Genomic DNA, 57,671 nt, shown 5'->3' with positions numbered 1-57,671 from the left:
TAATAACGCTTTAATTAAGTGAACATCTAATGTAGTTTTACCATTAATAACTCCTAGATGTTCAATACAACTAGTAAATGGTAAACCTAGTTCTTTAGCACGACTATATATTGCAAGACCATCTTGAATAGTCTTAATACCGCACTTATCACTAGACATTACTGATTTCAGATACAACTCTAACTTACTCCTATCATCGGGATTGTAAATGTCTAGGGTATTCAGAGCAGAAGCCATAACCATATTATTATTAGTAGCAGGTTTTGCTTTTGGTTCTGTCTTAGCTAGAGTTTTTTCATTCTCTGTCTTTACTTCTTCCATTATTTCAAAGGTCGCTTATTGATTACTCTACAAAGATACTAATTTCTTTTATAACTCCAAAGATTAGCATCTATTATTCTCCTATTATGAAATCATTTTCACTATCTTTAACTATTTCATAGTCTTTTCCTCCTTTCGTTTCTGCTAGCTTCTTTTCTTCATTCGTACCTTTACAGTATACCTTATATATTATATTAGGTACGGAACTAAAAGATAGATTAGGTATTCGATATTTTAAGTCTCGTATTGAGCTGCAAAGAGGTGAAGTGAAAATCACTATATCTACAACTCCTATAAAGCTCGTATCAATAGAATTATTTGCCGACAGTACTTTCATATAGTCGTCATTAAATAGCTCCAAATTTCGCGTTCTCTGCGCTCTTGCTTGCATGATTACTGGCTGTCCGATTTTAGCTCCCGTCTTATATACTTTCGGTTTACCTTTCTTATCATAAGCCTGTATTCCTTCCATATCATTGTGATAGTTTCCGCAATAGTCATATTGTAGAATACTAATTCCAGTTTGGAATATCTCACCATTAGTCATAATAGATTTACCTTCGTATTTTATATTAGCATTTAGGTACTCTGTTATCTTTCCGGCAAACACTCCATTCTTTGAAATAATAAGTATTCTTTTGCCTATATTTTCCTTAACTATATCAAGTATTACATCTAGCTTAACAATATTATCAGTAACTACTTTAGTACGTTCTCTAATAATATTATAAGTTTGAGTAACTCTCTCAACTAAAGCACTAGGATTATATAGTTCATCGATCTTACGGCACATTGCATCGGTCATATCCATTTTAGCAGACCAACCATTACTTTCTGCTACTTGTAATCTACAAGTTTCAGCAGCAATATTAAGTCTAGTATTACCAACACGACATTCTTCTAACTTTTCAAAAGTGCCAAATATAGTAACACTTTCATTAATATATTGGCTACATTTATCATAATAGATTCTATCTGCATCAGTTAGAATAACACCCTTTTGGTACTCCTTTATGGGGGAATGAATAGAACGATTAATTAAGTGGGCATAATTAATTTCATATACTTTAGGAGCATACTTATACATAAGTACAGCATTATCAGCAACACTATCAATAGCATTAGTAGCAAGTAGTTTAAACTTAAAATAGTTACCACTATATTTCTCTGCAATCTTTCTGAACTTCTTTACATTAATAGTAATAAGTACATCTTTATGACTACTAGGACTAGGTTTATACGGAGAACGCTCAACATAATCACGAGTGAGTATAAGACATCGCTTATCAGTTATTAATTGTTTATGAATCTCTTTAAATTCAGAAGTATTATCAAGATAATAATTAATGTTAGCCCTATCTTCCATAGTCTCTGTTATAATAAGAGACGTTAAATCAGGAGTTTTAGCTACCATTTTATCTAACACCATTGTAACAAAGTTCATTACACTTAGTGGTTCAGATAGAATAACACTACCCACGCCTTTGTTAGCAGACCATTTATTAGCAGCTTCATTATAAATATCAGTTACATCATTCATTTTAATCAAATAAAGTATTTCTCATTCCATAGTATTTCTTAACTAAACGTTTACCTTTACCTTTATTATTACGACTTTGCTCTATTGGTTCTATAATAGCCATAGCTTCATTATAATAATATAAGTAATTAACATTTAATTCAGATATATCAGTATCATCAACAGTATTACATATAGAAACACGTTGACCTGCACATAGAGAACTTTTCTTAACTTGTTCTTCGTTACGCTCATTCCAGCCCATACTCTCAACTTTCATCAATGTTCCCCCCGTAGAGGAGATGTAAAACCTTGTATTCCTCTGCACTACATCCGTTCTTATCTTTCCGTCTACGACATGAGTAAACTCTAGTCTATACTTATGATTAACATTTTGAGTACGACAGAAATCAAGAATAGATTTAGCATTTCTAAGAGTTTCCATTACAGGAGTTCCATTAATAAAGTATTCAGTAACACATTTAGCTACAATAGGAGAATTATATCCTTTAGACAAATCCTCTAAGAACATCTTAGGATTCATTCTGCCTTTGAACTTACTACTACCTCCCCGTTTAACAGTAAGATAACTATTAACACCTTCAGTTACATATTTTGTATAATATGTAAATTCTAGCTCTAATCCTAGATGTTTCTCCCACCAATGACAAATATCATCAGCAGTTTGTTCTAACTCTCTAGGAACAATAGTTACAATACCATCAGTATTAGCACTTATAACATGAATACCTGCAAGTTCAAGTTTCTCTATTAACATCAATAAGAATAACTGACCATTAATAGTTACTTGATACATTGCTTTCTTGTCACATAAGAATGACTTCTCACTTCCCATTTTACCAAATATACCAGCATTTGCTACAATCTTTAGACAAGCAGCAGCAGTAGCATGTTTATCTCTCTCCATAACATCAAGAGATTTATCTTTGGCTAAATGTTTATGTTCTAGTCGTTCATCAACAATAGTATCGGCTATGCGAAACCATGCTTTAGGAATAAGGTGTTTCTGACATACTTTAAGACTACGTATCATATTAGGATAATAACTTGCAACATCTCTGTCAACAATGATACTATCAGAATTTTCAACATATACAGCCGGAATTTCATTTGAATGTAGACCCCCAGTTGCGATGGTATAGGACGTGCCCATAAAGGTAAATTCTCGGTCAAATTCGCCCTTTTTTCCCTTCAAGGTAAGGGAACGTATGTCTGACAAAATATCGTTCAATTCAGGGGTCGAAAATGCGATTTTATCTGACAAGATTTCGGAAACCAAGATTTTCCTACGTATTGTCTTAGTATCAATAAAGGCTTTAGGATGTAGACCAGTAAACTTACTATATAGTTTAACAATAACTTTATCAGCTATTGTACTTCTACTAGCAGAATACACATCTACATTATATTCCTCACTAATACGATACCTTAAAAGAATTTCTTCTTGATTCATTCTAATTAGCTCGGCAACAATATATACATCATTGTCATTATAATCAGCCATTTCTTGAAGATATTCTCTAGGTATGAATCGTTCAAATACATTACGATAATGGATATTAAGTTCTCTATCTGTCATTCCCTTAGCTTCAGGAAGTCTCTCGTGATAATAATGTCTATCTAAATCACCAATAGGTGGCATAGTATACTCTTTTAGATTATACCATTTAATATTAATAGAAGTCTGTTTAAGACTTTTATGATAATGGTCTAGCCTAAAGATTTGGAATAAATCTAAGTCTCGAAATGCCACGTTATTACGAAGTATAAGAGAAGTAAAATTATCAGTCCAAAGAGTATCATTATTAGAACTACGAATAACTCTCTGTGATGTTTCATATAAGAATGTGATTAACTTACTAGGCTTATCAAATTGATTATAATACATAAGTAATGCACTTAACATTAAGCGGTCGTACTTTTTGTTATTGTAGCCGAAATAGTCTGCTTTCTGTTGTAACCAATATAATAAACTGAATAAATCAGTATCATCATCTTCATATAAAACAAAACGTTTCTTAGGTATTGTTTCTAAACGTTGTTTTATCTCTGCAATAGTAAGTTTATCAACAAGAGGAATAGCTTTTCCATAATTATCGACACAATCACTAAATATTTTGAGATAACTACGTAAATCAACAAATACTACCGAGAAGTAATTTCTAGTTACTTCGACATCATAACACATAGAGTTCATACTTATACTTTATTTATTGTCCATAACACAAATATAAACGATTTTTACATCTACTACAAGCTGTATATAATCTACGAAGGGTTTCATCTATATTTCCCCAAGGATTACCAGTTCTAGTATCAAATACAATATCATTTATGTCTACATACACATCAGCATAAGTACTTCCTTGTGCTTTATTTGCAGTAAGAGCAAAACCATAATCTAAATCACGACTGAATTTTATCTTATTAGTAGCTTTATCTAATAGATTAACTAATAATAAGTTTCTTTCCCTAAATTCATAGTATTCTTTCCAACGTTTAGTTCTATTATATTTATCAGCATTAATAGCATTATAAATATAAGATTCACCTAACTTATAATAAAGCATAGCATTATTAAAATCAGAATGGTCTACTACAAATAAAGGTTTAGTTCTATTACCACCATTAACTCGTATGAAGGTTACATTAAATCCATGAATATTATCTCTATTAGTAAAGTTCTTAATATCATGTATTATATAATCTTCGGAATTAATAATAATAGGTTCTTTAAAATCATCAATAAAAGTATTATAAGACATTACTAAATCATTCTTAGTTAGAATTGCTTTACCACTATCTTCAATAATATTCTTACGAATGAATTTATTCCAGTCAGACACAGATTTATTAGTATAAGTAACGAGACGACAAGTATCAACATCTCTAGTAAATTCTTCATTATAAAATCCGTCTATTACAAGAGATTGAAACTCAAATGCACCACAAGTATAATATCCTTTAGTTTGAGTAGAATCAAAAGCATACCGATTTCTATTGATAAACTCTAGGAACTTCCAAGTTCTATTATCAATATCCTTTCTCAATATCCTTAATAATTCACTAACAGGATTACTTTCTTCTTGTCTTACAATCTGTCTAAGAGTATAAAACTTAATATTATCGAAACAACGTGAGCGAGTTTCTTTAACTGGCTGGAGCTGGTGCGCATCACCCATGTAAATCAACATGCACTTAAACTGTTCACATTCTCTTTCTATCAGAGTTTTAAGATTAATACCAATCATAGATGCTTCATCAACAATATATAGCTTATATTGTTTAATCTTCTTTTCAGCTAAAGGGTCAAAAGGAGGATTATTAACATCAAAATCAGTAACATCTGTATTAAGTCTTAAACCTAAGTCACTAGCAACAGTAGATGTAGCATATCCAGTAGACAAACGAAGAACACGAGCAGCTTTATGAGTAGGAGCAGCAAGTCCAATAACAGATTTAGCTAAACCACATCTCTTTATTACTTCACGTATCATATATGTTTTTCCAGTACCCGCAGAACCAATAAGAGCACGTTTATAATCGCCTTCAACATAACCTTTTTCTATAAAGGCTACAAGATTCTCATAAGCAATCTTTTGGTCACGAGTAAAACTATTCAAGACACTATCATCTTTTTTAGCATCATCAAACTTTTCAAAATTCATTGCATTTCAATAAAAATTTATCAATATTATCACGACATTTAAGAATATAACCTTTAACTGGTAATCCTATCTTAAATGGAATATAACAACTAGGCATAGTACAATAAGCATCAGTACATCTAACAATCTTAGTAGGTCTACCATGACTATCCAATGCACGAGTATATATTGTCTTAAAGCCTTTACATGAGTATGAACGTTCAGATAATGTAATAAGTTCATCAGTACCTTTAGGATTGAACTTATATTCATTGTTATGTAGAACAATAGTACCTACAACAATTTGCATTATTACTTTCTCACAAGGAATCTTCTTTTCCTCATTTACAGCAGATAGTTTAAAACTTAGTCCCATATTACTAAGATTTAACAATTTGATTAGGAAGATATTGTATACAACACGCTCCTTTACGGGGGAATATCTTATACTTATCAGTATTCATAATTCTAGGTAACGGAATAATTTCACAACATCTATCATCATGAACATCTATAATAATGCAATGATAAGCATTAACATCTGCATCATGAGATATAACAGCTTTAAGTCCTTCAAAATATACATCAAACGTACTATCAGGATTAACACATTGTTTTAAATCTACAACCATATTAATTAGCTTTAGTTTTATATATTTCGTATAGCTTATTAAATTCATCAGAGGGCATACATACAATAGGAACATTTGTATGCATTTGGTCTTTAGGAACAATACAATTTCTAGCAGTAACTATTCTATCATCTTCAACAAACATAGTTTCAAGAACTAAACAATTACCACCGTCTAGTATTTCCTTACACTTAGGACAGATATATAAATCATCTGTACCAAATACAATAAGCTCATCACCACAAACTAGACATTTACCAGTTGTGATAATGAGCTTACCATTATTTTGTTTAAACTCGTTTAACTTCGGCATAACTAGGTATACGTCTCCTTTCTTCCATCTTAACAAATTTAACACTAGTACTTTCAAGTACATTAAGAGTAAAAGCTACTAACTTATAGCTTCTCTCATGCTTTCCGAATTTAATTTTCTTCTTAATCATTACGTTTAGTATTTAATTATTATTATTTAATAGGAGCATCTGACCGCTCCGCTTCGCTCCGCTTTTCTCCCCCATAAAGGAGTAGTGATTCTGTTACTTTCTTCTTTATTTCATTTAGAGTTCTACTATTAACAATAGTATTATTGTTTCTTACTTCATCACTACACAAAGAAGTACTATATAAAGTCTTACTATATAGTTCTTTGACATTGTTTTCACTATCATAAATGAATAAATAGAAACCAACATAAGTAGTAGGTTTAGCTCTACCAAGAGCTATATCAATAGATAGATATTCTTCACCTAATACTTTTAACTGCAAAAGTTGCAGTTTTCTAACTAGTTTAATAAATTCTCTTTCATTCATGTCGGTATATAGTTTTAATTAATTAATAATCATAGAAAAAGGAGCAGACGCTTCTGCTCCAAGCTAAATAATTAATATTTATAAAAGTCCTAATTCTATCTCACGACAGTAATTTAATTAGGGGTAAAAATTAAATTAAGTTCTGTTCTATCTCACGACAGTAATTAATAAACTTGTATTAAACACAAATACTATGTATTTATAGCTGACATTTTACGAAGAGGATTTCCCTTACTTCAACCATTTGGTCAATGTTTCAACTTAGATTAGTCATCATCAGAGCTATCAAGAAAAGAAATAGTGCGATTCTCACGAACAGCACTATTATAATTCCATAAAACCAATAAATACTATTCTCACGAATAATAGATATTACAATACGACAAATTTAATTTTAGTTTAACTAAAACAGACAAACAAAATATCAATCTTTATATATCTTACGATAATCTACAAAATAATATTTAGGATTAGTTATAATAAAGTTTTCAACAATATCCGCTGCTTCATTAGGATTATTTCCTTTATAAATATTAATAGGATTTTTTCCTGTAAAAGCATTTCTAAATATATTATATTTATCAAGAAAAACTAAATTATCATCAGAAGAATAAAATACAGTATATACATTATTTTCTTTCTCGTGATACTTCTTACAAAGATTATCATAACCTTCCATTGTTTTATTACGAAGTTCTTCCATATATTTGACGTAATTAGTCATTATATCATCCCATTGTTCAATAGCTTTAATTTTATCTTCAATAGGATAATCTGCTTCAAGAATATCATTAAGAAGCTCATTTAATCCTTTGACATTAATAGATTCTATATCTTCTTTAATTTTATTATTATATTCTCCGGAAATAAAACTTCTACGATAATCTTCTTTAATTTTATCAATAGCTTTGGAATCAGAACACATAGCGGCAGCAATAATAGCTTCAATAATTTCTTTCATTATAATAAGTTTTTAAATTAGACAATAAAAAACTCTACTAATATTACCCTAGTCTCACGACCTGAATAATCTTAATAGAGTGGAAACCGACATTTATTTAACCCTTTTGTCAGATATTAATTAAATAGAGTACGTATCGGCATTATACTAAACGTAAAATCATTGTAATAACAGCACCAAGAGCAATAATAGCTGCAATAACAAAACCAACAGTATTATACTGTCTCTTAGCTTTAAGCTCTTCATAATCTTTGTTAGCTTTATCTAACTTAGATTCGAGAAATTTAATGCCGTCTTTAAGAGCTTTATTATTAGCTTCCAATTGATTATTAGCAGCACTTAATTTAGAAGACATATTACGAAGAGCTTTATCTTCATTACAAATATTCTCATACATAGCCTTATAATGATTAAGACCAGCATCAGACTTTTCATTAGATTTACGTAGACGAATAACTTCTGTCTTTAATTCGTTAACTGTTGGACGTTTCTTACTAAGAACATCGACTTCTTTCTTTTCATTCATAACTATTAGTATTTAATTAATCTTCAATATGAGTTATATCTAAGTCGAGGTCTATGTTATCCTCGCTTAGAGTATTTCCAGTATTCCAATTATTAGCCATTTCACAGTCGAGATAGTCTATATCAGCTACCAAACCACAAATAGGAAATTCTACACCTTCGTCATACATAATCTTAAATTTTGTAATACGGATGCAAGTATAGCAATAAATAATGGAAATACCAAACAATAATGATAATATTTAATGAGTATTGCTATAAGCTATATCATCTTTGAATTTATCCATTATATCATAAACTGATATATTAGAACAATTCAATAGAGTATTAATAGTATTAGAAGTACGTTGGTCTTTACAAGTAATATTAAAATTATCATAATTGAACTTACAAACAACATTAGGACTAGCTTTATGAATATAATAAATATCCATAGCAGAGACATTGAAGTCTACAATATCATTTTCGTATTTATCTAATACGTCTTTAAGAGATATGTAATATCTACAATCACCAATAGCTCTAGCAGCACTAGCAGTATCTTTAAATCGAATAAAGAAACCGGAATCAATAGAATTACGAATAGTTAGCCATTCAAAATCTAGTTCGTATTCTTTATATGGTTGAACATAAAGTCTTAAATCATAAAGAGCTTGTCTAAAAACTCTTAAAGCATGAGTTCTTTCAGCTAATCTAGAAGTCTTTTCTTCCAATTGTTTATCGAGTTTATCAATATCTTCTTTAGAACGGCTTAATTGAGTATTGAGTTTCTCATTAACTTTAACAGTAGCATTAAGAGTATCTTCGATATTCTCTAACTTAATAAGACTATTAGTTTTCTCTTCAATAATCTTATTTAATTGAGCAATACGTTCTCCACGAAGATTAAGTTCATTATTAAGACCATTAATTTGATTACGTAATTCAGTAATTCTATTATCACTATTAACAAGTTGATTTTCAAGAAACTTAATACGTTCAGTTAACTCATTATTATCAGATTTAAGAGATTCAATCTCATCACAATCTTTAATAGTATAAGTATTACCAAAATCAGCAAGTTCAAAAATAGAACCAAGTGATTGAAAATCTAAATCAATAATACAACCACTAGCTTCAACAATAGTAACTCCATTTGTATGAGATACAAGAGTTATATGCTTTTTATCATTTACAATAGCTTTCATAAATACAAGTATTAATTATTAAGAATTTAATTTTAAAAGTAGAATCCATACTATAACAGTATAGTACGATATAGTAGACGAATAAAACTAATAACTATTATATAAGTTATTATAGTTTGAACTAAAGAACGAATGATAATAACCTTCTTATAAGAAAGGTAATTAAACATTAAATAACATAGGCATATAACTATCCCAATTAAAGATAGAAATATATGGAACTGATAATCTGTCATGGTGAAGCAATATCAAATAATATTAAGAATATACATAAAGTAGACGCAACTATTATTAAAGCGAATAACATAGTAAGAAGAGTAATCTTAGTGTTAATAAGAAACTCACTGCATTTAATAAGTGCGATAATAAATAGTAATGCTAAGACAATAATATCGTAGTTAGACATAATAGTATAAGTTAATAAGTGAATAAGATAAAGAGCAAAAGAAGTACAGTAACGTCACCCCTTTATGGGGGAAGACAGCGAGCTTTGCGAGCGGGACAAGCCAAACTACACAACAATACAATTATTAATAATAGTATTACTAATAGTACTATTCCCGTTATCAGTTGTAATACATAGTATCGTTATTATCGGAATCGTCCGAACTACTATTGTCAAAGACAATGGTAGTGACGCTCTAATAATAACAACTATAATATAATAGTAGACAATATAGTAGTATTATTATTAAGACTATCAATCCGATATAATAGTGAAACTATTATAGAGGACTAATAACAAAGACAATTACAATAATAACGACCATAATTCTAACGACCATAATTCTAATACTAAGGACTAATATCATAGATATTAGGAACTTAGAACTAACAATAACAACCAATAATTAGGACTATAATAATATCTAATAGTAGAATTATAGAATAGGATTCAAATCCTAACTATTAATATAATAGAAACAACAGTATAGATTAATAGTATAGATTAATAGTATGATAATAAAATAGGATTCAAATCTCAACTCCATAAACGAAGAGGTTTAGGTAGTAGTCGCAACATTGTAGGTTAGAGTAGTGAGTTAGAATGAGGGAGTGGAGGTGAGAGAGGGAGTAGTCCCCACTACTTAACCAACTCATCTCTCTTATCTACATCTTCTAACTATTCTTACTCCACTACTATTATCTCACTCTATTGTCTATTCTACTATCTAGCTTAACGAGGAGCCTTAGCGACCCTTCCGAGCATTGATGTTGTCAATACTAGTAATAGTCTTGATACTATTGATACTATTGATACTATTTGTTGTTGTTGGGTGTGATTGTGTGAGCTTGCTCCTATTGTCTACGACAATAGTCACCGACCTTGCGGACGGTCTTTTCGACCCCTATATATATATATATTATAATTATATACTAAAGTATATAATATATATATATATAATATAGACGCATCGGATTCTGCATCGGATTTTCTAACTCCGCTATTAGTCCATTACTCTTGGCTAACGTGGAGCTGCTGCGACCCTTAGGGTTTGCAAGGGTTTTAGCTTGCTAACTAGTCAATCTTTGATAATATGTCTAATAGTCTTTTAATATCGGCTTTTAGCTTAGATATGTATTCAGTTATATCATTAGGATGAATCATTTGAGTTGTATGATTATCATATGTGATTTCAAGAGTATCAACAGCTATAACATCTATGTTTATTATAGTTTTCTTTTCATTTATCTTCATAATACTTTTGTTATTTAAATTGGTTTATGATTTTAGCTTATCAGTTGATTAGCTTCGCTTATCAGTTGTAGCATTTCGCTTATCAGGTGACTAGGGTTGTTCCCAATCCCAGTTAGCGAACACACGTCGAGAGTATTGTCGAACACGTGCCGAATGGTGTATTCTTAGTTTAGTAGGAGAGGTTTCCCTCTCCTACGTAACTGGTTAAGCTGCACCCTCTGCATCAGGTTGGTATTTAGCCAACATGTCTGCCATGAGCATTTCGTCCGCAAGGGACAACGTACGCATACTAAGTTCGTACGGGAAATACTCGTAACGGTCGTGTTCATTAACACGTTCTTCACGAGACATTTTAGCAGCATACGGATTAACGAATACTTCACCTTGCGCAAGCACGTGTCCAAGCACACTAATACGTGCCTTCTTGAAGATAACGTGCAACACTGACAACGGAGCTGTCATAACAGCGTTGGCGAGCATTGGTTCGCCTTGACCTTTGAGAATGGCTGCAAGCTGAATACGACTAGTAAATATATTACGAGTCGTAGACTCGACATAAGTACCACTAGCAGCATCTTTCACAAACTGTGGAATGTTGCGATTAACAACCACAGTAAGTGCACCTGCATAACGACTGCTATTATCAATGATATTAGTAATCATTAAGCTGTCGTGATTCTCAAAATCAGGACGGTCAAGCAAGAGACGAGTAATATCGTCTGCTTCCTGTCCATGATACTCGGATAGGTCAACTATACGAGCGTCAGCAGCTTCATCAGCAGTAGCATCGGTAGCAACTGTTTCAGCGTTAGCACTTGCTGCATCAGCAGCTTCTTTTGCAGCTTTTGCAGCTGCTTCGGCTGCCTTTCTAGCAGCATCATTAACTCTTGTTCCCATAATAAAACGAATTAAATGTTATAAATCAGTCGGCAACTGTTCAACCAATATGCATCCCGACTACACGCACAATGGCAATATGTTTAAAGTCATTTGGTTTGATAGTAACTGCAATATGTTTAAAGTCATTTGGTTTGATTAAGCCAATAGTTCTTTAACAACATCGTTAGCATCTAGTATCAATACTAACACTACTAATAGTATTAGAAAGCTATTCACATAGTTATCGTACAACTTAATGTAACTTAGATGTATGAATACTGGCACACCTAGCATACTTAATGCTAAGTGTGCCACTTTTAGTTTATCACTAATATTTATACGTATCTAGTATAATAACGTGAACAAAACTTGTCGTAGGTTTCACCTGCACGACCGTACTTTCTCCAATCCCGTCTCTGTTTATTAACCATAGACAGATAAGTAGCAGTAGTCATAGCTACTGCTATTGATAGTAACAATAGGAATATCATAAGCATAAGTATTTAATTAAACATTTATATTAATAGCAATATGTTTAAAGTCATTTGGTCTTGACGGGGGTATTGGAATTGGTTTGAAGTAGGGGGCGGTGTTGGGTAGGAGCTTCGTCTCGATAAAAATATACTCACGAAAAATATTATTTTGTGGAGTAGAGTCAACAGTAGCATTTCTAATTCTCTTTCTTCTAATAGTTCCAACAGTAGTCCTAACAGTATTTTTAAGTCTCTACACATCATTAGTCCCAGTCTTAATCCTAAGTTCATTATAAGTCTTACTTCTAAGTCCCTACACATTAGTATTTCCTAATCCTTTCTTTCTAATGTTTCCTTTATGTCTTTTATTTCCTATTCGTTGCTTGTTGTTGTTAGTAGTCCAAAGTCTATCTTCGATATACTTAGTCCTATTAGTTTAATCAATTCCTTTAAGTCCTTAATTAGTCTTATTTATATTATATGGTATTAGTTGTCTACTGGGTCTTATTGTGTAAGTCCTTTCTCCTCTTCTATCGAAGAGTTCGAAGATTTAGCATCAGGATTGTAAAAATAGAATGGTAAGATTTAGTCGATATTTTAGTTAAGTAGTGGACTTGTATTAGAGTGTGCACTAATGTGAACTAGTGTGAATGGATGTGAATTATACAGCGAATACAATTCTAAAGGTTTTTTAACGAGTTAGATATTGATAGTACGAATATTATTCGTATACTTGTACTATTAATGACTGGTGCATATATTACTCTTAGTAATGCTAGTCAACTTAATTAATAGTATTAACAATCTAATTAAAGTAATCATGTTACATTTAGAGAACAAAACTAAAGGAGAAACTTTCCTAGTTCCTCAACACATTGCAGAAATTGATTTCCAATATGTTTCTGATAGAGTTAAGAATATTAATCCTTTCAAACATTTTGGTATTGTTGCTATTGTTCAGACTGCCAAACTTCGTGAGATTATTAATCCTGACTTGAAAGGTACTGGTAATACTAAGTTCATATTAGTTAAAGCTAATTATGGTGACGATGTTAAAGAGATAGATAGAGCTTTTCTTAATCGTTTCTTATATGTTGCTCCGTCTGATGTATTTACCGGTATAGATTGTAATCCTCGTAGTAATGAACTTACTCCTTATAATCTTGCTGAATTTATTCGTAGTGACCAAGATTTAAATCTTAGTATTGCTCGTGGCGAGATATTCCGTAAAGTTGGGAGTGGTTCAGTTATTAGTCTACTTGGTAATGATGTTACTCCTGCTACCGTTGAAAAGAAAGGAGATAATGGTAAGTTGATTACTACTATTGCTGAAACAGTGGTTTGTATTGGTTATAAGATTGTTCGTCTTTCTGATATTCAAGGACAGAATACTATTGAAGGTCTTCCTGTTAGCGGTAAACCGCAGAAATTTATAGTAGCTACTAATTTACTAAATATATAAACTAGATGCCTTCTATTGATTTAAAAGAGAAAAAGGAGTTATTAGTAACTCGTCCTGATATTATTGGTTTATTAGGTGTTACACCTCTTGAAGCTGAAATAATAGATGATATTATAGATAATATTGAAGACCAAATTGTTGATAGAATTAAAAGTCTACAACGAGTTTCAATTCCTTTTATTGGTGGATTTATTGTTAATGAAGCCAAGTTAGATGCAATAGAACATCACCCTGTAATGAAGGCTAAAAGGCAAGAACTTACTAATGAAGAATATTGGAAATTTAAAAAGAGTATAGTTGCTACTCGAATGGCTCAACGTAGTAAATTTAGAAGTAGAACTTCGATAATATCTCGAACTGTTAGACTTAATCGTAAATTAGCTGCAAGGAAACTTAGAGAGTTTAATCAAGATGAAAGGTCTTTTAAATTATATATGTACTTCTTTAGTAAGATGAAGCCAGTTAATGATTCTGATTACTATATTGAACTAAGAAATAATAAAGGTTATGATTACGAAGATTGCCCCTTTGGATTTAACAGGTATGATTAGCGTTGACGAGCAAGGTTATCCTTTTGCTCCTAACGTTTATCAGATACAGGATAAAGATGTAAGAGAGTTATATCTTCGTGATACTAGTGAAGATAAACTTCGGTATCTTAAAGAAGCTGGAGTTATTTTCTACCTAGCTGACCCTAAATCTCCACCTAATCAAATGGGATATAGTCGTCCCGAAGCCTTAGCATCTGCTAGAGCTAATTACGCTCTTCCTAATGATTGGCAGCCCGATGCTCTTATTCTTCGTCTTGTTGATAGATACCATGAAGATAAGATGGGTGTCGCAGGTGAAGCTCTTGAAACTATTCTTAGAGCAGTTCATAATAGTTCTCGTGCAGCTAATATACTTAGTGAACAACTTACTAATAAACTTAATGCAGGTATACAAGCCGAAGATACTTTACCAGTTATTGATTTGATAACTAAGTTAAATGGTATTATTAATATCATTCCTAATCAGATTAAATCTTTAGGTGAAGCTAAACAAGCTGCTGCTCTTGAAATAGAACAGAAGAAAGCTCGTGGCGGTAAAGTAGTTACTAGTTCTATGTCTGCTAAAGACGCTAGTGATTTGGAAGCTCAAGTAGAAGCTCAAAAGAGAGAACTAGGATTGATAAGTGATAGTATTGTTAACACTCCTTTACGGGGGAAATACGAAAGTACAAAATGATACCAGTTAAACCTGAATATAAGCAAACTAAGTTATACTTTGACGAACCTACTCATAAGTATACCGATAATTGTGGTAATTCTTATATTAGTGCTACTACTATTATTCATTCGTATGTTCCTAAGTTTGATTCTAATTATTGGGCTAAGTACAAAGCTAAAGAAGAAAATACTTCTATTAAAGATATAAAGAATCAATGGGATAGTATACGAGATAAAGCCTGTGATATGGGTAATGTCTATCATAATAGTTTTGAAGATGGTATTCGTCAGAATAGTAAGTTCTTTAATGCTATTAAATATCTGAATAAACAAGAAAGTAAACAAATGGTTACTGTTGCTGATTTAGATGTTGTTGATAGTCATGTAAGACTTCTCGATGTCGATGCTTTTATTGAACATACTGAAAATAAATATCCTGAAATATATAAAGTATTCAAGTTCTATACTGAACGAGACTATAAGATATATTCAGAGATAGGAGCATTTCTTCCTAAGTATCTTCTTAGTGGAACTATTGATATACTTCCTATTCGTGAAGATGGTTTTGTTATTCTTGATTGGAAAACTAATCGTACAGGTCTTAGATTTCAAGCAGGATACTATAAGAAAGATAAAACTGTTCGTCCAGTACAAGAAACAGATGAATGGGTTCATAAGCCCGAAGATGTTCTACTTCCACCGTTTGGTGGTCTACCTAATTGTAATGGTACTACTTATGCCTTGCAGTTAAATCTATATGCTAAAATGGTTCATCTTATTACTGGTTTGCCTTGTCGTGGTTTAGCTCTTTGTCATATTGAAGTTCCATTTGTTCTTAACCAGTATGGTAGACCTCAAAGATTCAAAGACGGTTTCCATATTGATGAAAGTAAAAGTGAAACAGCTAAATGGTATAAGATTCCTAGATTAGAACCTGAAATAGATACCATACTTAATATCCGTTATCAAACTGTTAATGGAAGTCAGAAACAACAAATGAATTTATTTGTATAATATAAATGTAATATCATGTCTAAATATAATAATTTATTAATAGATAGGTGTCGTACTGTTGATTGGAGAAAGACACTAGAGAATAAAGGTTATTCTTACTTTGATAAAGGTAAGTATAATCTTAATCTTATTGGTGTTCGTTCCAAAGAACATGGTAATGAGTTCAATGATGTTTTTATAATTGATTACTGGACAGCTAACGGTAAGAGATATACTCCTATATATCCTTGTACTACTGACCCTGGTTATAAAAGTCTTACTAATCCTGTTAATATTAAAGGTTGTGCAATTCTAGTTCCTGGTCAGTATCGTGGTTGTTTTAAGAAAGGTTATCATAAGGGACAGTATCTTGCTCTTGTTCAACATAAACCTGTCAAAGTATTCCGTGATACTAATAAAGACTTTTATCTTGATTGTGATGAATCAACAATAGAAGAAGGAATGTTTGGTATCAATATTCATAAAGCAGGTGAATCAAGTATTGTTGTTGATGGTTGGTCTGCTGGTTGCCAAGTTCTAGCTAGAAGTATGGATTTTAGAGAACTTATGAATATAGTTAACCTAGCAATTCCTTTATGGGGCGACATATTTACTTATACGTTGTTAGAAGAAAAAGACTTAATAATATGAAACTAAAGAGTATTGGAATAGGACTATTAATAGTAGTAATCCCGTTTGTTATAATTGGAGTATTAAACAATTTTGTTTTTAATAAGGAAAATGTAGAAGTCCCGCTTATCGTTCCTGATACTATATATCAGGAAATAAAAACAAAAAGAGATAGTTTACAACTAGTAATAGATTCTATTCTCAATACTCTTAATAATACTAATCAGTATGAGAAAGAATTTGATAAAGCAATTAGTGATACTGATAGTATTGCTATTCTCGAACGCTTCATATATCTTGTGTCAAAACCAATCGGAGTTGAGAATCCAAAGGTTGGAGACGAAGGTAGATAGTTTACAGCAATCCTACTCCTTTATGGGGGATGGCGGAGCGAAGCGACGCCTAGATAAAGAAGTATTAAGAATAGCCAATGCAAAGTTAATACTTTCAGAAGAGTATAAAAGTCAATATGAATCCTACAAGAAGTTATACGAACTAAAAGTTAGAGATAGCTACTTGCAGGATTCTATTATATCTAAGCAACGTGAAGAAATAAAGAGAATAACAATAGTAGGTAATCAAGCTATTGTTAATCTTAATAAGGAATATAATAAGTCTAAAAAGTATAAGAAGCAACGTAATGGATTCATAGCTAGTACAGGTGTGCTAGCTATTCTTGTTGTTATACTATTAAAATAACTAATTGTAAGTATGGAACTTAGTGAATATCCATTCTTCGTTTATTATAATGAAGAAGATAAAGGAAAGAAATATAAGCACGCAAGAGACTGTGGATATAAAGACCCATTCGACCATTTCTTAATAGGAGAAAGCGGAGGGTTCTTAATGAATATTGACCCGTATAAACGTTTTGTTAATACAGACCTTCTACGTCCTGCTGCTGTTACTTATGAAAAAGAAGGAGTTTATACTAAGTTTGCAGTAGATAGTATGCCTCATATAAACTTTCGTAAACAGGAAACTCTACGTAGACTTGTTGGTTTTAAAGCTCCTTGTCTTATGGATACTAGAACTGGTGAGATAGAAGATGTCTATATTACTGGTGAACATTATAATTTTATTAATTATGGACGTATTCTTAAACTAGATACTAAAACACTTCGAGTAGAAGAAGGTAAAGTTACTGGTCGTAAGATAAGAGGATTCCCTAGATTCATTGATTGTCAGTGGTGGTACTTCTTAATCAAACAGTTCTGTCGAGAAAATGGTATGTTTCTTATCAACGATAAGACAAGACGTGGTGGATTTAGTTATATGGAAGCTATTGGTTCTGCTAACTTTATCAATCTTACTCCTAACCGTGCTGTTATTCATGCGGCTAGTGATAATAAGTTTTTGGTTCAATCAGGAGGTCTATCTGACTTTATGAAGAAGCAAATTATCTTCTATGAATCTAATACTCCTTTTGCTAGAGGTATAGCTAAGATTGATGCTAGTGATTTTATCTTAGGTTATAAAGACCCTAGTACAGCTATTATAGATGATAACAGTTGGAATAGTGCTTGTATATCTGTATCTACTAAGAACAATCCTTCTGCTGCTGTTGGTAAAGATGCCGGAGAAATCAAGTGTGAGGAAATGTCAGAGTTTGAGAACTTCGATGATTTCATGGATGTAACTGAACCTACTCTAAAGACTGGTTCTGTTACTACTGGTTTTCTTAATGCTTGGGGTACTGCTGGTAAAGCTAATGCAGGTTGGGTAACATTTGAGCAAAACTTCTATGACCCTAGAGGTAGAAACTTTATGGCATTTGAAAATGTATGGGATAAAGATAGTAGAGCAGAAGTATGTGGTTACTTTAAACCTTATTGTTGGGGACTTGAAGGTTATAAGATTGGCGATGATAATCAAATCGCTACTCTTACTTCTCTTGATGATGATGGTAATTCTGATATAGCTCTTGGTTTTCAAATAGCAGAAGAAGAACGTGCTGCTGAAAAAGCTAAGAGTAAATCATTCGCTAAATTTATTAGTTATTGTGGGCAGTATGCTAATATGCCTAGTGAATCATTTAGTTCTGTAAGTGAGAATATATTTAGTAGTGAGATATTAGATGAATGGGAGCAAGAACTAAAGATGTCTAATAAATATAACTTCTATATAGATGGCAAGTTTGTAGAATATGATTCGGATAACTTCGAGTTTATTCCTAATGAACGTATTGCTGCTACTGGTGGTGTATTTAAGAAGGATTACTTTGATTATATTAAGAATGTTCCTCGTCACTCTAATGAAGACCCTGAAGGTTGTATTCGTAAATGGTTTAATCCAATTAAAGTAGAATACATAGATAAAAAGACAGGTCAGCTAACTAAAGGTACTCCTCCGGGAATATATAGTATTAGTTATGACCCTGTTGGTATTGATAAGGATAAGAAAGAACTTACTAATAAACATTCACATAATAGTATTAAAGTTTGGATGAATCCTTGTATATATAATGGTTATCGTCCTAGATTATGTGCTGTGTATTATGGTCGTCCTGATGAACTAGAGAAAGCAGATAGAATCTGTTATTACTTTGCAATTACTTATAATTGTCTTGGTACAACTAATGTCGAGATTAATCGTGGTGAAACAGTTAGTAATTTTAAAAAGTGGAAAGCTGTTAGATACTTAGGTTATCACCCAGTTCATTTATGGGATACTAATATTAATACTAAGAAGATTAATACTATTGGTTATGATATTAGTAGTGAAACAGTTAAACTCGATGGTCTGCGAATGTTAAAGGAAATGTTGTATTCCCCCATAGGGAAGTTCGAGGATGGTCGTGATATGCTTGTTCTTCATACTATATATGATTATCAGTCTATACTAGAGTTGAAGAAATGGTCTAATACTGGTAACTTTGACCGTGTATCTGAAATGATTGTTCGTGGTATTGAATGGGCTGCTAATGATAAGTTTGCTAAAAAGCAGCTAGAACATAGACAGAGAGTGCAAACAGAGAAAGAAAACTTTTGGAATCGTAAACGTTATTAATTATGAGTTGGTTAACAGAAAGCAACAGGTTAAAACATTTCCTCTACGCAATCCCATGTGGATTACTAGGAATAATGTTAGTAGTAGGCTTAGCCGTAGGCATGGAATTTAAAGATAAAATGTATGGCGGTAAGTTTGATTTCTTAGATATTTTAGCTACATTGCTTGGCGGAATGATAGGATTCGTATTAATGCTAGTTATAGTAATAAGTACGGGTGCTATTGATTGGTACATTAATATACTTATTAAACTAAGCGAATTGTTATGATTGATGCTAAGCTAAATGCTCGACTTGGGGACATGCCTAAACAGCGTGTCCCTAATTCTGAAAAGGATGAATACTGGGCTGGTAGAACAATAGATTATTGTATTGCTGCCGGACTAGCGTGTAATGATAGAACTAAGACAGAACAACTTCTTGAAATACTTCATGGAGAAATGCCTGACGAGTTCTATCGTAAAACACTTAATCCTTATAATGCTACGAAGGAGAACTTTAAAAGGTTTCCTGCTACTCTAAGGAATCTTGATATTATTAATGATGTAGTTCGTCGTTATTTATCAGAATACGTTAAATCTCAACATGAATTTATTGTTGGTGCTAATAATCCTGAAATCATTATGGCTCGTGATGCTGCTATTCGAGAAGATATAGTTAAGCGAGCTATGTTAGCATTTCAACAAGAACTTCAAAGAAGAATACAGCAACAACAAGCTGAAAATGCTCAACTAGAAGCTCAAGGACAACCAATACAAGAGGTTGACCCTGAACAATTAGCAGCTGATGCAGAAGAGTTTGAAAAGAACTTTATTGATAATTATATAGATGAAATAAGTGCACAAGCTCAACAACTATTAGAAGTTATTGATGATGTTCTTAATAATGAGACAATAGTTCCAGTTGAGTACTTTAACTATATCGTTACAGGGGAAGTTTATAGTTTCCATACTGTTCGTGGCAAAAAGCTAGTTAAAGAGTGGGTTCCAACTACTGATATGTTTCCTGTTCCTAATGGAGAACAAATGGTATCTAAGTATGATATTGTAGCTCGTAGAATGTTAATGAGTTACAATCAGGTAATAGACCAATTCTCCGATGAATTATCAGATGAACAACTAGAGTTTATAACTAAATATTATAATCCTAGTACAGTTGGTGCTACTCGTACACTTAGTCTTAATGCTTATACTTATTATTTCCCTGAAAAATGTAAAAGCTATGAGAACGATAATAGAGAGATATTCCCTTCTGATGGTTATGATTTAAGATTAAAGAACGGAGAACTACTTGAAGTATGGCATGTTAATTGGAGAGGTTATACACAAGTTAAGATATTGAAATATGTTAATGAGGTAGGATTAGTTGATGAAATGATTGTTTCTGATGATTTTGAATTTAATCCTGAACTTGGACATATTGAGATAACTTCTGTATATAAACCACAAGTTTATGAAGGTTATCGTATAGGAGGTCAACGTTTTGGTATATATCCCGGTGGTGCTAAACCTATTCCTTTCCAATTAGATGATGATGTTAGATTGCAGTATTGTGGACTTCAAGAAGTACTTCCTCAAATGGGAAGATTCTCTATTGTAGAAATACTTACTCCATTTCAAATATTAATCAATATCTTCTCTTATCATAGAGAGATGATGATAGCTAAGAACAAGATGTTTATTCTTGTTGCAGCTAAATCTTTATTTGGAGAAGATGCAGAAGAAGCTATTTATAATATAGCAGCAGAAGGTATATTCCCGTATGATGATGCAGAAGATATTAATAGTACTAAAGCACAATCTATTAAAATGCTTGACGCTAATATCTCCGGCTATATTACTGAAATATCTAATCTTATTGAATCTATTAAAGCCAGTGCTCGTGAAATGGTAGATATGACACCACAACGTTACGGACAGATAGCTACTAGTGCTGGTAAAGGTACAACAGAAGAAGCTATTATTCGTGGTTCAATGGGTACAGTTATTATTAACTATATGTTCGATAAGTTCCGTGAGGACGAATATCTAATAGATTTAAATAATTCTAAGTTAGCTTGGATAGATGGATTAGATACTTCTTATTATGATAAGTCAGATAGAAAGCAATATATATCTCTTAATGTAGATAATCATACTCTTGGACAATATGTAATCAAAGCTAAAAACTCTGATAGAGAAACAGAGAAGTTTGAACAACTTAAAGAGTGGGCTTTCAATGCTAGTCAAAATGGAGATTTAATGTCTGCTGTTGCTGCTATTACTTCCGGTAATATATCTAGTCTTAAACTAGCTATTAATCGTTATCAAGAGATTCGTCAGAAGAATGAAGAATCACTTAGACAATTAGACCAACAGTTAGAAGAAGCTAAGAATAAAGCAACTCTTGAACAGATAGCTGCTAAGGGGGAACAAGATGCTAGGCTAGCAGAAATCAAAGGTTATTATGATTTACTTGCTAAAGGAATGGATACAGAAGCTGCTATGGCTGCTTTAGCTAATCAACCTGCACAAGCTGCTCCACAAGATAATTCTGCCGAACTATCATTGAAACAAGCTGAACTAAATGAAAAGAAACGAGCTAAGGATTTAGATATGATTAACTCTGCATTAGATAGAGATAATGAACTAAAGATAGCTAAAGAGAATAAGAATAAATATGATAGTCCTAAGTCTAAATCTAGTTCTACTAAGAAGTAAACACTAAGTTATAATTAGCTATATACCATTCTCTATGATTCAGACGTGCCCTACGGAACTTTCCGTAGGGTTTTTCGTATCCATAAAATCGACGTAGATAGCGTTTCCTTTGCCTCTGTTGCATTTACCCTATCGAATGGATGAACTGTAAAGGAAAGCATTAAAATGCCGTGACGGGTCTTAAAATGGCTCATTCTTTTGCCCTGTATCGAACGCAAAGTTTCTGCTGATAAGATTAACTCTAGTAATACTTAAATACAAATACGGGCAATTCTAAACCTAATAATAAGAGTATTCAGACTAGTAAGAGTTTGCTTTCTCATATTATTAGATTACATTTGAGTGAAAGTAATAATCAAAACATATTTATTATGGGAACTTTTAGTAGTAATAATGATTTAGATTTAAGTACTGGTAGTATTGATAATGGCGATACTACTAATACTGGAGGTCAAGGTACTGGCTCTGATGCTAACGGCAATCCTGCCGGACAGGGACAACAAGGTGCTGGACAAGAAGGACAACAAGGACAAGGCGAAGGTGCTAATACTGGTACTGTTGATAATGGTGGTGAAAACCAAGAAGGACAACAGGGACAAGGAGAAGGACAGCAAGGAAGCTCCTCTACGGGGGAAGAAGTGGTATTATCAGAAGGTGATACTGTAAATGTTGATGGTGTAGATTATACTATTGATGCTAACGGTAATGCTCTTGCTGCCGATGGAACTGTATTTCGTACTGCTGCTGAACTTGCTGAACTTATATCTCAAAATGGTTCTGAACCAAGTGTTCTTGAACAATTACAAACTCGTTTTGGTTCTGATTTTAAAGATGAAAATGGTAATCCTATTGTATTTGATAATAATACAGAAGGTGTTGCTGCTTATGTTGATACAGTAATTCAGAATAGAATTGTAGAAGCTCAAATTGCTGCTCTTAACAATCTGTTTGAAACTTATCCACAAGTAGAACAAGTTATCAATCATCTTGAACTTAACGGTACTCTTGAAGACTTCGTAGAAATTCCTGATAGAAGTCAGATTACTGTTAGTAAAGATAACGAAGAACAACAAGCTACTTTCATTCGTGAAGAATGGAAACTTAGTGGTAAAAAAGGAGATGTAAATAAATTCATTGACTATTGTAAGAACGCCGGTATTCTTTATGATACTGCTGTTGAATCTAAAGAAGCTGTTGATAGCATTTATGAATCTCGACTTGCTGAACAGGAAGCACAAGTAGAAGCTAAAGAAGCTGCTGCTGCTGCCGAAGAGAAAGCATATTGGGATAATGTAGAAAAGACTATTAGTAAAGGCGAACTATTAGGTTATAGTATTCCTGAACAAATTCAGTGTAACAAAGACGGAAAGAAGGTAATGCTTAGTCGCAAAGACTTCTTGAAGTATGTGTCTACTCCTATTGACAATGAAGGTAATACAGCCTATATGTTAGACGAAGCTAAAGTTGATTCTAATGCTCGTATGCAGGATGATTTACTTAAAGCATTTCTTAGGTTTACTGGTGGCGATTATGCTAGTCTTGTCGGTATGGCTGTTAACAAGCAGAAAGTTCTATCTATTAGAACTACCGCAGCACAAACTACTGGTAAAAGGACTGTTATTATCAATAGTAAAGGTAATAATTCTAAGACAGTTGATAATGACCAACTAGTCTTGAACTAACTAAATTAAAACGAATATGTACAAATTAAGAGAAGTCGAAAGAGGTAGATATGATGATAGAGGTTACTCTAATGAGCAATCTCTTGCTGCCTTAATGATTCAAAAACCGGAAGAGATTAACAACTTCCTGACTTATACTTATGGTATGGAAGATGACCGATTCCCGCTAACTTTCCTTACAGAAGGACAAGGTGCTGCTGGTGTTCGTGATATTACTACTGTTGAGTGGACTTGGAAGACAATGGGTCGTCAGAGATTCAATGATTACATTGTTTGGGCTGATACTAATGATACTACTCCGGGTATTGGTGGTAAACCTATTAAGGTTGAGTTTGCTACTGGTCTTATTATCGAACAGTACGGTTTACTTGCTCCTGACGGTAAAACTGCTGTTCGTGTAATGCGAGACCATGGTGCTGGTAGTCATGGTGGACATCTGTATTCTTTGCAGCTAAAGAATCCTGATAAAAGTGCTTATGTTGACCCTACTAATCTTGAAAAAGGTAAGTATTGGTGTATGTTAGCTCCGTCTATTCCTGAATCTTATTCTAAGGGTAACAAGACTAATGTAATGGGACCTGGTGTTATGAAATCCCAGCTAGGATTCAAGCGTTATAGCAAGGAAATTGCAGGTAACATTAGTAATGTTGTTGTTAGTTATGCTTTCAAGACTAAAGGCGGTGGTACTGATACTCGTTGGATTAATGAAGAAATGCGCCAGTTCGATGTTCAGATGCGTATCTCTAACGAGATTGACTTATGGACATCTCGTTACAATCGTACTGTTAATGGTACTATTGATATGAAGGATTGGGATAATGACCAACCAATTCCTGAAACTGCTGGTATGTTTGAAATCCTTGAAGAATCTAACTACGATACTTATGGTGAATACTTGCCTCTTAGTAAGCTAAAAAGAACTATTGGTGACGTAGTTGATAAAGATACCGATACTGGTTCTATGGAGATTACTCTGTATGCAGGTAAAGGTGGTATCGAAGATTTCGATATGGCTATCCGTGAAGATGTTAAGTCCGAAGGATTCATTACTCCACTTGGAGAGAAAATGATTGGTGAAGAAGCAGGTGGTCTTACTTATGGTAAATACTTCCGTAAGTATAAGACTATTGACGGACATACTGTTACTTGTATTCATCTTCCTTTCTTGGATAAATCTCCTATTGCTGAAACAGCAAAAGCTAATGGACTTATTCATCCTCGTACTGGCTTGCCTATGACATCTCACAAACTGATGTTCATTGACAACTCTGTATATAACGGAAATCGTAATGTTCGTATGGTACGTATGAAAGGTCAGTCTTACCTTGTTGGTGTATTGAAAGGTCTTACTCCTATTCCACCGTCTTGGGGAGCTGTTCCTAGCAACTCTATCTCTACGGACATTGATAAGTCTCAATATGAAGTTAAGATGTCTCGCGGTTTGCAAGTAGATAGACAAGAGAAGATGTTCATGTTGGAGTGCGTACTCTAAGTTAAACAATTAAAATTGAAATTATAATGGAAGGACAAGCACCAAAAGCCGGAACATTCGGCAGTAGTCTAAATAATCCAACTAATAGCCCTAGTGCTACTACACAGGCTAAAGCTCCGGAAACTCCTAGAGAAACCTATGAACAACTTCTTAAAAAAGAAGATGGTTTAGATAGAGACTTCTTAGAAGAAAGATATATTACAATAGCTCTTGCTACTGATATTACTATTAATTCTGTTTATCGTCAAGTTAATGCTAGATATATCGTTGACCGTCACGATAGCATTGGTGGTAGTATTAATTCAGCTAGAATCTTAACTAGCAACTATAAAGAAATGGAAGCATACATGCCTTCCCTTGTTGGTTGCTCCGTTAACTCACAGGAATATATTACTCGCGTTCAACGTTGGTTTAATAGTATATCTATTCCTGTTGATGGTGAAGGAAAGAAACTTAATTGTTCTTTCCAATGGAATAAGAAAAGAGATTATCTGAACTATAAGATAGATGAAACAGAGATTATCGAAGAATATGATAATGCTGAAAAGTCTAATCCTAAACAGTTGAAAGATGCTATTGCTAAGTATGTAACTAAGATTAATGCTCTTGAAGCAACTCGTTATCAATACGGACATCCTATTAAGGTAGATGATTACTTAGCATATCGTCATTGTTTACTTTATCCGATTGTAGCTAAAGACGTAGCTATTATTAGCTTCGACCCTCGTGTTAAATTCTATATTAAAGATGAACAACGAGAAAGTAATCGTCTTAAACGTAATCGTATTCAAGCTAACAAGGCAAGACGTAATTATCTTGACGCTATTGATAATGATGCTAAGTTTAAAGCTATTTTCGTATGTTACTCTGCTAGTAACAAACAGGATGTATTATCTAACTTGTTACTTGATAGAACTATCCAAGAAAAGATGCTTGACGACTTTGCAATTAAAGAGCCGGAGAAATTCAACAAACTGTTTAACAATTCACAAATTGAGCTTCAAGCGTTCATTGAAGAAGCTATCGCCAAAGGTGAGCTAGTTCGTTCTGATGTTAATCAAACTGTTCTTACTCCCGAAGGTGGATTTATCGGAGCTAACATGAAAGAAGCATTGGCTTATTTCAGTAACTCCGAAAATGCTGATTATAAAAGAGCACTTGAAACTAAACTAAAATTATAATAACTATTTATTATGAAAGTAGCAGAGATACATAACGAGTTCATGCTTCTAGCTCAACAAATGGGCATGAAAACTGTGCGAGCAATACTTCCCGAACAGGTAGACGAAATAATCAATTTAGAGACTATCGAATATGTGAAAGATGTTTTCTCTCGTAAAGGTAATCGTGAACTCGATGGTATCTCTGATAACGTTATAAGATTGACAGAACTTAGTCCTCTTCATACTAGTATTAAGATTGACGCTAAACAAGGAGATATAATGTTTGGTACTGGTTATAAGGTAGAGTTGAACGACTATCCGACACCCATGTTCTACACATCTGTCTACTCCTTTAAGGGGGATAAGTCTTATCGTTGCAGATTGATAGACTTAGACTTAGTGAGTGAAACGATGAACGATTATCATTCAAAGTCTATTGTTATAAGTCCTATATGTTATAAGACTGAATCTAATATTGAAGTAATAGCAACATTCGAGATAGAGAAGTTCTTAGTTAATTATATTAAGTATCCTACTCTAATTAGTATTGCAACCGATACTACGAATGAACTATCAGATGTTGCTATGCACGAAGTTATTAAGAGAGCTGTTAATACCTTTAATGCTATCTCTAATAATAATAGTTATGAAAAAGTTTCAAATGAATTATCTAAATTAGAATAAAATGGAAAGACTGTTATTTGCAGGTAATGTTGCATTAGCTACTACTCCCGCTACTCTAGCTGCTGTTAATGCAGCAGGTATTACAGAGGGTGCTGTTGCTCTTTACGACAATGAAGGTGCAATCATCTCGAAAGCTCTTACTAAGAACATTCCGATGTTTACCTTGTTTGTTGGTGGTGGAGCATTTGCTAATAAGAGCAAGTATACCAATATTGTATCTGATATTGATACTAGACGTTTCTCTTATGTTAAGAGTGTCTATGCTGCCGGAACTAAATTTAGTGCGGAAATTACTGTTCCTACCCCCGTAGAAGGAAAGGATTATACGTTAACTATGGCTAAAGCTCATACTGTTCTTAATGAACGTTATAAGTGGTCGGCTAGTGAACGTGCTCGTGAAGGTGATACTGCTGCTATTATTGCTAAGAAGTTAAGTACTCAACTTAATTCTCTTGGTAAGAATGAAGGATTTACTGCTAGTGTTGCTGCTGCTAAAATTACCGTAACTGGTACTGATTATGAAGCATGGAATCTTATTGCAGGAGATTCATTATTTGGAACAGAAGTAACTACTACAAAAGCTGTGAAACCAATTAATGATGATGCTGCTCTTAAAGAATTGCAGATTCGTTGTATTGGTGGTGAAGGTATTAATTCTACTAGCAACGATGCTCGTAAGTTATATACTTTGCCGGAGTTCTCTAATGCTGGTGGTTGGACAGTGTTTACACTAACTTTCTATCCGCATCGTGACCTTCGTAGTGGTAGTACCGAAAATGTTAAGACTATTATTCATCTTGCTATTCCGGCAGGAGCTGCTCAAATAGCTACTCTTGAAAAAATATTTGCATCTATTAATACTCCGGCAGCAGCAGGAGCTTAAAGAAAATATTGTAAATATAACTCGTAATAGTTTAATAAAGGGGTTGCTATTAATGTTAAAATTAGTAGTAATCCCTTTAATCATAAATAGGGATGAAGGAAATTATCGAATTTGCTCTTAATCAAGGCTTGAGTTCCTTGATAACTATTTCTATTTTCCTACTATTATATAAATGGTTGGATAATAAGAAGAAGACTGAAAGCGAAAAGTTTGTTAGTTCTATTAGTAGTACTCTTGATGAAGTATCTAAATCATTGCTACAAGTCTCAACGTTTATCACTGATATTACAAAGAATATCATAGATAAAGATAAAGACAAGTGTAAGACTGCAATAGAAGATTCTATGTTCGCTTCGGCAATGAGATTGACTATATTCGTTACTAATACTGTTATTAATAACCACGTCCATACTAATAAAGATAATATATTCGCTAATATCCATAATATAGTTAATGCAGAGTTTTACAGTGTATTCTCTAGCTTAGCTTTATATAAGATTAATGGAGTAAAGGCTAGTGATAATATGAAAAAGGATTGGATGCCGTCAGTGGAGAAGTCTATAATAGAGATAGTGTTTAATGACAATCTTAGTAAAGAAGATAAAATATCTAGTTTTAATAATAAAATAAACTTGAAGTTTCAGTCTTACATAACTTATATAACAAATAATACATTAAAGTAATGGACATAAACTTCGATAATGTAAAAAGCAAATTGGTTGATAGAGGTGTACAAGTTGTACACCTCTCCAACATTGGATTCATTCTTACTGATGAAGATATATGTAGATATAATGCTATGATTATTCTTAGTAATATGTCTAATGTAGAATCTAAACTTAGTGAAGAACAACAGCAAAATCTAATTGCAATGTATAACGAATTAATAGTAATGCAATGAGAAAGAACGAAGATGGAATGTATACTTATCTTGATGTTCCAAGTAAGTATAATTGTGTTTATAAAAAACTACTTATTAAGTTAAGTGACTTAGGAGTAGATATGATTAAAGATTGTACTTCTACTTGTAAAGGTATCAATCGTCAAGTAATTAACTGTTGGAATATGTTTCAATCTGCTTGTGCAGCTTATACTCTAGGGTATTGGAAACAAGCAGATTTACTTATTAATTACATTAATAGTTCTCTACAATTCGGTTGTGATGAATATACTACTGATGAGAAGCCTGTATTTATGACATTTGAACTTAATATTCCTATGTCAATTACTGGTGCTCAACAGATAAAATATAATGAAGCTACGTTTGTTATCGCTAATAAAGAATATGTAGTTAAAGATACTCTTACTATATATCAAGTTATTAACGAAAGAGAGAATATTATAGCTTCGGGATTATCTATTGATAGTCCGGCTAAGTTTAATGAACTAACGCTTAACGCTCAAGTAGGACAAGTTTATATATTTAGAGCTAGTGTAGAAGGAGAAGACGGTGAAACATATTATTCTAATGACTTTATTGTAGAATGTAAGTCTGTTCCTAAAATGAACGTTATGTATTACGGACATACAGATATTGCACCGCAGACATTTCAAAATATGTCTGTTAGTGATATTATGGCATTAGAAGGTAATACTCCTAGAACTATTACAGGAGATAAGAATAATACATTTACTATTCATCAAGAAAAGAAGATTCATTATCTTCTTATACCTGATACACTTATGACGCTTATTAAAGCTGAATATGGTACTATTTTTGTTACTACTCTTTGGGACGGTTCAGACGGTGCTTATAAGACTAATAATCCTGGTGGTACTGTTGATGATATACATTATAAAGTATTCTTCTTATATTCTCCTTCTGTATTTGATGATGCTATTCGTATAACCTGTAAAAACAAGTAATATGAGAAAAGGAATAAGTATAGGTCAACCTATTATTAATAACAGCGTAGATGATAACTATAATCCTCTACCTGATATTGATGCTAAGTATGGACCTTATAATAGTATTGCAGAAGCTATGAAAGAATTGCCTCCTGAATTACGTTCAGTAGGTCTTACAGTAGGTATTAAACAAAATAATATTATTAACGAGTATTGGTTTAATGGAGGTATTGAAAACAAAAATCTTGTAGTTAAGCAACAAGGTGGTGGAGATGAACCAGTTCAAACTGTTTATATACAAGACAATCCTCCTGCTAATACAAATTCTCTTTGGGTAGATACTTCTGGATTAGGAGCAGCTCTTGAAGAAGATGAAAAGCTAGCTCCTATAATTCAATCTATTCAAGTGATACAAAAGTATCTTGATACTATTGTCCATCAGAGAGATTTAATTATAAATCCTGGTCATGTTAGTAATACTTTTACTAAGTCTATATTAAAAGAATATACTCCTATTGACCCTAATACTGGACAATTAGCAATTAGAGTTGCTGCTGTTGGTGAAAGTCTTGAACCTGAAACAGATGAATATGAACCAAATACTAAAGCGGTTCGTGGGCATTATGGTACTCTTAAAGAAATTCAAGATAACTTTAATAATTTCGTAGATTACGAACTTCTAATTGCTACTGATGTAAAACGTCTATATACTAAGATTAATGGAGAACCTGTTAATCTTACTGGTACTAGTTCAGGCGGTGGCGGCAGTATTGATTATGAAGCATTAGATAAATTAGATACTATTGGTTTCGTTGCCCCTAATGGACAAGTATATCGTGTTAAGGTTAATAATAACGGACAGCTAGTAGTATATAAGAAAGAGTTAGATACACCACAAGCAGAACCTACTGGTGGACAAGAAGAACCCGGAACTGGTTGGGTATATGTAACTACTCTATATTTACAAAAGTTATATATTAACTCTTTGTATTGTGGTGGTATTACTAGTGATGAATATAGTTATAATCCATGCTCTCATAACTTCGTTGAACTTAGTAATCTTACGGGTAAAGATGTGTCTCTTAATGGACTATCATTACAGTATGGTACAGAAGGTGGAAATTGGGAAGTACTTCCTTTATGGGGGAATATCAAAGCAGGTTCGACATTCTTAATTAGAGGTGCTCAATGTTCAGTAATGAATACTAATACTACTCGTATTAAAGTTGAGACTTATGATATGGAGTGGTATGCTAGTGATGGTAATCTTATTAAGTTTGATAATAAGAAAGCTAAATTTTTCTTGACTTGGGGAACGTCACCTAGTTCTGTTGCGAATCCTTATAATAACACGACTTCCCCTATAAGGGTATCTAAAGGTTATATTGATTTAGTTGGACTTCAAATCTTAAATGCTGGTGATGCTGATAAAGTTGATGCTGCTGAAAATACTGCTTATGGTTATCTTACTAGTAAGTATTTATTTACTAAGTACTATACTATGGACAATGTTAAGCAAGCTACTAAAGCTCTTAGTGCTAGAAATAACGCTAATGATATGTACTTTGTTAATCTCGAAGCAAACATAATACCTAGAGTAGATTCTTATACTCCACGTGCTAGCTTTGAGAACAAGAATATATTCTTTAATAAGACTTTACTAGACCATACTAAACCTAATAAGGTTACTATGACTTTAGGTAGAAAGGCTTGTTATACTTTTAATGAATCTAATGAACCTAATGATGATGCTAGTAGGTGTTTCAATTGGGTGTCAGTAGGTTACTATGATGAGTATTTATGGTATCGTGCATATAGAAGTGACAGTAGTTATACTAATTGGACTAAAGTAGAATCATTTAAAAATGAGACTGGTGTTCGTAAATATTATAATCGTATTCGTGCAATAACTACTGATGGTACTCCTTTTACTACTCATAAAGTAATACTTACTCATTTAGGAGAACAATATGATACTCATACAAGGGATAAGAATATTTATTACGAATATTATGTAGGTAGAGACGAAACTTATAAGAGCGATATTCGTAGATTTGTAGTTATGAGCGAAAATGCAGGGAGCGAAGTTCTTAACTTTGTTCAGACTTCCGACCAACAAGGCTTTAATTGGGATGAATATAATGTATGGAGAATAACTGCCGGACAAATAAAGAAGGACTTTAATAGATATGAAAATAGTAACATATCTGTGTGCTACTTTATGATTAATACTGGCGATATGACACAGAATGGTAATCGTATTAATGAATGGTTAGATTATGAAGCAGGAAGAGAACCACTATACGATATTGCTGAAATGGTAACTGTTGGTAACAATGATTTAACTCCGGCTAATGTATATGTTCTTGGTGACGGTGGAGATGATTCTAAAATTAATGCTACTAACATTCGTTTCTTCTATTGTTATGAAATGGATGAAGATAATCCTCCTGTATTTACTGTTGAAGGAAAAGAAATATTCGTTGAATCATTATATTCATTCGATGTTGGTCATACCCATTTCTTATGTGTTAATAGTGAGATAAGTTCTAATACTGAACGAAGTGTTTATGGACTTTCTACTACCGGAGTAATGTATGACTTAATAAGACAATGGTGTGAAAGAGATGATGCAAAAGCTATTAATGCTAAAGCTAAGATAGCTTATTGTCATGAAATGCCTTTTACTATTATTACTCAAAATCTTATTAATTCATTTTATTGGAATAATGAAGAAAACACTAGTGTTGAGAGAAGTGGTAGTAGATTGAATTTCAATACCACTAAAGCTAACGCTTATTGGTTCTCAAAGTTCTTACAGACCCACAATTACCGTTTATGTCTTGGCGGACACAAACATACGTACAGTTGCAGTTATCCGATTTTAGAGAACGAAAACAGCTCTATGAAGCCTATCATACAGGTCACTGCGGACGTTTTAAAGAAGGATTTTAATTCTGATGAATTATATACGGAAACTGCCGAAGGTGCGTTAAAAGGGCAATCTTTCCCTAAATCTTGGGAAAATAATACTAACTTTGATATGCTGAAACACTTGTGTACATTTCAATTAGTAGATGAAATAACTGCTCCTGTATATCTTATGTGTCAGGCTAGTGGATATAAACATACTAGTAATAAAGAACTTCCTAGTCCTAATATTCCGTGGTTAAGGTATTTCTTTCCTGCTAGTATTACTATTAATAGTAGAGACGATGTTACGGCTAAAGTTAATGCAGGTCAACGTTATCCTTTCTATATTAAGTATTTCTTAAAGCTAGGCAAGGTAGATGATTTACATTATTACCCTAATTTACAAGCTACTGTTAAGAAGCTATCTAATGTATTTAATAATTCCGGTAAGTATAATGTTAATCTTCAAGGATTAAATCCAGCTTATGGAGTTATTGGTGGTAATGGAGAAACTAATAATGGTAATGATATAATTAACGTGAAATTTCCAACTTATAATATTAGTTGATTATGGCAGATAATATTAAAAGGTATAATCCTAAAACTGGTAATTGGGATATAAGTTCTTCTGGAAAAGCTACTGGTATTGTTGTCGAAGACCCTCGTCTTATCGACCCTGAAGTAGCAGAAGAAGGTGTTACTGGTGAAAGTCTTAATGATGTTCTTGTTCGTCATGAAAAAGAATTAAAGAAACATGGTGGATATATTGCTTGGCTTGCCGAACATGGTGGTGGAGGAAGCGGTGGCGGTGGTGGAACTACTGGTGATAAGATTACTCTTACTAACGGTAATATAGTAAAAGAAGGTAATATTAATTATCTTTATTCTACTGTTACTACCAATATTAAATTAGAGTATCTTATTACTTCTAGTAAGAAAAATAAGAGATATTTTATTACTGTTACTCTTGATGGTAATAATATTATCGAAGGAAAAGAAGGTTGGACTAATACTCCCGGAGTTCTTACTATTCCACAGTTAGATAAATTCTCTGCTAATAGTAATCACTCTGTTGTGATTACAGCTAGCGATACAGATGGATTTTCTGCTGAATCTTATCTACTTAATATAGTAGAAGCTAGTATTAAACTTACTAGTACTGTATCAGGTAATACTGCTACTGTTGGTCTTGATTACTTCTTTACTTATAGTATTACTAGTAAAATTATTGGTTCAGATGTTAATCTTGTTGTAACAAATGTAACTAATGGTGCTACTAAAACTATTGAATTAGGTAAGACAACTTCTACTGCTCCTAAACAAGTTAATGTTAACTTATGGGAACTAGGTAATATTATAGCAGGTAGTTCTTATACTATACAAGCACAAGCATTTACTTCAATGAATGAAGCTATTGTTCAATCTGATAAAGTAACAAATCGTGTAGTTGTAGAAGATGGTGTTAATCTTGTTGTTCTAGTAGAAGGTATTACTAGTAAAGCAGAAGTAGATGCCGGAGTTGAGAGAACTAAGTTCTCTCAAAGCGGTAATGTATCTTTTGCATTTACTCCATATCTTGCAGGAGTTAGTCTTATTTATTATGCAGTTAGAATCGAACATAATGGTATTACTAAAGATATAGGTTACTTTGATGAAGGAAACTATAATGATAATCAATATGTTCAACGTGGTAAACAACAAGTATTTAGTTACGCTATTCCGACAGAAGGAGATGTTATTGGTAATTGGGATATTACACTTCGTTGTTGGTCTGAAAAAGGAGACCCTGTAACTGATACAGTTCTTGCTTGTGAAGTAGTATCTAGTTCCAAAGCTCTTATTGCAGACCAAAATCCTAATAATAGTAGGTATGCTAGTTGGCACGTTCGTCAAGAAAGTTTCCCTCAAGTATCTACTGCTAAAGTTTGGACTAGTAATGAACCAACATTTACTGCACCTGGCTCTATTACTCCTAGTGGTGCTGTAACCAATCTTAATGTATATAATACAAACGGAGTACTATCGGGCTTCTTAACAGAGAACGGACAATCTATGTTACGTATATCAGGAGAAGCCTATGGTGTTATTGATGTACAACCATTTAAAGATGATACTACTACTCTTAATAACTGGTCAAGACAAGGCTTTGGTATATCGTGTACATTCAAGTCAGATAGACATCCTTTCTCAAATAGAACAGTCTTCTTTATAGGGGATTACAATACAGATGAGCAATTCTCGGAAGGTATTAAAATAGGTCTTGAAGATATTACTTGGTCTTATACTGACGGTAATATTAAAGAGACTATGAGTTGTAAGATACAACAAGATGTTATTAATACTGTTGATTTTATAGTTAATAAGAATCCAGGAAAGATGGTTGTTGCTATCTTTATCAATGGTATACTTAATGCTGCTCGTGAAATAAAGACTGACTTTACTTGGAAGACTAATTCTAAGATATATCTTGGTTGCGATGTTAGTAATTCAGGACAGATTCAAAACTTTGCTGATGTTAACTTCTATGATATTAAGTTGTTCCGTGTTCCTGCTAATGATAAAGAAATTGTTATTAATGCAATGAACTCTAGAGCTAGAGCAACTCTTTTATCTGATGGTAGTGTAGACTTTACTGAATACAATAGAATGAAGTTAAAGAACTTCTTCTCCACTTCTGATTCAGAACCTCATTCTACTCTATGGGACGATATTAACCAAACTTATGCAAGTGTCAATTTCAATAGTCTTATCTCTGATACTACTAGAGTATTACCAGTCGATATAATGTTGATTAATTGTGCTAATACTGGTTTTACTCGTGCTATATTTGAAGAGATTGGAGGTCAGAATAATAATTGGTATAGTGGTTGTACTATGAGTTACTTTAGTCCAACTTCGGGAAAGTCTGGCTCTGAATATACTACTGATGTTTCTGTTTCTAAGCAAGGTACTTCTACTTTGAACAACCTTATTAAGAACTTAGAGATAAGATTCGATAAGATTCTTAAAGATGATGATGGTGGTAATCTTGATTACGAGTTATTCCAACCTAGAGAAACATGGTTTCCTGAAAGACAATTTACGCTTAAAGCTGACGTTGTTGACAGTGCTCATGCTAATAATGCTTCTATTGGTAAATGGATTAATGATAACTCGGATTTCTTATTCGAGAAAACTCCGCCTATGGAACAACTTGAATCTCATCGTCCAGTAGATACTCGTGATAGAACTGTAAAAGATAAGGTCACTATTAAACAAACTCTTGAAGGTTTTCCTATAATACTTCTTATTCAGTTTGATGGAGAAGAAACTCAAACTATGCTTGGTATATATAGTTTTAACTTAGGTCGTGGAGCTTATTATAATATGGGATTCCGATTTATGAAAGACTTTACTACTAAGATAAAGAATACAGCAGGTGAGTATGTTGATAATAAACTTCCTGCTTTTGTTACTTCTTATCATACTTATGCACAAGATGAACTATTCGGAAACATAGACCAAAGAAAAGTTTATTCTTATGAGTTTGGAGAAAATGCGAATGTAATTGTAGATGGAGAAAAGACATTACCATTAGCATTGTTTATGCAAGATGATTTATCTATTATCAAGCATGTAGGTGAATTTAAATATAATGGTGGTAATTGGCTAGAGCCTAGTGCACCTGTTACTGACGATAATGTTTGGAGAGCATTACAAGAGTTATTCTCTATCTTTGCTCAAATGACTTCATCAACAGTTAAGAAATACATTTGGAATGAGACTTCCGGCGATTATGAAGAAACTGCTGGTGAATATCCTGCACAGTCTAGTTGGTCTACACTTGCTGCTGAACTAGATACTAAGTTCTCGATTAAGAACGCTTACTCTTATTTATTGACGTGTGTAAAGTATGGACTTGTAGATTCATTAGGTAAGAACTTAACTTTAGTTTGTTATAATGTTGGTGGGACTAATAAGTGGTTTATTAGATTCTATGATATGGATACTGCTAATGGTCTCGATAACGTAGCTCTTGAATCTGTTGCTAAAACTGCTTGGTTAGATACATTTAGTAATAATAATAAGAATGATGTTAACTCATTAGTTATTACTAAAAATGCTGCTGATGGTGGATATGATACTTATAGTTCTCGTATGTGGGATGTATTAAGAGATACTATTTTTGCCAATACTGGAGTATTCGATAGTTCTCTTGAAACTCTTTGGGACTTATGGAGAAATAATGCTACTATTTGTAAAGATATTAATGATTATATAGATAATTATTTTGCTGCTCAAATTAAAGATTGCGGAGAGCTTCTATTTAATTATGACTATCATGTTAAATATCTTACTGCTTACGTTGGTGAATCAGGCGGACAACCTTCTTATGCTAATATTGAGTTTCTACATGGTACTCGTGTTGAGTATGTTAGAGACTGGATGAAGAAGAGAGTTTGGTTCTTTGATGGAGTATTTAAATATAGTAATGCTGCTAATATTCAACCTTATAATAATAAGGGTACATTTTCCGCAGGTGGTGCAGAAGCTACTAATCCTAAACTTATTATTACATCTAATTGTCCTGCAATATTTGTAGTTAATATTGGCAATACTACCGATACTAGATATTTCTTAGAAGAAGGTAAGCCTACTGAAATCAGATTATCTCCTATTGGTTCTTTCAATACACAAATTACTATTAATAATACTCCTCAAATTAATGATATTGAAGGATTAGGCGGAATGAGATTCCAACGATTTATGTCTACTATGAAACTTCCTAGTTTCTCTAAGTTAGACTTGTCTTCTGTTGATACTCTTAGTGATTCTCCTATTCCATTTGAAACAGTATTTGTTAATGATAAAGGTTATTCTGATGTAAGACATATTGATTTAAGTAATACTAAGTTTTGGAGTGGTAATATTGGACAAAGTACGTTTACGGTTAATATAGAAAAGTATACCAAGTTGAAAGATTTGAATATATCTAGTTCTATTGTAACTTCTATATCTTTGCCTAATGCTTCTCTTGCATTACTGAATATTACTAATTCAGCTGTTGAAGGTATTAGTTTAGTTAATCAACCGTTCTTGGATAAATTAGATTTCTCTGGTTGTAAACGGTTAAAAACTGTTACTATTGATTCTTGTGATAAGATTACTGAATTAAACCTTAGTAATCTAGGAGACTTACATACTATAAGAATTACTTCGTGTCCTAACTTAAAATCTATAATTTGTACTAACAACGTTAATTTAACTACATTTAATGTATCCAATTGTAATAATGTTGAAATCATTAATGTATCTCAATGTACTAATGAATCATTGACTGTTTATATAGTAGGTGTTCCTAATATTAAAGAATTAAATATATCTAGTACTAATACACCTAATGATATTCAAGTAGCTTCAAGTTTACCTAATCTTAGAACACTTAATATTTCTAATAGTCAGGTATCAGCAATTCAATATGGTAATGCTGCTGTTCCTACCTATAAAGAAAATAAGATATTCGATATTAGTAAACTTAATCTTACTAGTTTATCGGTTCAAAATGCTAAAGGTGTACATTACTTTAAGTTTGATAATAATAGAAATACTCCTTTCAATGTAGGTGGTAGTTTCTTTGTTGGTTGCTCTAATCTTAAAAGAGTATTTGGACATATTAAACTTAATGGTACTTCTATATTTGCTCAATGTGGTAATTTCTATATTCATGAGCCTAAAGAAAAAGTAGAAGGCATTACTCCTGATTATATGGGAGAATGGTTTGGTTCAGATACTAGTACAGAAGAAGGGAAGGCTGCTTGGGATAATAATACTGATTTAGGAACTAATTTTACTATTGGTACTACTAATTGTACTTCTATGTTCAATGCTACTAATTGTACTATATACGATGTTTATTATTTCTTATATAAGTGTGATAATGTAACTACTCTTGATAGTTGTTTTGCTAGTGCTAAGAATATTAAGTGGGATTTGCTAGATAGTCCTAGAAGAAATATGTTTAATCATTGTACTAAAGTAGTTACAATGAACTTTCTATTTTGGGGATTACAAAAACAAGACTTTAAAATATTAACTAGTACTTATGATCATGGTTCTACTGAACATAATGGATTATTTAGTCCTCTTGTTAATTTACAAGCTATGGATTCTATATTTCATTTTGGTGGTACTAGATATACAAGTCCTGCTTTCTTAGCTAAGTTTAAAGGAAATGTTCCTTCTAAACTTAAAAGATTAAGTATTTTTAGTACTGGAACTGTTAAGTTCGTAGATAATATTAATGATTGTCCTAGTGATAGTACTATTGATGAGCATCTTGTTAGTGCTGATTGTGGAACACTTCTTGCTAATCTTCCTGATTTAGAATATTTAAATACTATGTTTAATAATTCTAATATATACTTTAATCAAATAACAGATGAAGATGTAGAAGATGAAGTAAAGTATTGCCCCTTATTCTATAAGAATACTAAACTTAAATATATCCAAGATTCATTTAAAGGACTTGTTAATTCTACTGGTTCTTTATATAATGTATTTGGCGGTACTGTTAAGAATAAGACACAAGTAAGATTCCCGACAGCTTTATATGGTATCTATAATTCATTTAGTTTAGGTTCAGGTTCTAATGTTACTTTTCCAATCCACAACTCAATGTTTAGTAGATTGAAGAACTCATTAAAATATATAACTGGACAACAAGCTATTAATGAAAGTACTTTAGGAAGTTTTCAAGGATTCACTAAACAGTTCATTAAAGAAGGAGAAGAAACATTTCCTTATGATGTATTTACTGGTTGTAGTGCTATTGTTGAAATACCGGGATTCTTTGCTAATCTTGTTCTTCCTACAAATACTGTTGTTGAACTTCCTCTTGATTCATTTAAGACTAATTACAATCTTACTAACATAGCAAACTTATACTTTGATATGAAGAATTGTAAGTATAGTCTTACTGGTAAAGGTTTCTCTAATTGTAAAATAGTTAATGCTTATAGATGTTTCTCTGAAACAGAGAATACTTACGTTAAGAAAGGTTCTGTTCCTTATGGACTATTCTATATGGAAGCTACTAATAATTATAGTTGGAAAGGCTGGAATGAAACCGATGCTTCTACTAATAGTATAAATGAGAACTACGGTATTGATGAACATGGAGAATGGATTCCTGATGAACAAGCACCAATGCCTACTGAAATCACTTATAATAAACAGAGAACTCTTCCTAGAAAGACAATAGTTAATATGTCTTATTGTTTAGAGAGATTCCAAAGTACGGAAGCACAGGCTTATACTATAAATTATGGTAATCTTACTCCAAGTAATTATGGAGATATTATAGTACCTAATGAAAAGTATAATCCAGTTAAGTATATTCTTAATCCTAATTATGACCCTAGAGAATATCTCGATGAAGAACAGACAATGATTAACTATAATAGAGATATTCACAGAGTAATCATAAATAAAGACTATGATAAATATGAATATGCTTGGAATGAATATGCCTACGATGGACTTAGTGGACTTGAAGATATTATATTAAATAGTAGTCTTTATACAGCTGTTTCAAATGGAACAATAAATTGTTCTCCTACTATACCTGATGTGTTTAAAGATGCTGCTGCTTCAATTGCTCCACCTAGTTCTGTTCATGCTAATAGAAAAGTATTAAATTACTTATGTTCGCCTGACTTATTCTATTATTGTACTAATGGAACTAATATGGTTATTAACGGTGTGTTTAGTGGTAGTGGTAGACCTAATGGAGACCCAACATACGATTACTTTAACTATGGTATTCGTGGTCGTATTCCAACTAACTTATTTAAACCAGTTAGTAATGTTACTGATTTATCAATGACATTCCGTCGTTGTCCTTTAATTCTTCCATATAAATGGAATAATTCCACAGGAGATATTGGTGAAATGTTCTCTAAGCAAATGTTCGCAGGATTAACTAAATTAACTAATATATCTTATATGTTCTATTTCTGTGTAATTCCAGCTAATGTTATTGTGCCTGTTGAATTTGTAATTGATTGTATTAACTTACAGGATATATCTTGTTTGTTCTTAGCCGCACAATTTGAATCAACTGCTAGTCAAGCACAACAAGTAGACGATAACATATTCGCTAAGAATATTAATCTAAGGAATATTAGTTATGCTTTTGCTAGTGGACAAAGCCAATTAGACTGGTCAGGTAGAAGTCCTAAGAAGATTAGTTCTACATTGTTTAATGCTAATAAACATAAACAACTTACTAATGTTACTGGTGTGTTCTATAATGCGACTTCTACTACTGGTAGTGTTCCTGAATTTTGGAATTGGCTAAATAGTCTATCCTCTGTTAATAGAGCGAACGTATTCTATGCTATGCGTAAGGCTAATCTTACTAATGGTAATAATGTTCCTAGTGGATGGGATACAGGTATGGTATAACAAAAAGTTGATAATAGTATTGTATAATTAAACAAAATTTAGTTTCTTGTAACGTCCCCCATAAAGGATTGAGTATTAACAGTAATCACGTCTCTTTACGGGGGAATGTTACAAAGACCAATTAATAATCATTTAAAAGTAATTATCATGGATAATCGTATTTATAACAGAGCTAATTCAGCTAATAGTTTACAAATATCTATAATGGGTAAAGTTGAAGCTGTTGCAGAGTTTTCTATTCCTAATGGAATGGGTGGTAAAGAACCTTTCTTATTAAAGAATATAACCGAAGACCCAATACAAGTAGAAGTAGTTCTTGCAGGTATGGAAGAACCTATTACTACAACTATTTATTCCGGTTGGAATGTTGAGTTAGTTAAACAAGTTAATAACGCTGTTGCTGATACGTTACAATATGGGTACTAATACTGGACTTGGTATAGGTATCGGTATTCCTTTTAAGAACAATGCTCTTGGTGGAGATAAGCCTTATTTTCCACCAGAGCTTAAAGCTCGAATGATTGGTGTTTGGACTAATTATGGTAAGAAGAATACTGATACTGATAGGAATATTATTAAGAATAAGATTCCTAATGCTGGCGGAGATTTAGAGATTCTAAATGCTGCATATAAATTAAATAGTGGATTCGGAGAATATAGCGAAGATTTTACTACTTGGACTAAAAGTAGTAAGATAACTTCTGTTGATTCCGAATCTTTTGATTTTGTTACCAATGTTACTTGGAATTTATTATATTATAAATCAAATATTGGAAAAGATATACCTTCTTTTAAAGTTCGTATTAAACTTAAAGGAGAAGGCAAAGTATTTTATAATTATATAACTTCGGAAGGAGTATATACTAATGAGGCTATTACATCAGAAGAATATGTAACTCCTGTTAGTTATAATACTAAATATATTGGCAAAACTCCTGTAAATTGCGGATTCTCTGTTACCAATATTACTAGCGAATGTAGTGGAACTATAACTCAAATTCCAAACTTTGAAGACGCTTTTGTTAGTGACGGTATAAATGATATGATTGTTAGTCAAAAAACTCTTCAAGAAATGGGAGTTACTAAAGGACTTACTATTGTTAGTATGATTCATCAAATTAATACTAATGAAGGGAATTTTATTACTACAAATAATCTTAGAAATGCCGATAAAGTTGTAGGAAGAAATATAGTTACTAATATAGATAAGACTGGAATATATGGATGGTATAAAGAAAACATTGAAAAAGAAAATATTGGTGTAATAAATAATATATTAGGAGATAAAGCCGATTATGTAACAAATAGTAGTCCTAGTACTAATACAAATCCAATTACTAATTCTAGGTTCTATGTAACAGGTTATGCTGTTGAAAATAGTTTTACTGAACTATCTTCTGTTGCTCATTATTGGACTTTTGCTGTATTAGGTAAAGCTACCGAAGATGAGATTAATCTTATCATTGGTAACTATAATCTTGACCGTAGTCTTAAACCTGATATATTATGTAATATAGGTAAACAAGGTATTACTAATGAAAATCATGCAGAGTTTAATGATAAACTTATAGATTATAGTGGTAATGGAAGAGATGTTCAAATGAATAATCTAGCTTGGAAAGGCGGTAGTGGTATTGCAGCTAAGAAGTTTGAAACGATTAAAGATTATAGTATTATTCCTGATGAAGGATTACAAGAATTAACTATCTATAATGAATTTAGTTTTAAAATTAAATCTATTAGATACGCAGATAGATATTGGGCTGTACAATCTTTAAATAAAACAGATATGTCTTATCCAGTAACAATTATTACAGATAAAGATATTATTTGGAGAAATGCTTTAAATTATACTGATGCAGATGGTGTAAAAGGTAGTGTAAAAAAAGGAACAAATGTTCCTGCTAATACTCCTACGCAAGTATTTATTTATGGATTCAATGACTTTGACATATCAGATGATTATACTAAAGTAAATTGTGTTGCTTATGCTACTAGAAAAGATATAACCGAATTTACAGTTACTTTTATTCCTAGTTATAAAGGAGGATTATTACTTGACGGAGTAAATGACTTCGGTAAGGTGACAGGGATGCCGATTTACAAGGATTATACTGTTATTGCTGATTATGAAAGATTTTATTTAGAACCAATTACAGGAGGTCGAGCATCTATTCTTTCTAAATCTTCTAAAGTTGGAGATGGTTCTTTTATTTTTAATTTAGAAAACCAAGACGGAGGTAAAGCGTGTTATACATTTGGAGAAGCTAATGGTAATATATCCGACGATATAACAAGAATTATTCGTTATCAAAGTAAGTATTATAATACTAAAACCTTAAGTATTGGTACAGCAGAAGATAATGATTTTATGGTTCTTGGAAAAGTTCGTGAAGTAGATAGTCGTTATTTTTGCGGAGCCATCTACTCTCTCATGTCCTTCCCCTATAGTATGTCCGAGTTCTTGATAGAGCGCCAGTTGAAGAAGCACAAGCTGGGTACGTTGTATCCGGATATGGTGGAATGGAGACCTGTTATTAAAGCTAATGCTAATTATAAGATAACATATTATCAAACAGATAGTACTAATACTTGGAAGTCAATAAAGGTAGGTGATTACATTGTTATCGGAGCAAAATTAGCTTTTCAAATTACTTTTGATAATGATGCTAGTGAACTTAAAGAAGTTGTAAGCCCTCAATTATCAGGTATAATTGTTGAGAAAAGACCGTCAAATCCGGGATATAATATATATAGTTATATAACTTCTAAATCCCCTCAAAAGATAAACATCACAATTGACGAATACATCAGATTCGAAGATATTGTGCAGCCATATCCAGTTCTATTGAGATTCAAGGATGAGAATGGTAATGAAGTATCTTGGGGAGGTAAGTTCAAAGTGGGTTCTACTATTACTAGAATAGGTAGTATTGATGACCCTGAAAGAAATCTATTAAATGGATTATATTCTATTTCAGGATTGTCTTTAAATGGTAAAGCTGTTACTAGCAGTACTAGTATCGTTGAAAAGCAAATGGTATTTAGAACTACTGCAACTTATCTTCTTGATGATAATGAACCTAAATGTATTCTATCTCCTAGACTACTACGTATTCCAAATTCTAGCTATAAGATATTGGGTTATATTCCTGATATATCAGGTCACGGTAATCATGGTAAGATAAACAATTCTGCTTATGCGGAAGGAAGTGGTGTTAATGAAGATGGTTCATATCAATTTGATGGCGTAGACGACTTTATTACTATTCCTACTACGGTCGGTGGCAAACAGGTGTTGATGAAGGTGAATTGGAATACCATTAATAGTATTATATACGACCAAAGAACAAATGGAGGTTTTGCTATATTTAATAGCGATTTTGATACTAAGGAAAATAAAGTGCCAGCATATAGGGCAAGAAATATAGGAGGTAGTACTTATATTGATGGAATACTTAATAAGTATATTTATGCTAGTGAATTAAAAAATATAACTCACAATATTGTTGAATTACATGACCCTAAATTGAATACAGGAACGCTTAACCCAAAAATAGGTAGTTCTTACTTAAATTCTAATTACGCTCAAATGGCTCTCTATGACTTCATGCTCTTCGATGAAATCTCAACTGACGATAAAATAGAAGAACTTAATAAGTATATTGGTATTGAAGCTAAAGTAGAACTTCCACCTTATTATTGGGATACTTATGGTAAGACTAACTCTGACGCTGATAGAGATACCATTCAACAGAGAGGTATAGCCGTAGGTGATTATGATTTAATTAATTATAATCATGCTTACGAAGGTATGAGTGGATATAATGGTTATCCTGTTGTATTTGGTGAAAGTAAAACTTGGGAAGCTCAAGGTACTAAAGATGATGATAAATATTATATTTATACTAGTAATGCTAATAAGTTTAATATTACACAAATTAAAATTAGTAGTTCTTTATTTTATACTTATATAAAAAGAAATGGAGAGTTAACTAGTGGTAATAAAGATATACCCTCTTTTAACCTTAAAGTAACTGGATTAGATTATGATAAATTTTATTTAGCTTATTATTATTTAAAATCAGCAGATGTAGAAGTTAGAAATGTTATTAATATTACTTCTGATGGAATTTATGAATTACCTAAATCGTTTGCTAGTGATGGAAGTTTAACTGAAACTAATTCATATATAGGATTAAGTTTTATTAAAAAATCAAGTGAGATTCCTGATATAATACAAAATGTAAATGTAACTATTGAAGTTCTCCCTGAATATGAAAATGGTCTAGTATATGATGAAGTAGAAGATTATAGCAAGAATGTTAATATTCCTGCGTTAACGGAGTATACTTATATTTATAAAAGAACTATTATAAACGTCCCAACTAATGCAGCAACTTTGTTAAAGGGTGCTGATAAAACTAATGGTGGTGCATTTATTGCTGATTATGAAAATAAATGGCAATTTAATTTTGGTCAATATAATACTATTCAAAGTATAGTTGATGGAATAAATTGGCAAACTGTCAATAGCTTTAATGGGACTTCTATTAATAAGGGGAAGAATACTGATGATAGTGGAATTACAGTAGCTAAATTTAGTAATGGATATAGCAGTATGGTATTCTATAAACTAATCCTCTATCCGAAAACCATATCGTTATTAGAAATTAATTTCTTAAAGAACTTAATGGAAAAAGATGAAATAATTGATTTAACTAACCCAATATTTATAAAAGATGAATAAATGAAAATAATGCCTTATAAACTACTTAAAATAGTTTATATAATACTTGCTATAATTGCAGTAGTTATGTATACATTAAGTTTAATATTTAATATTTAAAGATTATGATTGATTACATTGTATTTCCTGTTGCTGATATAGATGAAGAGAAGTCAGCAAAGATTGATGAACTTAGTTTAGTTCCTCGTAGTAATGTTAGTAAAGACAAAGTATTGATGAAGTGCCAACATTATAAAGAAGTGTTTCCTGAAAAAGTAACTAGAACAGTTACTACTGATGAAGAAGGATTGGAAATTATTAGTATTGAATATCCTTATGAAACTTATTCTAATGAAGCACTTGCTATTTTATTGTCAAGTCCTGAATGGAATTTTAAAGAAGATGAGGTAATAGAAGATTCCCCCATAGAGGAATGACATTACTTTTATTGCTTAACTCTAAGCCCTGCTTATAACAAGTAGGGCTTTTATTTTGTTCATACAATACCTAACTTTTAATAAAATTATTGTTTATAGCTAAAATAGATTAATGGTCGAATTTCTTATATTGTTCTTTGTTATGAGTGTATAGTAGCTGCTATAAGATATTCTTAATTTATTAATCTAAACCTTATTTATTATGCAAGTAATTGAAAAAGTTAAAGTCGTTCCCGAAGGTTATAATGGTGCAGGGATGGACGGTTATGGTCGCCGTGATGTTAACGGTAAAGCTAATGCAGGTCTTACGCTTGGTATTATCGGTACTGCTCTTGGAGCTTGGGCTTTATTTGGTAATCGTCGTTCTGCTGGTGTTCTCGGAACTGGTGCAGGTCTTATGGGAGACGGTTCTACAAATATTAATGTAGTTGGTGCAGGAATGGGAAGTACCAGTGCTCCTACTGCTTTCCAAGCATGGAGTAAATCTTGTGAAGATACTCTTGCTTTGCAGGGTGGTTTGTATCAGTGGGCTTTAACTCAACAGAGCCAACGTTTCCAAGACCGTCAGGTAATAGACAGCGAAATGTTCGGTTTGTATAAGTCACAGATTGATGCAGACTTCTTACTGTACAAGGGAAACCGTGATAACTACGATTCTCTTAAAGCAGAGATTAGCGACCTTAAAACGCAAGTTGCTGTTAGTGCTGCTATCCGTCCTTATCAGGATAAACTTATCCAGTGCGAAATCGAAAGAGCGTTCACCGCAGGTATCAATTATGTCGATAAAAAGACTTGTAATGTTATCTATGGTGTTACTTGTCTACCTAATGAGCCTACTACAACAGGTCTTGTTGGTAGAAATGCCAATGGTTGTCTACCGTGCGGATTTACTCAAACTGCTAGTACTCCTGCTACATAATATTACTAATCAATTAAAGAATAAGTTATGTTACCTATTAATCAAGTTATACTGGGCGGAACAGACCCTTTATTAAATACTGGAAGTCTTACCGACCAAATCCAATATTTAGAAGAACAGAAGCGACTTATTGAAGCTAGACAAAAACAGATTCAACAAGCTGCTAATGGACAACAAACTTTACAACAAGTTAGTCCTCAACAAACTGCTAAAGTAAGTGTTTGGGACTTGATTGATGCAGAGATTGAACCTCTTACTAATGAGCAAAGAAATATGCTTGCTACTAATGAAGAATATGTAGCTAACTATAATAATCTTCAATCTATGGTTCAAGCAGAAGTTCTTAATCTAGTAAGAGCTAATATTGAGAACAGTCCGGAAGGTAAAGCTTTGTTAGATAATCAACTAAAGTTAGTTAAGAATCTAAAGACTAGTATAATCGAGATGTCACAAAGAGAGATGCAATTGTTCAATGCTTTTAAAGAAGCTAGTGCAAAGAATCCTTCTCTTACTTATGATGAATTTATTAAAACTATGAAGTAATGATAGAGGTAAGTGTAGTAAAACAAAAGCTGCAAGATTACATTGTTAATCAGATAGATATTCTTGGCGAATCTAATCCAGCTATTAAGTTAGTTAAGCCTTTGGCTAAACGTGCAATTATTAATAACATTGATAGTTTTGATAAGTTTATCAATACTATTGCTAAAGACGGAAAGATTGATATTGAAGGTATAGTTGATGAGGAGATTGAAATAATCAAATCTATTCCTAACTTTGATTTTAATATTCCAGTTCTAGGTAATGGTAACATCTCTAATGGTAACATAACTCTTTCTATTCCTTTTATTAATAAAGGAATTATGTTTAACCAGTCTGATTTGGAAACATTCAGACAACTATTAACTAAGTAATATTATTATGAGAGAAGTACCATACGAGACAGACCATGATGTTCGTGCTCGTTCTCGGAGAGACGAAATATACGAACGAATTAATGATTTCCTTGCTCGTGGCGGTCGCGGAAGAAGTGGTCGTGGCGGACGTGGAAGAGGAATGATGAATCGTATTGGATATAAGACTTACGACAACTACGACAGGGATGAACAAAGAGGTTACGGTGAACGTCATAGATATGATGAAAGTCGAGGTTATGACGGAAGTCATGGATACGATGAAGAAGAACGTATGCTTCTTATGCAAATGCTTGGAGTAGATGGAAATGAACGTTATAATGATTATGGTGATGAACATTTTAATAAGCAGGAAGCTAAACGTACTGTTGATGAAATGTACCATGTCAAAGACGGTAAGAAATATATCGGTGAGAAATACGATATGCAGAAAGCTCACGAAGTTTGTAGTAAATTCAAAGATAAACTAGAAGATGAAGTAGAAGTTGCTGATGTTTATGTAGCTATTAATGCTCAATATCACGACTACTGCGAACTATTCGAGAAGTGGTTCGGAAAAGGAAACTTTGACGATATGATATTCGAAAGTGCTATCAGCTTTTGGTTTGATGATGTAGACTTCGGAGAAGATAAACTCTGGAAATACTTTAATGAATTGAAGTAATACAAGTTCTGTTATATTCCTAAAGAGAGATTACTAAATAATAGTAGTCTCTCTTTTCTTTTTAAAATAAAGTTTTATATTTGCGCCTGTAATATAAAACTTAATGCTTATGGGAATATTTGTTAAAGTATTGTTTGTAACTATAATAGCTATTACTATTATAGTATTCGCATGGAAAGAGATTACTAATATCCTTCCTGTGAAGGTTGTGTCTTATGTAAAGATAACAGGTGTGCTATTAAGTGTTATTTTAGGTACTCTATTATTCTTATTGTAATATGGACTTCGGGAATATACTTAATGAAATTCTACGTACTACTGCTACTAGTTTCGATTTTGCATTTGTTATTTGTGTTAATGTACTAGCGTATTTAGTAATTAAACTAGTTGACAAACTTAATGGAGATAAAGTAGTAAGTACTTGGAATAAAAGAGTGATAACTCTTGTGTGTGCTGTATTAATGGGAGTAATATACTTCTCGTTAAAGTTAGGTGATGTTAAAGTAGTACTTAATTCTATTATTCTTAGTTTTATATTTTGGAGTTGGATTCTAAAACCAATATTCGCCTTCTTCAAGATAGATTATAAGAAGTTTATAATAGAAGATGATGAACCTAATCAATATCCAAAGTAAGTACTATTAGTAAGAGTAGTAAATGAGAGTCGGCTAGCAATGGTCGGCTCTCATAGTATACACATCTCTTTATGGGGGAATAAAAACTACGTCCCACGCTCCTACGCTTTCACAGAAGCCCACCATTGCATTTTAGTGTCTAACCTTAACTTACTATTATCCGATAGACTTGCGTGTCTCTATGAGCCTTAAAATGCGTCATGTGTATAAAAATGTTTACAATGCGAATAACTGTAAGCTAGATAGTAAGCTAGATAATAGTGCTGAATCAAAATTATTAATAAAAGTCTTGTTAATACCAATATAATAACTATATTTGTTATAATACTAATTCAAAAACAAAAGTAATATGGCTTCATTAAATCAAATTGTATCTGAAATAGCTCATGCTATTCATCAGCCTAATAACTTTACTACGAGACAAACTATTCGTAGTGCGGTTATTCATACATTCAATGAACAGATAAGACAGACTTATGAGCGTCATGCTAATGTCGATAAGATATTAATGCAGAGATATAGGATAAGTCTTATTAATGTTCCTGACGGAGATATATTTCAAAGTCTTGTAAGTACTAAGTATAAAGTTAAAAGAAGCAAGACTAGAATACCTAGACCGGTTCGTCTTGATAATAATCTTCCTTTTGTTAGTGTTCGTACTGTTGGTTATGATAATATGGCTATTCCGTTTATTAAAGAAGCAAATGCTCAATTTTATAAAGCATTACCAGGAATGTGTACTAGTCTAAGTTATGATTATATCAATGGTTATCTATATGTTAATAGCAATGGTAATCCTTTGATTGAACCGCTAGGACATATTGTTATTGAATCGCCTTTTGAAATACCTACTGAAATTCCTGTTGAAACAACAGAAGGAGTTGAATCTAACTTCGATAATGATGATGAGTTTATCATTCCCGAAGATATGGTAGAACGAATCAAAGATGTAATCTATAAACGTAATCTACTTAATGTAGAGAGAGTAACTAATGAAGTCCCAGTTAAGGATGATATAAATAAACAACAAATAGAAGTATAATTATGGCTAGCGGTGAAAGATACGACCACAGAAATATGTATACTAGTTTTATAAAGACAGCCGAAGAGGATTATGTTCTCGTGTCTGAAAAGATAGCTAGATACAAATCTTTATTATATAAAATCAAATATTCTATTGAACAGAATAGAAATGCTATTGAAGCTATATTTGATGTATGTGTCTATAACTATTGGGAATGGAATACTGACGAACTAGATATTGATAGAAAGATGGAGACAGCAATAGATGCTAAGTTCGTCAAATTCGATTCTTCTAAACAATTAAGATACGGTAATATATATCGTAACTTAAAACAATACTTTAGAGTACTTCGTAAAATAAAAGAATATGAGATAAGACAGCAGAGAATTAAACATCGTAAGAACATTACTCGTCCTCAATACGAAGCCTATTGCAAGTTATTCTTTAGAGAAGTATCTAAAGAAGTTCTAAGAGGAAAAGTTTATAAGTTTGAAAAGAGACTTGGTTGTCTTATAATAGAAAGAGTTATAGTTAGAGATAGTTTTACCACTGCTGATGGAAAAGTTGTTAAGTTCAAAAAAGTAATTGACTATTATAAAACAGAACTAAACAAAAGAAATCTTCTTGCACAAGGGCTTATTCCTTATAATAAGAAAGACCATGCAGCAGCCTTACTAAGAGGTGAGAAATACGAAGGAGTTAAATATGTGGAGTATCTTGATAATCCTTATTATTGTAAGTTACTTATGATTGATGGTACAATTAAGAATAGACCATTGTTTAAATTCTATGGAACTAATCTTCACATGAAGCGTAGTAACGACGATATACTATCTGAATGTAAGACTGTTGAAGATATTATTAATGTCGATACTGATATTAATAATCGTCTTTCTTTAATTAATAAGTTTGACCCAAGTTACACTATAAAATATATTAGAAATAATGAACAAAGAGCTATTTTCCGTAGAAACTATTATCGCAAGACTTGATAATGATTTCAATATTATGAATAGCGATTATATACCTAGAGTGGGTGCTTGGTGTATAGATGCTATGAATGAGATGGGTATTCTTCAATATGAAGAAAAAGAAACTACTATTGATGTTGTTGATAGAGTTGCTTATTTCCCATGTTGTATGAATGCTTTTAAAGTTTATGTTGAGGGTTGCGAGATTTCCCCCTTAAAGAAGGGTAAATGCTCTTGCTCTTCCGGTACTACTGAACATTTCGTTCAAGATAGAGAAAGAGCTAGAGAACGTGAAAGTAAACGTACTGTTGAGATTGACCTCGAAGGTTACGAAGGAAAGAATTATGTATATCTTCGAGATGCTAATGCTATTCAATTAAACTTTGATACAGATGTTGTTAAAGTATCCTATCTTACAGTTAAGACTGTATATAGTGATACTTTTCATTGTAATATTCCTGTTATACCTGATAACGGAAAACTTATCGAAGCTCTTGAATGGTTTTGTATGTGGAAGTTACTAAGTAGAGGACTTAAACATCAAGTATATTCTCTACAAGGTGCTATGCCAGTTAATCCATATTTGTTATGGAGAGATTCTCGTGACAGAGCTAGAGCTTCTGTTATTAATGAAAACCAAGATGTTAACGCTTATAAAGGTTGGGCGTCATTCTTTTATAATTCAACATTTAGACCTAGAGACTAATGGAAATAGTTAAAGAATTAAATAAAGATGATGGGTTAGAATTTATAAAGAATGGTTCTATAACTCATGCTTCTAATATAGTAGTTTCTAAAGATGGCAATTCTATCCAGAATGAAAAGTCTTTAGAAACTATTGCTACGTTTGATAATACCATTGTTGGTATTGTGCCTTGTGCTACTGAACTTGTTATCTTTACTAATGCCAATGAAATATTTAGATATAATGAGTTTACTGGTGAGACTATTAAAGTAGCTGCTTCATGGGAATGGTACGGTGGAGAAGTATTTGGAACTTATACGTATAATGTTCGTGGAGACTTAATCATAGCTATTAGTGAACGTAATCCTAGAGAAGATGTGCCACTAAAAGTTATAAATCTTAATAATGCTGATTTAGGTTCAGATAATATCTTTACTCTTAATCCTAATATTCCGCAAGTTACTGTAACTGATTACGGACAGATGGCTGGTGGAAGAATGAGAATGGGAACTTACTTGTTATTTATTAGATATGAAATAACAGATAATGAATATACTAGTTGGAGAGATTTAGGAGTTGTAATTTATCTATCTAATGAATTAAGTAAAGAGATTGTGTCTTCTGTAACTATTGAAGGAGTTAAAGTGCCAGCAATGGTTTCTGTACCTACTCATATTACAGCTACTTACGAACTATATGATTATTCAAGGGAAGATACTGATTACGCACAGTCTTATATCTATGCTAAGTTAGAGATGGTTAATAAGACTACTAATAAGTTTAAATCTTTTCAGATAGCTTATGTTTGTACTTATAAAGATGGAACAGAAGCCTATAACTTAGGTAGTTACCAATTCAACGAAGAAAACAAATATGATATATATGGTATTCGTTCTGGTAAGACTCAAATGTCTGTTGATGAAGTATTAGTGTCTGCTAACAACTTTAATCTTTATAATATCAAAACAATGTGTAACTATAATAATAGATTATATGTTGCTAATTATAAAGAAGAAAGTAGAAAGCTAGATATTGATAGTTTCGATACTAGTGGAATTAAAGTTGGTGTTTGGAATGAAACAGACAATCATGGAAATAAATTAAAAGATGATTCTGGAAAAGAAACTGTTATAGGTGTTCCAAAACCTATTGAAGATGAAGTTTATAGATTCTATATTCATTATGTTTATCCTGATGGAAGTTATACTGATGGTATTCTTATAGAAAATAACAATTATCGTCATAAAGATACTAATAATGGTTTTTGGGTAAAAGACCCAGTACAAATTGTTATAGGTAGATATTATAATACTTCGATTAATAAAGATGTCGATATTATGATGGATTGTTATGATGATACTAAAGTGTCTGATGTAAAGGCTGCTATTGAACAAGCTAAAAAGGATTATCCAGGATGGTATGAGACTACTATTATGGATAAACTTAGTCTTATTCAAATGGCAGAAGAGGCTAAGATAGATTACTATTGGTTTAATCTTGACCCACGGTTTATGGATGGAAGTACTGCTAGTGCTAGTCCATACTACGGAATGAAGTTCTTATGTCCATTTACTAATAACAAAGGAGATAGATTATTCAGAACTCCACATCAAGTAAAAGGAAACTTTACTTTTAAGAACATACCTATGTATGAAGGATTCGTAGGTTACTTTATTAGCTATGAAGAAATAGATAGTATTCTTATTTGCGATGGTATAGTAGACCAACATAGAGATGAAGGTTTTAGCAATGATGTTCTTAGAGAATCTAGTTTTAATAATCTAGCTGTATACTCTAGTAGTTATCAATTCTATTCAGACGATATATATGTTCTAAAAAAGAGTGGAACTCCAAATGTATTTGTTAGTCTTGGAACTCTTAGTTTTCAAACTAGAGATGAACAAACAGCTAATAATAGAGATACTATTAATGCTTATATAGTTAAAGATTGTGCTAATAATTCTATTAGAGAATATAGTCATGTAAATAGCTCTGATTTTTATGCAGCTAATAGTACACCACAAATTGGAATAACTTCTAAGATTGTTGCAAATAATGCTGGTCAGTATTTTAAAATTGGAATTCCTTATAGTAGTGCAGGACAATTAATCTCTACTATTATACTTACAGAAGGAACAACCACTACTAAATTACTTACTAGAGGTAGACTTCTTTATATTAATCAAGAAATATATACTAAGAAAGAAGGAGTTAAACTAATACGTCTAGGGCAGAACAAATATGTAGATGGCGAACCTCTTCCATTAGTAGGTTACGAGTATGGCGAAAATGGAATGAGACAAAATGTTACTGGATATATTAGTATGGATTCTGCTATTATAATATTTGATAATGCAGGAGTTACTTATTCAGGAGATTGGCAACCTGTATATGGTTCGGTAGATAGAAAGTTCTACGGTATATATAGAACAGCAGTAGGACTAGAAACTATTGATAATGCTATTAGAGATATAATGCACATTAATGCAGTCAGATGTTATAAACAACTTACTTACTTACCAAGTGCTAAGATTAAAGTAGGAAAGATAGAAGATACTTACTTTACTTATGCTAGAGGAGATGCTGGTAACTTTGTGAATATATCTAATAGACAATTAACTGCGTCTATTCTCTATGGGTTATACGAAGTATCTAGTATATATGTTGATTATGCGAGACCTAATATAAATGCTTATAATCCTAATGCGGTAGCTAATCAAGTAGAAGTCTACGGCAACTTTATTCGTAGAAGTAATGTTCTTCAATCTGAATCTACTAATAATGCTTGGAGACAGTTTCCTGCTGATGGATATAAGATAATTAGCGAGAACAAAGGTAACATCATTAATATACTAGGAACTGGTGTTTATCTTATTGCTCATTGTGAACATTCAATGTTTATCTTTAATCGTGATTCTACTCTTGCTACTAAAGACAAAGATGTACAGATGTATATGCCAGATGCTTTCGATACTGAATATCAAGAAGTATTTACTAGTGAGAAAGGATATGGTGGACTACAAGACTTTGGAGCATTTACTTGTAATGAAGTTGGTTACGTATTCTTTGATAAGAGCAAACGTAAGTTATATAGATTCGATGATAAACAACTAAATGATATTACTATTGGTATTCAGAGTGTATTAGATAAATACGTTAATAAGAATACTATTGTTAATATAGGAATGGACAAAGAATCTAATCGGCTTATCTGCTCCTTTACGGGGGAGGAAAAGGTCTTCACATTCTCCTATTCTTTAGCTGCTAATAATTGGATAAGTACTCATAATTATTCTGGTAAGTACTTCAATACTAAGACAGAACTATATCAAATACCAGATAGTACTCCAAAAGTAATATATAAGAATGGTAGTCCTAAAATAAATGGAGAACTATTATATCCATATCTTAATTACGAGTATTGTACAATAGATGATAACAAGAATCCATTTTATATTAGTGAAGCTGTTGGTTGTGCAGTAGTAGATGTAGTATTTAACTTAGAGTTCGATACGATTAAGTTACTTAATTACATAACTTACGACTTAAAAAAGACAAACAATATTAATTATAGTGGGAATAAAATTCTTATATTTACGAACACAGGTATCTCAACTGAATGGGACGTTTCAACAACTAGTCGTAATGAAAAGAATATGACTAAGCCATACTACGAGCAAGGTAAATGGAACTTCAATTACTTCCGTAGTTTGATAAAAGGAGTTGAAGAACTAGAACCAATAGATAGAATTACTGGTAATTACAATATTGTAATACTTGACGAGAATCAAGTTAATATAATAACTGCTGGTAAACCATATAAGAAACAAGACAGTCTTATTAATGGTAAGTATATTGGTATTCGCTTCATTATTAAAGAGACTGATGTTGCAGTTACTCTTAGTAATATAGAATGTTTTATTAATAAATACAGAGAATAATGGTACAAAGAATTAATCGAAGACCGAAAGCATTTATCGGTGCTGCCATATCTGTTGGTACTCAACTAATCGGTGGAATACTGAATAGTCAAAAGCAGAAAAGACAAGAAGAAGAACAACGTCGTCTTGTCAAGAAGCAAGAGTATCAACAACGAGCAGCTTATATGACACAGCAAACAGCTGTTGATAACGATACTTATGCCGATATAAGAAACCAACTAATGAGAGTCGGCGGTGATACCCCCCGTAAAGGATTGACACCAATCGTTAGTCGTGGTGGTACAGCTGTGCCTATCAAGAAGAATACGTTTCTTCTTAAAGGTCGTAAGCATGATACTGGTGGTATTGTTATTGGTAAAGGCAAAAACTCTATTGAAGCAGAAGGAGATGAAGTAGTTCAGATTACTCCTAAACAACTTAAAGTATTCAGTGCTCAACCAATACTTAATGGTAATAGTCCTGCTGAACTAGTTCAGAAAGGTGCAGAACCTTCTAAAGTATTTAATGCACAAGAAGAATTTAAGGATAAAAACAATCTTAATGATGATGGTACTAAAAATAACAGTAAGATGAAAAACGGTGGTATTCGTAAAATTTATCCAAGTCTTTTAGGAAGATATTATGGAAAAAATGAAGGAAGAGCTATTCGTAGTTTAAGAGAAGCTCGTAGTAATCCTAATTATCAATACAATGGTAATAATATTCCTTCTATGCCTTCTCTTAATAGTGAATTAAAACCTATTAAAAGAGAAGAACCTGTTAAGAAGGAAGTAAGTAAACCTAAAAAACAATCTTTTAGTTCAGCTTTCGCAGAAGCTCGTAGACAAGGACTTAAAGTATTTGAATGGAACGGTAAAAAGTATGGTACTCAATTAGCTAGCGAAGTAACTAAAAAACAATCTTTTAGTTCAGCTTTCGCAGAAGCTCGTAGACAAGGACTTAAAGTATTTGAATGGAACGGTAAAAAG

The 57,671-nt window shown here is 32.3% G+C and carries 46 protein-coding genes (1 of these 46 running past the window's edge); 32 read left to right on the top strand and 14 right to left on the bottom strand.

What is annotated here, in order from left to right; translation table 11 throughout:
- The 14 genes from AC5LAX_RS00410 to AC5LAX_RS00345 all read right to left on the bottom strand — a co-directional run.
- Positions 1-321: the 5' end (the start) of a hypothetical protein gene (locus tag AC5LAX_RS00410; RefSeq protein WP_493263531.1), read on the bottom strand. 597 nt of this gene lie to the left of the window's left edge; 321 of the gene's 918 nt are visible here — the first part of the coding sequence; its start codon is at positions 319-321; its stop codon lies off the left edge, out of view.
- A 73-nt stretch (positions 322-394) separates the two neighbouring features.
- Complete coding sequence (locus AC5LAX_RS00405) at positions 395-1,870, bottom strand: hypothetical protein (RefSeq protein ID WP_493263530.1); 1,476 nt, start codon at positions 1,868-1,870, stop codon at positions 395-397.
- Positions 1,863-4,058, bottom strand: a complete 2,196-nt coding sequence (locus AC5LAX_RS00400) for a hypothetical protein (protein WP_493263529.1) — start codon at positions 4,056-4,058, stop codon at positions 1,863-1,865. The genes AC5LAX_RS00405 and AC5LAX_RS00400 overlap by 8 nt, the downstream gene beginning before the upstream one ends.
- 13 nt (positions 4,059-4,071) lie before the next feature.
- Positions 4,072-5,529, bottom strand: coding sequence for an AAA family ATPase (locus tag AC5LAX_RS00395; RefSeq protein WP_493263528.1), 1,458 nt, complete (start codon positions 5,527-5,529; stop codon positions 4,072-4,074).
- Positions 5,519-5,884, bottom strand: a complete 366-nt coding sequence (locus tag AC5LAX_RS00390; RefSeq protein WP_493263527.1) for a hypothetical protein — start codon at positions 5,882-5,884, stop codon at positions 5,519-5,521. Before AC5LAX_RS00390 ends, AC5LAX_RS00395 begins: the two co-directional genes overlap by 11 nt.
- Positions 5,885-5,888: 4 nt before the next feature.
- Positions 5,889-6,140, bottom strand: a complete 252-nt coding sequence (locus AC5LAX_RS00385; protein WP_493263526.1) for a hypothetical protein — start codon at positions 6,138-6,140, stop codon at positions 5,889-5,891.
- A 1-nt stretch (position 6,141) separates the two neighbouring features.
- Positions 6,142-6,453 carry a hypothetical protein gene (locus AC5LAX_RS00380; RefSeq protein ID WP_493263525.1) on the bottom strand — a complete coding sequence of 104 codons (312 nt, stop codon included), beginning with the start codon at positions 6,451-6,453 and terminating at the stop codon, positions 6,142-6,144.
- A 152-nt stretch (positions 6,454-6,605) separates the two neighbouring features.
- Complete coding sequence (locus AC5LAX_RS00375) at positions 6,606-6,905, bottom strand: hypothetical protein (RefSeq protein WP_493263524.1); 300 nt, start codon at positions 6,903-6,905, stop codon at positions 6,606-6,608.
- A 469-nt stretch (positions 6,906-7,374) separates the two neighbouring features.
- Entirely contained in the window at positions 7,375-7,911 is a 537-nt protein-coding gene (locus tag AC5LAX_RS00370) for a hypothetical protein (RefSeq protein ID WP_493263523.1), read from the bottom strand.
- Between the two features lie 142 nt (positions 7,912-8,053).
- Positions 8,054-8,437: a hypothetical protein gene (locus AC5LAX_RS00365; protein ID WP_493263522.1), complete on the bottom strand. Its 384-nt coding sequence runs from the start codon at positions 8,435-8,437 to the stop codon at positions 8,054-8,056.
- Positions 8,438-8,453: 16 nt separating this feature from the next.
- Positions 8,454-8,606, bottom strand: a complete 153-nt coding sequence (locus tag AC5LAX_RS00360; protein ID WP_493263521.1) for a hypothetical protein — start codon at positions 8,604-8,606, stop codon at positions 8,454-8,456.
- Between the two features lie 72 nt (positions 8,607-8,678).
- Positions 8,679-9,623: a LamG domain-containing protein gene (locus AC5LAX_RS00355; protein ID WP_493263520.1), complete on the bottom strand. Its 945-nt coding sequence runs from the start codon at positions 9,621-9,623 to the stop codon at positions 8,679-8,681.
- A gap of 1,519 nt (positions 9,624-11,142) precedes the next feature.
- Positions 11,143-11,322, bottom strand: a complete 180-nt coding sequence (locus tag AC5LAX_RS00350; RefSeq protein WP_493263519.1) for a PH domain-containing protein — start codon at positions 11,320-11,322, stop codon at positions 11,143-11,145.
- Between the two features lie 204 nt (positions 11,323-11,526).
- Complete coding sequence (locus tag AC5LAX_RS00345) at positions 11,527-12,219, bottom strand: hypothetical protein (protein ID WP_493263518.1); 693 nt, start codon at positions 12,217-12,219, stop codon at positions 11,527-11,529.
- Between the two features lie 1,275 nt (positions 12,220-13,494).
- On the opposite strand from AC5LAX_RS00345, the gene AC5LAX_RS00340 reads away from it, so the two are divergent.
- The 32 genes from AC5LAX_RS00340 to AC5LAX_RS00185 form a co-directional block, all read left to right on the top strand.
- Positions 13,495-14,136, top strand: a complete 642-nt coding sequence (locus tag AC5LAX_RS00340; protein ID WP_493263517.1) for a hypothetical protein — start codon at positions 13,495-13,497, stop codon at positions 14,134-14,136.
- Positions 14,137-14,141: 5 nt separating this feature from the next.
- Positions 14,142-14,687 carry a hypothetical protein gene (locus AC5LAX_RS00335; protein WP_493263516.1) on the top strand — a complete coding sequence of 182 codons (546 nt, stop codon included), beginning with the start codon at positions 14,142-14,144 and terminating at the stop codon, positions 14,685-14,687.
- Positions 14,644-15,363 (top strand): hypothetical protein, encoded by a 720-nt coding sequence (locus AC5LAX_RS00330; protein ID WP_493263515.1) that lies wholly within the window; start codon positions 14,644-14,646, stop codon positions 15,361-15,363. Before AC5LAX_RS00335 ends, AC5LAX_RS00330 begins: the two co-directional genes overlap by 44 nt.
- The gene (locus AC5LAX_RS00325; RefSeq protein WP_493263514.1) at positions 15,360-16,358 is read left to right on the top strand and encodes a hypothetical protein; all 999 of its coding nucleotides are present in this window, start codon (positions 15,360-15,362) and stop codon (positions 16,356-16,358) included. The genes AC5LAX_RS00330 and AC5LAX_RS00325 overlap by 4 nt, the downstream gene beginning before the upstream one ends.
- A 15-nt stretch (positions 16,359-16,373) precedes the next feature.
- Positions 16,374-16,988 (top strand): hypothetical protein, encoded by a 615-nt coding sequence (locus tag AC5LAX_RS00320; RefSeq protein ID WP_493263513.1) that lies wholly within the window; start codon positions 16,374-16,376, stop codon positions 16,986-16,988.
- The gene (locus AC5LAX_RS00315; RefSeq protein ID WP_493263512.1) at positions 16,985-17,320 is read left to right on the top strand and encodes a hypothetical protein; all 336 of its coding nucleotides are present in this window, start codon (positions 16,985-16,987) and stop codon (positions 17,318-17,320) included. Before AC5LAX_RS00320 ends, AC5LAX_RS00315 begins: the two co-directional genes overlap by 4 nt.
- 22 nt (positions 17,321-17,342) lie before the next feature.
- Entirely contained in the window at positions 17,343-17,666 is a 324-nt protein-coding gene (locus AC5LAX_RS00310) for a hypothetical protein (RefSeq protein ID WP_493263511.1), read from the top strand.
- Positions 17,667-17,678: 12 nt separating this feature from the next.
- Positions 17,679-19,976, top strand: coding sequence for a hypothetical protein (locus tag AC5LAX_RS00305; protein WP_493263510.1), 2,298 nt, complete (start codon positions 17,679-17,681; stop codon positions 19,974-19,976).
- Positions 19,977-20,050: 74 nt separating this feature from the next.
- Complete coding sequence (locus tag AC5LAX_RS00300) at positions 20,051-20,245, top strand: hypothetical protein (protein WP_493263509.1); 195 nt, start codon at positions 20,051-20,053, stop codon at positions 20,243-20,245.
- Positions 20,242-22,674 (top strand): coiled-coil domain-containing protein, encoded by a 2,433-nt coding sequence (locus AC5LAX_RS00295; RefSeq protein ID WP_493263508.1) that lies wholly within the window; start codon positions 20,242-20,244, stop codon positions 22,672-22,674. Before AC5LAX_RS00300 ends, AC5LAX_RS00295 begins: the two co-directional genes overlap by 4 nt.
- A 371-nt stretch (positions 22,675-23,045) precedes the next feature.
- The gene (locus AC5LAX_RS00290) at positions 23,046-24,356 is read left to right on the top strand and encodes a hypothetical protein (RefSeq protein WP_493263507.1); all 1,311 of its coding nucleotides are present in this window, start codon (positions 23,046-23,048) and stop codon (positions 24,354-24,356) included.
- 16 nt (positions 24,357-24,372) lie between these two features.
- A complete protein-coding gene (locus AC5LAX_RS00285; protein ID WP_493263506.1) occupies positions 24,373-25,848 on the top strand; it encodes a hypothetical protein in 1,476 nt (491 codons plus the stop codon).
- A gap of 26 nt (positions 25,849-25,874) precedes the next feature.
- Positions 25,875-27,029: a hypothetical protein gene (locus tag AC5LAX_RS00280; RefSeq protein ID WP_493263505.1), complete on the top strand. Its 1,155-nt coding sequence runs from the start codon at positions 25,875-25,877 to the stop codon at positions 27,027-27,029.
- A 12-nt stretch (positions 27,030-27,041) separates the two neighbouring features.
- Positions 27,042-27,695, top strand: coding sequence for a hypothetical protein (locus tag AC5LAX_RS00275; RefSeq protein ID WP_493263504.1), 654 nt, complete (start codon positions 27,042-27,044; stop codon positions 27,693-27,695).
- 1 nt (position 27,696) lies between these two features.
- On the top strand, positions 27,697-28,578 hold the full coding sequence (locus AC5LAX_RS00270) for a hypothetical protein (protein WP_493263503.1): 882 nt from the start codon (positions 27,697-27,699) through the stop codon (positions 28,576-28,578).
- Between the two features lie 92 nt (positions 28,579-28,670).
- The gene (locus tag AC5LAX_RS00265) at positions 28,671-29,261 is read left to right on the top strand and encodes a hypothetical protein (protein ID WP_493263502.1); all 591 of its coding nucleotides are present in this window, start codon (positions 28,671-28,673) and stop codon (positions 29,259-29,261) included.
- Complete coding sequence (locus tag AC5LAX_RS00260; RefSeq protein ID WP_493263501.1) at positions 29,261-29,479, top strand: hypothetical protein; 219 nt, start codon at positions 29,261-29,263, stop codon at positions 29,477-29,479. Before AC5LAX_RS00265 ends, AC5LAX_RS00260 begins: the two co-directional genes overlap by 1 nt.
- A complete protein-coding gene (locus AC5LAX_RS00255; protein ID WP_493263500.1) occupies positions 29,476-30,444 on the top strand; it encodes a hypothetical protein in 969 nt (322 codons plus the stop codon). Before AC5LAX_RS00260 ends, AC5LAX_RS00255 begins: the two co-directional genes overlap by 4 nt.
- Position 30,445: 1 nt before the next feature.
- A complete protein-coding gene (locus AC5LAX_RS00250) occupies positions 30,446-33,907 on the top strand; it encodes a metallophosphoesterase (RefSeq protein WP_493263499.1) in 3,462 nt (1,153 codons plus the stop codon).
- Between the two features lie 2 nt (positions 33,908-33,909).
- Positions 33,910-41,784 carry a leucine-rich repeat domain-containing protein gene (locus AC5LAX_RS00245; protein WP_493263498.1) on the top strand — a complete coding sequence of 2,625 codons (7,875 nt, stop codon included), beginning with the start codon at positions 33,910-33,912 and terminating at the stop codon, positions 41,782-41,784.
- A 105-nt stretch (positions 41,785-41,889) separates the two neighbouring features.
- The gene (locus AC5LAX_RS00240; RefSeq protein ID WP_493263497.1) at positions 41,890-42,210 is read left to right on the top strand and encodes a hypothetical protein; all 321 of its coding nucleotides are present in this window, start codon (positions 41,890-41,892) and stop codon (positions 42,208-42,210) included.
- A complete protein-coding gene (locus tag AC5LAX_RS00235; protein WP_493263496.1) occupies positions 42,200-46,534 on the top strand; it encodes a hypothetical protein in 4,335 nt (1,444 codons plus the stop codon). The genes AC5LAX_RS00240 and AC5LAX_RS00235 overlap by 11 nt, the downstream gene beginning before the upstream one ends.
- A 104-nt stretch (positions 46,535-46,638) precedes the next feature.
- Positions 46,639-46,950: a hypothetical protein gene (locus AC5LAX_RS00230; RefSeq protein ID WP_493263495.1), complete on the top strand. Its 312-nt coding sequence runs from the start codon at positions 46,639-46,641 to the stop codon at positions 46,948-46,950.
- 202 nt (positions 46,951-47,152) lie between these two features.
- On the top strand, positions 47,153-47,869 hold the full coding sequence (locus tag AC5LAX_RS00225; protein ID WP_493263494.1) for a hypothetical protein: 717 nt from the start codon (positions 47,153-47,155) through the stop codon (positions 47,867-47,869).
- Between the two features lie 27 nt (positions 47,870-47,896).
- Entirely contained in the window at positions 47,897-48,412 is a 516-nt protein-coding gene (locus AC5LAX_RS00220) for a hypothetical protein (RefSeq protein ID WP_493263493.1), read from the top strand.
- On the top strand, positions 48,412-48,783 hold the full coding sequence (locus tag AC5LAX_RS00215) for a hypothetical protein (RefSeq protein WP_493263492.1): 372 nt from the start codon (positions 48,412-48,414) through the stop codon (positions 48,781-48,783). The genes AC5LAX_RS00220 and AC5LAX_RS00215 overlap by 1 nt, the downstream gene beginning before the upstream one ends.
- 7 nt (positions 48,784-48,790) lie before the next feature.
- Complete coding sequence (locus AC5LAX_RS00210) at positions 48,791-49,447, top strand: DUF7841 family protein (protein ID WP_493263491.1); 657 nt, start codon at positions 48,791-48,793, stop codon at positions 49,445-49,447.
- A 984-nt stretch (positions 49,448-50,431) separates the two neighbouring features.
- Positions 50,432-51,124 carry a hypothetical protein gene (locus tag AC5LAX_RS00205; RefSeq protein ID WP_493263490.1) on the top strand — a complete coding sequence of 231 codons (693 nt, stop codon included), beginning with the start codon at positions 50,432-50,434 and terminating at the stop codon, positions 51,122-51,124.
- Positions 51,125-51,126: 2 nt separating this feature from the next.
- Positions 51,127-52,098: a hypothetical protein gene (locus tag AC5LAX_RS00200; protein ID WP_493263489.1), complete on the top strand. Its 972-nt coding sequence runs from the start codon at positions 51,127-51,129 to the stop codon at positions 52,096-52,098.
- The gene (locus AC5LAX_RS00195; RefSeq protein ID WP_493263488.1) at positions 52,052-52,783 is read left to right on the top strand and encodes a hypothetical protein; all 732 of its coding nucleotides are present in this window, start codon (positions 52,052-52,054) and stop codon (positions 52,781-52,783) included. Before AC5LAX_RS00200 ends, AC5LAX_RS00195 begins: the two co-directional genes overlap by 47 nt.
- Positions 52,783-56,703, top strand: a complete 3,921-nt coding sequence (locus AC5LAX_RS00190) for a hypothetical protein (RefSeq protein WP_493263487.1) — start codon at positions 52,783-52,785, stop codon at positions 56,701-56,703. The genes AC5LAX_RS00195 and AC5LAX_RS00190 overlap by 1 nt, the downstream gene beginning before the upstream one ends.
- Positions 56,703-57,671: PIN domain-containing protein (locus AC5LAX_RS00185; protein WP_493263486.1), on the top strand; the 969-nt coding region annotated here is incomplete at its 3' end. The genes AC5LAX_RS00190 and AC5LAX_RS00185, both read left to right, overlap by 1 nt.

The sequence above is a fragment of the Megamonas sp. genome (assembly GCF_986095205.1).
This window is presented reverse-complemented; position numbering and strand designations above follow the sequence as displayed.

Coding starts and splice junctions, on each gene's coding strand:
- AC5LAX_RS00400 (WP_493263529.1), bottom strand. CDS start 4,058: ATGAACTCTATGTGTTATGATGTCGAAGTAACTAGAAATTACTTCTCG.
- AC5LAX_RS00395 (WP_493263528.1), bottom strand. CDS start 5,529: ATGAATTTTGAAAAGTTTGATGATGCTAAAAAAGATGATAGTGTCTTG.
- AC5LAX_RS00390 (WP_493263527.1), bottom strand. CDS start 5,884: ATGGGACTAAGTTTTAAACTATCTGCTGTAAATGAGGAAAAGAAGATT.
- AC5LAX_RS00385 (WP_493263526.1), bottom strand. CDS start 6,140: ATGGTTGTAGATTTAAAACAATGTGTTAATCCTGATAGTACGTTTGAT.
- AC5LAX_RS00380 (WP_493263525.1), bottom strand. CDS start 6,453: ATGCCGAAGTTAAACGAGTTTAAACAAAATAATGGTAAGCTCATTATC.
- AC5LAX_RS00370 (WP_493263523.1), bottom strand. CDS start 7,911: ATGAAAGAAATTATTGAAGCTATTATTGCTGCCGCTATGTGTTCTGAT.
- AC5LAX_RS00365 (WP_493263522.1), bottom strand. CDS start 8,437: ATGAATGAAAAGAAAGAAGTCGATGTTCTTAGTAAGAAACGTCCAACA.
- AC5LAX_RS00360 (WP_493263521.1), bottom strand. CDS start 8,606: ATGTATGACGAAGGTGTAGAATTTCCTATTTGTGGTTTGGTAGCTGAT.
- AC5LAX_RS00355 (WP_493263520.1), bottom strand. CDS start 9,623: ATGAAAGCTATTGTAAATGATAAAAAGCATATAACTCTTGTATCTCAT.
- AC5LAX_RS00350 (WP_493263519.1), bottom strand. CDS start 11,322: ATGAAGATAAATGAAAAGAAAACTATAATAAACATAGATGTTATAGCT.
- AC5LAX_RS00345 (WP_493263518.1), bottom strand. CDS start 12,219: ATGGGAACAAGAGTTAATGATGCTGCTAGAAAGGCAGCCGAAGCAGCT.
- AC5LAX_RS00340 (WP_493263517.1), top strand. CDS start 13,495: ATGTTACATTTAGAGAACAAAACTAAAGGAGAAACTTTCCTAGTTCCT.
- AC5LAX_RS00335 (WP_493263516.1), top strand. CDS start 14,142: ATGCCTTCTATTGATTTAAAAGAGAAAAAGGAGTTATTAGTAACTCGT.
- AC5LAX_RS00330 (WP_493263515.1), top strand. CDS start 14,644: ATGATTACGAAGATTGCCCCTTTGGATTTAACAGGTATGATTAGCGTT.
- AC5LAX_RS00325 (WP_493263514.1), top strand. CDS start 15,360: ATGATACCAGTTAAACCTGAATATAAGCAAACTAAGTTATACTTTGAC.
- AC5LAX_RS00320 (WP_493263513.1), top strand. CDS start 16,374: ATGTCTAAATATAATAATTTATTAATAGATAGGTGTCGTACTGTTGAT.
- AC5LAX_RS00315 (WP_493263512.1), top strand. CDS start 16,985: ATGAAACTAAAGAGTATTGGAATAGGACTATTAATAGTAGTAATCCCG.
- AC5LAX_RS00310 (WP_493263511.1), top strand. CDS start 17,343: ATGGGGGATGGCGGAGCGAAGCGACGCCTAGATAAAGAAGTATTAAGA.
- AC5LAX_RS00305 (WP_493263510.1), top strand. CDS start 17,679: ATGGAACTTAGTGAATATCCATTCTTCGTTTATTATAATGAAGAAGAT.
- AC5LAX_RS00300 (WP_493263509.1), top strand. CDS start 20,051: ATGTTAGTAGTAGGCTTAGCCGTAGGCATGGAATTTAAAGATAAAATG.
- AC5LAX_RS00295 (WP_493263508.1), top strand. CDS start 20,242: ATGATTGATGCTAAGCTAAATGCTCGACTTGGGGACATGCCTAAACAG.
- AC5LAX_RS00290 (WP_493263507.1), top strand. CDS start 23,046: ATGGGAACTTTTAGTAGTAATAATGATTTAGATTTAAGTACTGGTAGT.
- AC5LAX_RS00285 (WP_493263506.1), top strand. CDS start 24,373: ATGTACAAATTAAGAGAAGTCGAAAGAGGTAGATATGATGATAGAGGT.
- AC5LAX_RS00280 (WP_493263505.1), top strand. CDS start 25,875: ATGGAAGGACAAGCACCAAAAGCCGGAACATTCGGCAGTAGTCTAAAT.
- AC5LAX_RS00275 (WP_493263504.1), top strand. CDS start 27,042: ATGAAAGTAGCAGAGATACATAACGAGTTCATGCTTCTAGCTCAACAA.
- AC5LAX_RS00270 (WP_493263503.1), top strand. CDS start 27,697: ATGGAAAGACTGTTATTTGCAGGTAATGTTGCATTAGCTACTACTCCC.
- AC5LAX_RS00265 (WP_493263502.1), top strand. CDS start 28,671: ATGAAGGAAATTATCGAATTTGCTCTTAATCAAGGCTTGAGTTCCTTG.
- AC5LAX_RS00260 (WP_493263501.1), top strand. CDS start 29,261: ATGGACATAAACTTCGATAATGTAAAAAGCAAATTGGTTGATAGAGGT.
- AC5LAX_RS00255 (WP_493263500.1), top strand. CDS start 29,476: ATGAGAAAGAACGAAGATGGAATGTATACTTATCTTGATGTTCCAAGT.
- AC5LAX_RS00250 (WP_493263499.1), top strand. CDS start 30,446: ATGAGAAAAGGAATAAGTATAGGTCAACCTATTATTAATAACAGCGTA.
- AC5LAX_RS00245 (WP_493263498.1), top strand. CDS start 33,910: ATGGCAGATAATATTAAAAGGTATAATCCTAAAACTGGTAATTGGGAT.
- AC5LAX_RS00240 (WP_493263497.1), top strand. CDS start 41,890: ATGTTACAAAGACCAATTAATAATCATTTAAAAGTAATTATCATGGAT.
- AC5LAX_RS00235 (WP_493263496.1), top strand. CDS start 42,200: ATGGGTACTAATACTGGACTTGGTATAGGTATCGGTATTCCTTTTAAG.
- AC5LAX_RS00230 (WP_493263495.1), top strand. CDS start 46,639: ATGATTGATTACATTGTATTTCCTGTTGCTGATATAGATGAAGAGAAG.
- AC5LAX_RS00225 (WP_493263494.1), top strand. CDS start 47,153: ATGCAAGTAATTGAAAAAGTTAAAGTCGTTCCCGAAGGTTATAATGGT.
- AC5LAX_RS00220 (WP_493263493.1), top strand. CDS start 47,897: ATGTTACCTATTAATCAAGTTATACTGGGCGGAACAGACCCTTTATTA.
- AC5LAX_RS00215 (WP_493263492.1), top strand. CDS start 48,412: ATGATAGAGGTAAGTGTAGTAAAACAAAAGCTGCAAGATTACATTGTT.
- AC5LAX_RS00210 (WP_493263491.1), top strand. CDS start 48,791: ATGAGAGAAGTACCATACGAGACAGACCATGATGTTCGTGCTCGTTCT.
- AC5LAX_RS00205 (WP_493263490.1), top strand. CDS start 50,432: ATGGCTTCATTAAATCAAATTGTATCTGAAATAGCTCATGCTATTCAT.
- AC5LAX_RS00200 (WP_493263489.1), top strand. CDS start 51,127: ATGGCTAGCGGTGAAAGATACGACCACAGAAATATGTATACTAGTTTT.
- AC5LAX_RS00195 (WP_493263488.1), top strand. CDS start 52,052: ATGAACAAAGAGCTATTTTCCGTAGAAACTATTATCGCAAGACTTGAT.
- AC5LAX_RS00190 (WP_493263487.1), top strand. CDS start 52,783: ATGGAAATAGTTAAAGAATTAAATAAAGATGATGGGTTAGAATTTATA.